This window comes from Streptomyces sodiiphilus, from assembly GCF_039529215.1.
GTDB classification, from domain to species: domain Bacteria; phylum Actinomycetota; class Actinomycetes; order Streptomycetales; family Streptomycetaceae; genus Streptomyces; species Streptomyces sodiiphilus.
Genome location: NZ_BAAAMJ010000030.1, coordinates 227,022 through 284,021 on the forward strand (window position 1 = coordinate 227,022; position 57,000 = coordinate 284,021).

Genomic DNA, 57,000 nt, shown 5'->3' on the forward strand with positions numbered 1-57,000 from the left:
CCGACGGCCGCCCCGGCCGCCGCCACCAGCGCCACCGGCCCCGCCTTCGGCAGCCGCCCCACGACCGTGAGCAGCACGGAACTCGCCGCCGCGCCCAGCCCGAAGGCACTGACGATCCAGGCCATCCCGGCAGCGCCCCACCCGCGTTCGCCGGCCAGCAGTACCAGGCCGATGTTGAGCGGCCCGTTCAGGACGAGGTCCAGCGTCACACCGACCAGCACCAGGGGCCCGATGAGGCGGTGGCGCACGAGATAGCGCAGCCCGGCACGCAGGTCCTGCCATCCGGTGGCCGTGGCGCCGCCGCCTGCGGCCGCCTCCTCCTTCCCGGCGCCGTCCGCCGGAGTCAGGGGAGCGATCCGCAGGGTGAGCAGGAACGGCAGTGAGAGCGCGAACATCCCGCCCGCCGCCGCGAAGGCGGCCGCGGGACCGCCCAGGGCCATCGCCGCCGCGCCCGCGGGAGGCCCCACGGTGTTCCCCAGTCTCATCCCCAGCAACCGCATGCCCTGCACCCGGGCGAGCTGGGCGGGCCCGGTCAGCCGCGGGGGCAGCGCGCCGACCGCCGGGAGGAACAACGCGTCGACGATCCCGAAGACCAGCGCGACGGCGAGCAGCAGCCACAGGCCGGGGCTCGCCAGGTACAGCGCGGCGGCCATGGCGAGGATCACGCAGCAGCGCACGGCGTCGCTGCCGATCACCACCCGGCGCGGGCCGAACCGGTCGGCCACCACTCCCCCGGCGAGCATCAGGACGGCCTTCGGCAGCGCGCCGGTCATCATCACGATGCCGACCGTCGCCGGCCCGGCGATCGCGGCGGCGGCCCAGGCCAGCGCGAGGAAGTAGATGCCTTCCCCGATCATGGTGGCGGTGTAGGCCGCCAGCCAGCGCATGACATTGGGGTCCCGGTAGGCGGGGAGGTCCGGGCGGGCGGGGTGCGGCAGGGCCGCGGGCCAGGGTGCCGTCACGGCCGCCGCCGGACACAAAGGCGCCGGACACCGGCGCAGTGCGCGGTCACGTTCCTCTCCATTGAGATGACATGACAACGCGTCACCACGGCCGTCCGGCGCAACCGCGGCCGGCCGCCCGCAGCTCCGGTCACCGCACCGGGTGACCGGCGGCCCGCAGGGCCTCCTTGACCTCGCCGATCCGCAGGTCCCCGAAGTGGAAGACGGAGGCGGCCAGCACCGCGTCGGCGCCGGCCTCCACGGCCGGCGCGAAGTGCTCCGTCCGGCCGGCGCCGCCGGAGGCGATCACCGGCACCGTCACCCGGGCCCTGACCGCCTTGATCATGTCGGTGTCGTAGCCGTCCTTGGTGCCGTCGGCGTCCATGGAGTTGAGCAGGATCTCCCCCGCCCCGAGGCCGGCGGCCCGCTCCGCCCACTCCACCGCGTCGATTCCGGTACCCCGCCGGCCGCCGTGCGTGGTGACCTCGAAGCCGGAGGCGGTGGTGGTGCCCGGCGGGCAGCGCCGGGCGTCCACCGAGAGCACCAGCACCTGGCGGCCGAACCGCTCGGCGATCTCCCGGAGGAGCTCCGGCCGGGCGATGGCCGCGGTGTTGACTCCGATCTTGTCGGCACCGGCCCGCAGCAGCCGGTCCACGTCGTCGGCCGAGCGGACCCCGCCGCCCACGGTCAGCGGGATGAAGACCTGTTCGGCGGTGCGGCGCACCACGTCGTAGGTGGTCTCCCGGTTCCCGGAGGAAGCGGTGATGTCCAGGAAGGTCAGCTCGTCGGCACCCTCCGCGTCGTAGACCTTCGCCATCTCCACCGGGTCGCCCGCGTCGCGCAGGTTCCGGAAGTTGACGCCCTTGACGACCCGTCCGGCGTCCACGTCCAGGCAGGGGATGACTCGTACGGCCAGGGTCATGCGGCTCCAGCTCCTCGGAACGCTTCCAACTCCACCTCGACCAGCACCCGGGAATCCACGAAACCGGAGACCACGACCAGCGTCGCGGCAGGACCGGTCTCGCCGAACACCTCGCGATGGGCGCGGCCGACCTCCTCCACATCCCGGACATGGGCGAGGTACATCCTGGTGCGGACGACCGCCTCGGCCCCCAGGCCGAACGGCTCCAGCGCCCGCAGGGCGTTGGCGAAGGCCGCCCGGGCCTGCGCGTAGGGATCACCGGGCTCCGGCGGCATGCCGTCACGCACCGGGAGAGTGCCCGCCACCAGCACCCGGTCGCCCGCGGCCACCGCGCGGGCGCTGCCGACGGCCTGCGCCCAGGGGGTATCGGCCGGCAGCCGCTCGACGGTCACCTCGCCACCGCCGCCAGCGCCTCCTGGAGGGTGAACGCCTTGGCGTACAGGGCCTTGCCGACGATCGCGCCCTCGACACCGGCGGGCACCAGGTCCGCCAGTGCGCGCAGGTCCGCCAGCGAGGACACGCCGCCGGAGGCCACCACGGGACGGTCGGTCGCGGCGCAGACCTCCTTCAGCAGTTGGAGGTTGGGCCCCTGGAGGGTGCCGTCCTTGGCGATGTCGGTGACGACGTAGCGCGCGCAGCCCTCGCGGTCCAGTCGCTCCAGCGTCTCGTAGAGGTCGCCGCCGTCCCGGGTCCAGCCGCGCCCGCGCAGCGTGGTGCCCCGGACGTCCAGGCCGACCGCGATCCGGTCGCCGTGCTCGGCGATGATCCTGGCCACCCACTGAGGGGACTCCAGGGCCGCGGTGCCCAGGTTGACCCGGGTGCAGCCGGTGGCCAGCGCGGCGGCCAGCGAGGCGTCGTCGCGGATGCCGCCGGAGAGCTCGACCTTGATGTCCATCGCCCGCACGACGCCGGCGATCTGCTCCCGGTTGTCCCCGGTGCCGAAGGCGGCGTCCAGGTCGACCAGGTGCAGCCACTCGGCTCCGGCCTCCTGCCAGGTCACAGCGGCCTGCAGCGGGTCGCCGTAGGAGGTCTCGGTGCCGGACTCGCCGTGCACGAGCCGCACCGCCTGCCCGTCGCGGACGTCGACGGCGGGCAGCAGTTCAAGGGTGGAAGGGGGCATCAGAGCGTCTCGATCCAGTTGGAGAGGAGCTGGGCTCCGGCGTCGCCGGACTTCTCGGGGTGGAACTGGGTGGCCCACAGCGGGCCGTTCTCCACGGCGGCGACGAACGGCCGGCCGTGCGTGGACCAGGTGACCAGGGGGGCGCGCTGGGCCTCGTGGTGGGTCTCCAGCTCCCAGTCGTGGACGGCGTAGGAGTGCACGAAGTAGTAGCGCTCCTCGGGGGACAGCCCGGCGAAGAGCCGGGAGCCGGCCGGGGCCCGCACGGTGTTCCAGCCCATGTGCGGGACCACCTCGGCCCGCAGCGGGCCCACGGTGCCGGGCCACTCGTCCATGCCCTCGGTCTCGGTGCCGTGCTCGATGCCGCGGGCGAACAGGATCTGCATGCCCACGCAGATGCCCATCACCGGCCGCCCGCCGGCCAGCCGCCGGCCGACCACCCAGTGGCCGCGGGCCTCGGTGAGGCCCCGCATGCAGGCGGCGAAGGCGCCGACCCCGGGGACGAGCAGTCCGTCGGCGTTCATCGCCGTGTCGTAGTCACGGGTGATCTCGACGCGGGCCCCGGTCCGGGCCACCGCGCGCTCGGCGGAACGGACGTTGCCGAAGCCGTAGTCGAAGACGACCACGGACTTGGTCCTCGCGGCGGTCACTCCCACACCTCCAGTCGCAGCACACCGGCCAGCAGACACAGGGCGCTGCCGATGCCCAGCAGCACGACGACCCCGCGGGGCAGCCCCTGCCGGGCGAACGAGTACGCGCCGCCGGCGAGGAACAGCCCGCCGGCGATCAGGAACGTCGAGGCGGTGTTCACAGGGCGCCCTTGGTGGAGGGGATGCCGGTCTGGCGCGGGTCGATCTCGCTGGCCCCGCGCAGCGCCCTGGCCAGCGCCTTGAACTGGCACTCCACGATGTGGTGGGCGTTGCGGCCGTAGGGCACGTGGACGTGCAGCGCGATCTGGGCCTGGGCCACGAAGGACTCCAGGATGTGCCGCGTCATGGTGGTGTCGTACGAGCCGATCATCGGTGCCATCCCCTCGGGCTCGCTGTGCACCAGATAGGGGCGGCCGGAGAGGTCGACGGTCACCTGGGCGAGGGACTCGTCCAGCGGGACGGAGGCACTGGCGAAGCGGACGATGCCGCGCTTGTCGCCGAGCGCCTCGCGGAAGGCGGCGCCCAGCGCGAGGGAGGTGTCCTCGATGGTGTGGTGGCTGTCGATGTGCAGGTCGCCCTCGGTCTTGACCGTGAGGTCGAACAGCCCGTGGCGGCCGAGCTGGTCCAGCATGTGGTCGTAGAAGCCGACTCCGGTGGACACATCGACCGTGCCGGTGCCGTCCAGGCCGATCTCGACGGCGACCGAGGTCTCCTTGGTGGTGCGCTGCACGCGGCCCACACGCGTCATCGGTGGTTCTCCTTTGCGGGGGTGCCGGCGGGGGTGCCGGCGGTGATCGGCGTCAGCTCGCGCATCGCGGCGAGGAAGGCGTCGTTCTCGGCCGGGGTGCCGGTGGTCACCCTCAGGCGCCCCGGCACGCCGTTGTCCCGGACCAGGACGCCGCGGTCCAGCAGCCGCTGCCACACGGCGCGGGCGCCGCCCTCGCCCTCGAAACGGCCGAACTGCACGAAGTTGGCGTCCGAGGGGGTGACCTCGTATCCCATTCCGGTGAGTTCCGCCACGATGCGGTCCCGCTCGTCCTTGAGCCGGCCGACGTACCCCAGCAGCGTATCGGTGTGCTCCAGCGCGGCGAGCGCGGTGGCCTGGGTGACGGCCGAGAGGTGGTAGGGCAGCCGCACCAGTTGCACTGCGTCGACGACGGCGGGGTGCGCCGCGAGGTAGCCCAGGCGCAGCCCGGCCGCGCCGAACGCCTTGGACATGGTGCGGGAGAGCACCAGCAGGGGACGGTCCTCGATCAGCGGCAGCAGCGACGGCCGGTGGCTGAACTCGGCGTAGGCCTCGTCGATCACCACCAGGGCGCCGCGCCCGCCGCGGGCCGCCTGCGCGGCCTCGTACAGGGCGAGGACGGTCCCGGCGTCCACGGCGGTGCCGGTGGGGTTGTTCGGCGAGCAGATGAACACCACGTGAGGGCGCCGCTCGGCGATCATCTCGACCGCGCCCGCGGTGTCGATGGTGAAGTCCTCCCGGCGGGGACCGGAGATCCAGCCGGTGCCGGTGCCGCGGGCGATGAGGGCGTGCATGGAGTAGGACGGCTCGACCCCGAACGCGGTGCGGCCCGGGCCGCCGAACGCCTGCAGCAGCTGCTGGAGGATCTCGTTGGAGCCGTTGGCGGCCCAGACCTCCCGCGGCCCCACCTCATGGCCGGTGGTGCGGGTCAGGTACCGCGCCAGTTCGGTGCGCAGGATCACCGCGTCCCGGTCCGGATAGCGGTTGAGGGTGCGGGCGGCCTCCGAGACCCGCTCCGCGATCCGGGCGACCAGCTCCTCCGGCAGCGGGTAGGGGTTCTCGTTGGTGTTGAGCCGCACCGGGACGTCCAGCTGCGGGGCACCGTAGGGGGACATGCCGCGCAGCTCGTCCCGGATGGGCAGGTCGTCTGTGCCGATCACGTGGCGTCGGGAACCTTCCACTCGAACCGTGCCTTGAGCGCGGCGCCGTGGGCCGGCAGGTCCTCCGCCTCGGCGAGGGTGACGACGTGGTGGGTGACCTCGGCCAGGGCGTCGCGGGTGTAGTCCACCACATGGATGCCGCGCAGGAAGGACTGCACCGACAGACCCGAGGAGTGGCAGGCACAGCCGCCGGTGGGCAGCACGTGGTTGGAGCCCGCGCAGTAGTCGCCCAGCGAGACCGGGGCCCAGGGGCCGACGAAGACCGCGCCGGCGTTGCGGACCCGGGCGGCGACCGCGGACGCGTCGGCGGTGTGGATCTCCAGGTGCTCCGCGGCGTAGGCGTCGACCACGGTCAGGCCCTCGTCCAGGCCGTCGACGAGCACGACGCCGGACTGCCGGCCGGTCAGGGCCTCGGTGATGCGCTGCTGGTGCTTGGTGGCCGGTACCTGGACGGCGAGTTCCCGGTCGACCGCGTCGGCCAGCTCCACCGAGGGCGTCACCAGCACCGAGGCGGCCAGCGTGTCGTGCTCGGCCTGGCTGATCAGGTCGGCGGCGACATGGGCGGGATCGGCGGTGTCGTCGGCCAGCACGGCGATCTCGGTGGGCCCGGCCTCGGCATCGATGCCGATGCGGCCCTTCAGCAGGCGTTTGGCGGCGGCGACGTAGACGTTCCCGGGGCCGGTCACCAGCTGGACGGGCCGGCACTCCTGCGTGCCGTAGGCGAACATGGCCACCGCCTGGGCGCCGCCGGCCGCGTACACCTCGTCGACACCCAGCAGTTCGCAGGCGGCCAGGATGGTGGGGTGCGGCAGGCCCGCGCCCCAGGCGTTGCCCGGGTCCCGCTGGGGCGGCGAGGCGACGGCGACGGAGCCCACCTCGGCCTCCTGGGCCGGGACGACGTTCATCACCACGGACGAGGGGTAGACGGCCCGGCCACCGGGCACGTACAGACCGACCCGCTCCACCGGCACCCAGCGCTCGGTGACCGTGCCGCCGGGCACGACCTGCACGGTGGTGTCGGTGCGCCGCTGCTCGCGGTGGACGATCCTCGCGCGCCGCACCGACTCCTCCAGTGCCGCGCGCACGGCCGGGTCCAGCTCGGCCAGGGCACGCCGCAGGGCCTCCCGGGGGACGCGCACCTGCTCGATGCGGACACCGTCGAAACGCTCCGCGTACTCGATCAGCGCCTCCGTCCCGCGATGGCGGACGTCGTCACAGATCGGCCGCACCCTCTCCAGGGCGGCCTCCACGTCGAGCTCGGCACGGGGCAGCAGGTCGCGGTCGATTCCGTCCGTGAGGGCGGAACCGCGCAGGTCGATTCGGTTCAGCACCATTACAGTCTCTCAGACCGCTTCCCGGGACTGGCCGCACATTCCACTGTGTGATACGAGCCGTCGGCGCCGAGCCGATAGGCTGGCGGGCTGTGACCACCACGCGCCTGCCGCTGTTCCCGCTCAACACCGTGCTGTTCCCGGGACTGGTGCTGCCGCTGAACGTCTTCGAGGCACGCTACCGGGCGCTGATGCGCGACCTGCTGGCCCTGCCCGCGGACGGCCCTCGGCCGTTCGGGGTCATCGCCATCCGGGACGGCCTGGAGACCGCGCCGGCGGCGGTCGGGCTTCCGGAGGAGCAGGCACCGCCGGACGCCGGGCCCGGAGCGGGCTTCGCGCCCGGTGATCCCATGAAGTCCTTCCACCCCGTCGGCTGCGTGGCGGACGCCTCGACCATCCGGGCAAAGCCGCCGGCCACGGGCCCGCGGGACACGGCGGAGGCCTACGAGGTGCTGGCCACCGGCACCACGCGGTTCCGGCTGCTGTCGGTGGACAGCAGCGGGCCCTACCTGACCGGCGAGACGGAGGAACTGCCCGAGGACAGCGGGGAGGGCGCGGGGGCGCTGGCGGCGGGAGTGCTGGACGCCTTCCGCGCCTACCAGAAGCAGCTGGCGGGTGCCTACGAACGGACCCTGGCCTCCGGGCAGGATCTCCCGCAGGAGCCGTCGGTGGTCTCCTATCTGGTGGCGGCCGCCACGGTGCTGGGCACCGCCGAGAAGCAGCGGCTGCTCCAGGCCCCGGACACCGCCACCCGGCTCGCGCAGGAGCTGGCCGTGCTGCGCCGCGAGACCCGGCTGATCAGTAAGCTCCCCTCGGTACCGGGCGTGGACTTCACGATCCGGCCGACCTGCCTGAACTGAGGACCGTCCCGGGCTGCCCGAGGACGGCGGTGAGGAGCCGCAGCGATGGGGAAGAAGAACGGCCGCGGGCACAGCGGCGCCGGCGGCACACCGGCGACAGTCGCCGCGGCCGCCGCCGGACTCCCCCATACGCTGCACTCCTACCGGCACGACCCGGCCGCGCCCTCCTACGGCCTGGAGGCCGCCCAGGCGCTGGGAACGGACCCGGCACGGGTGTTCAAAACCCTGGTCGCCGAGGTGGACGGGAAGCCGGCCGTGGCCGTCGTCCCGGTCGCCGCGTCACTGGGGCTGAAGGCGCTGGCCGCCGCGGTGGGCGGCAAGCGCGCGGCGATGGCCGACCCGGCGGACGCCGAGCGCATCACCGGGTACGTCCGCGGTGGGATTTCGCCGCTGGGCCAGCGCAAGCGGCTGCCGACGGTGGTGGACTCCTCCGCGCTGGACCACCCGGCCGTGCTGGTCTCGGCAGGCCGCCGGGGGCTGGAGATCGAGCTCGCCCCGGCCGACCTCGTGGCGCTGACCGGTGCGGTGACCGCCCCCGTCGCCCGGGGTGCCTCGCGGGGCGTCTGAGCGGGATCATCCCCCGGCCGGGGGGTGGCCGAGGCGCTCGTCCGGCTCCTCCTTGGGGCCCCACACCGCCATGCCGAGCAAGTGGACGGCCAGGGCTCCGAAGGGCAGGCCGAGCAGCGCGCCCTTGGCGCTGAGCTCCAGGGGGGCGTCGAAGACCACGCCCTCGCCGGCCTCCCTGGCCCGGGCCACCACGTCCTGGGAAGGGCCGAACGTCACCCCCAGCCGCCACGCCAGCAGCGACCCCAGGAATGCCCCCACGGCCAGCCCGATCACCACGGCCGGGCCGCTGCGGCTGCGCAGCAGCAGCACCAGCAGGCCGAGCACCGCGCCCACCGACAGCCCGAACAGCAGGAAGGTGCCGTCCGCGCCGATCGCCTCCTGGCCCTCGGAGTTGTACAGCAGGACCGCGTCGCCCCGGGCGACGAGTGGCACCCGCGGGGCGGTCCACAGCCACAGCAGGCCCAGCGCCACCCCGCCGGCCAGAGCGACGGGCACGGCGGTGAGCAGCATGTCCCGCAGGCCGCCGGCGCGCCGCCCGCCCGGAGGGCCGGAGGCGTTGTCGGTCAGGTCCCACGGGTGGTGGCCCGGGGCTGCGGCGTGGTCGTGAGGGAAGGGCTGCGGTGCGGTCACGCGGACATCCTGCCAGCAACGGCCGGGCGTTCGAGCTCCGGGACTGCTGTTCGGTTCATCCGCGCACCGCTGCCCGGCGGTAGGCCCAGGTCGCCAGGACCAGCGCACCGGCTCCGGTCACCGCGCAGACGCTGAGATCGCCCCCCACCGCCGCCCAGTCGGGCTCCGGCCCCAGGACCGCGGCCAGCGCCTCCACTCCGTAGGTGGAGGGGAGCAGGTCCCTCAGCCACTGCGCGGGAACCGGCAGCCCGGAGGCCGGCACCACTCCCAGCAGCAGGGCCGCCGACATCCCGAGCTGCCCGCAGAGGGTCGCCAGCTCCGGCCGCGGCGCGAGCAGCCCGAGCGCCGCGCCCAGCCCGGCAAGCGCCGCCCCGGCCAGCGGCACCACCGCCAGCAGGATCCACAGCCCGCCCATCGGCAGCTGGTAGAGCAGGGCGCCGATCACCGCGGTGATCAGCACGCCCGGCACGGTGAACGAGGCGTAGGCCGCGGCGGTGCCCAGCGCCACCGCGGCCGCCGGCACCGGTAGCGTCGCGTAGTGGTCCAGACCGCCCCCGGCCCGTAGCTGGCCGAAGTACTGGGCGAGCAGGTTGAGCCCCACGAACGCCACCACCAGCACGGTGGAGCCGGCCACCACCGCGCGCGCCTCCTCACCCGCGCCGCCGTCCACGACCCCGCGCATCAGCACCATGATGCCGATGGACTGGAAGGTCGCCACGAACAGCAGCGGGATGCGGGCGACACGCGCCCGGGACAGCTGGGCACGGTAGACGGCGCCCATCGACGGCCACAACCGGGCCACCGGCGCCAGGGGAACGGGGTCCTGTCCGACGGCCGGCGGGGCGGCGGGAGCGGGAAGTCGCGCGGTCATGCCCGCACCAGCCCCTCGCCGCTGCCGCCCAACGACAGGTAGACGTCCTCCAGGGTCGGGGTGGCCAGGGTGAAGTCGTCCAGGGCCGCGAAGGCCGGTCCGGTGGTCACGGTGGTGATCGCGGCGCGGGCCCGCTCGGGGGACATCCGCAGCGACCAGCGCCGCCCGGTCACGGTGGCGGCCTCCCGCAGCGCGGCGATCTCCGGGATCTGCGGCGGAGGCGCGTCCCGCCAGACCAGGTCCAGCCGCACGTCGTCGCCCACCATGGCCTTCAGACCGCCGGGGGTGTCGCAGGCGATGACCCGGCCACCGTCCATGACCGCCACGCGGTCCATCACGGTCTCCGCCTCGATGACGTTGTGCGTGACCAGCAGCACGGTGGCGCCTTCCTCGGCACGGCGGCGGTCGACCGCCGCCCACACCGCCCGCCGGGCGACGGGATCCATGCCCGTGGTGGGCTCGTCCAGCACCAGCAGCGGCCTGCTGCCGGTGAGGGCCGCGGCCACGCAGGCCAGCCGCCGCTGGCCCCCGGACAGCCGCTTGAGCGGGCGGCCGGCCAGTGGCCCGAGCCCGAGTTCCTCCAGAACCGCGTCGCGCTCGCGGCGCGCGTCGGCCCGCCCCAGGCCCCGCAGCCTGGCGGTGGTCTCGGCGGCCAGTGCCACCGTCAGGTCCTCCAGGGCGGTGGCCTCCTGTCCGAGGTGGGACAGGAGCCGGGCGGCCCGCCGCGGGTGACGGACCAGATCGTGGCCCAGCACGGTGATCGAGCCGGTGTCCGGCCGCAGCAGCCCGGTGAGCTGCCGGACCAGGGTCGTCTTGCCGGCTCCGTTGGGGCCCAGCAGTCCGAAGATCTCCCCCCGGCGCACCTCCAGGGTGATGCCGTCGCTGGCGCGCACCTCGGGGGTGGCCGGACGGCCGCGCCGGGCGCGCCGGGCGGGATAGGTCTTGGACAGCCCGCGCACGGCGAGCGCCGGCGGCCCGGCCGCCGGCTGCTCCGCCGCGCTCAGCACTCCGGTGGTCTCCACTCCGGCCCGTGCGGTTGATAGGGACACGGTTCACGAGGGTACGCGGCGCGCGCGATCGCCGCTGCGGCGGGGCGTGGCCGGGCCGGCGGTCCCGCGGACGTGCGAGCGGCGCCTTCAGTTCTCGGAGGGGACCGGACCGGCCGCGGTGCGGGCGTCCACCTCGCGCCAGAAGCCGGCCCGGATCGCGTACCGGTCCTGCTCGTCGATCTGGTCGTCCTTGTGCGCCAGAAGACCGAAACGGGCCGCGTAGCGCAGCAGTTCGCCGTCGATGCGGTGCGGGATGCGCGGGTACTCGGCGGAGAGCTGCTGGAGCTGGAGCGGGCTGGTGAGCCGCTCGGTCCAGCGGCGGGCGAAGACCTGGCCGACCTCGAAGGGGTCGCCGCTGACGGCGGTGATGTCCTCCTCCCGGTCCGCCCACCGCTGCTCGGCGGAGGTGAGCTGGGAGAGCATCGGCAGGGCGGCCGTCTCCGGGGACTCCGCGGCTCCCTGCCGCTCGACCCACCCCTTGTCGGAGGACCACCGCAAGGTGGCGGCCGGCGGCGGGGCGGGACGGCCCAGCGAGGCGAGGTCCTTGGGCGTGGGCACACCCTTGGGGGAGGCGGCGGGCTCCTCCTCACGGTCGCGGTCGGCGCAGCCGTCCTGATCGCGGCGGGGGGCGAATCCGTTCTTCGCCGCGGCCGGGGCCTTGGCCGGGGACTCCTCCCCCTCGGGGAGCGGGGCGGCGAAAATCGCGGCGATCTCCGGGCGCGGGGCGCCCGGGGCAGCGGTCTCCTTCACGCGGACCGCGCGGGTGATCCAGGCCCGGTCCAGCACCCGGCGCTCGTCCGCCTCGGCCACCAGGTCCTCGGACTGGTTGTAGTCGCCGTCCGCGGCCTGCACCGCCCACAGGTGCACGGCGACCCCGTGTTCCTTGGCGGACATCAGCCCGGGCAGCAGGTCCCCGTCGCCGGTGACGAGGACGATGTCGGCGCACGCGCGGTTGCGGGCCAGTTCGGTGAGCTCGGCATGCATCGCGGCGTCCACGCCCTTCTGGGCCCAGCGGCCGTCGCTGCGGGTGAGAGCTCCCAGGCGCACAGTGACCCGTGGCATGACGCGCAACCGCCGGTGTTCGGGCTGCGGGACGCGGTCCGGGGCACCGTCGAACCAGTAGATGCGCAGCAGCCTGCAGCCGGTGTCCTCCTCCGCACGCTCGCGCAGGCCCTGGATGAGAGCCGCGTGGTCGACGCTGATCCGGGGCCGGGCCGGTTCCCCGGCCAGAAGGCTCGCGGCTGCGCCCAGCAGATAACCGGCATCGACCAGAACGACGCAGCGGTCCACGTTGCACCTTCTTTCCCCGGAGCTTTCCCAGAGTCTGCCCGACCCGGCAGCGGTTATCTGCCCCGGCTGGATCGTCGGCGTGGCGGGCGGTCTGGTTCCCGCGCGGCCGCCGGACAGGCACCGGCGGTCCGATATGCGGGACTTGTCCTCCCGTGCGACGCTGAGTTCACCAGCGTGTGAGCGGATCAACGCAGGAGGCGATCCATGGCCAGGAACAAGAACCGGAGCCGGAGCGAACCCCGGAACGACAGCCGGGGGCAGCAGCAGGGCACCGCTCCGGCAGGTGAACGGGAGCGGCACGGGAGCGGTCCTGAGGTGCCCGGCCGCAAGAACAAGCGCCGCTTCGGCCACAACTGACCGGCGGGGCGGCCGTCAGCCGGCCAGGCAGGAGGGGCCCAGAAGGGCCTTGAGGTCGCCGAACAGGGCGGGATCCGGCTGCACCCGGTGCCGGTCCAGGCGCAGCACAGTGGTGGTGCGCGACCCCTGGAGCCGTACCCGGACCTCGGTGTTCCCGCGGTGCTGGCCGAGCACCTCGCCGAGCCGCTCGACGAGCGGCGGGGTGACCTTGACGGTGGGGATGGTGATGGTCACCGGCGCGTCGGAGGCGGCGTCGGACAGGTCGGGGACCATCAGTTCCATGGCGACCAGGCGGGGGACGTCCTCGCGCTTGTCCAGCCTCCCCTTGACGAACACGACGGCGTCCTCGATCAGCTGAGTGGACACCAGTTGATAGGTGGCGGGGAAGAACATGCAGTCGATGGAGCCGGCCAGGTCCTCCACGGTGGCGATGGCCCAGGCATTGCCCTGCTTGGTCATCTTGCGCTGGAGTCCGGAGATGATGCCGCCGATGGTGACGATCGAGCCGTCGCCGTAGTCCCCGCCGGTGAGCTGGGAGATCGACGCGTCGGCCTTGTCGCTGAGCACGTGCTCGATGCCGAACAGCGGGTGGTCGGAGACGTACAGGCCCAGCATCTCCCGCTCCTGGGCCAGCAGGTAGCTCTTCTCCCACTCGTCGTCGGGGAACTCCACGTCCATCCCGAAGCCCGGGCCCTGGTCCGCCTCCTCGTCCCCCATGCCGCCGAAGAGGTCGAACTGCCCCTCCGCCTCCTTGCGCTTGACCTGCACCACGTTGTCGATCATGGCTTCGAAGTGCGCGGTCAGCCCCTTGCGGGTGTGGCCCAGTTCGTCGAAGGCACCGGCCTTGATCAGCGACTCGACGGTCCGCTTGTTGCAGACCACGGCCTCCACCTTGTCCAGGAAGTCGGGGAAGGAGCTGTACTTCCCCTTCGCCTTGCGGCAGGAGACGATCGAATCCACGACGTTCTGCCCGACGTTGCGGACCGCGGTCAGCCCGAAGACGATGATCTCGTCGCCGCGCGGGGTGAAGTTGGCGTCGGACTCGTTGACGTCCGGCGGCAGCACCTTGATGCCCATCCTGCGGCACTCGTTGAGGTAGACCGCCGACTTGTCCTTGTCGTCGCGCACGGAGGTCAGCAGCGCGGCCATGTACTCGGCCGGATAGTTCGCCTTGAGGTAGGCCGTCCAGTAGGTCACCAGGCCGTAGGCGGAGGAGTGCGCCTTGTTGAAGGCGTATCCGGCGAACGGCACCAGCACGTCCCACACGGCCTTGACGGCCTCGTCGGAGTACCCGTTGTCCCGCATGCCCTTCTGGAAGTTGACGAACTCCTTGTCCAGCACCTCCTGCTTCTTCTTGCCCATCGCCCGGCGCAGCAGGTCCGCCTGTCCCAGGGTGTATCCGGCGAGCACCTGGGCTGCCTTCTGCACCTGCTCCTGGTAGACGATCAGGCCGTAGGTGATGTCCAGGACCTCGCGGAGCGGCTCCTCCAGCTCCTTGTGGATGGGGGTGATCTCCTGCTGGCCGTTCTTCCGCAGCGCGTAGTTGATGTGGGAGTTCATCCCCATCGGACCGGGCCGGTACAGGGCGGAGACGGCGGAGATGTCCTCGAAGTTGTCGGGCTTCATCATGCGCAGCAGGGAGCGCATCGGGCCGCCGTCGAACTGGAAGACGCCCAGGGTGTCGCCGCGGCACAGCAGCTCGAAGGTCCTGGGGTCGTCCAGGGGCAGGTCGAGCAGCTTGATGTCTACGCCCTTGTTCTTCTTGATCAGCTTGACGGCGTCGTCCATGATCGTCAGGTTGCGCAGGCCCAGGAAGTCCATCTTCAGCAGGCCGAGCGACTCACAAGTGGGATAGTCCCACTGCGTGATCGTCACGCCGTCGGTGTGCCTGACCCAGACCGGGACGTGGTCGGTGATCGTCTCACTGGACATGATGACGCCCGCGGCGTGCACACCCATCTGCCGCACCAGGCCCTCCACACCCCGCGCGGTGTCGATCACCTTCTTGACGTCCGGCTCGTTCTCGTACATCGCCCGGACCTCGCCCGCCTCGCTGTAGCGGGGGTGGTTCTTGTCGGTGATGCCGGACAGCGGAATGCCCTTGCCCAGGACGTCGGCCGGCATCGCCTTGGTGATGCGGTCGCCCATGGCGTAGGGGTAGCCCAGGACCCGGGAGGCGTCCTTGATGGCGTTCTTGGCCTTGATGGTGCCGTAGGTGCCGATCATGGCGACCTTGTCGTCGCCGTACTTCTCGGTGACGTAGCGGATCACCTCGGCGCGCCTGCGCTCGTCGAAGTCGATGTCGACATCGGGCATGCTCACGCGCTCGGGGTTGAGGAAGCGCTCGAAGATCAGGCCGTGGTCGATCGGGTCGAGGTCGGTGATGCCCATGGCGTACGCGACGATGGAGCCGGCCGCGGAGCCCCGGCCCGGGCCCACCGCGATGCCCTGTTCCTTCGCCCACATGATGAAGTCGGCGACCACGAGGAAGTAGCCGGGGAACCCCATCTCGATGATGACGCCCATCTCGTAGTCGGCCTGCCGCTGCCGGTCCTCGGGCACGCCCTGCGGGTAGCGGCGGGCCATGCCCTTCCTGACCTCCTCGCGGAACCAGGTGACCTCGGTGTAGCCGTCGGGCACGTCGAACCGCGGCATCAGGTCGCGAGGCTCGAACCACCCGGTGGTATCGACCTGTTCCACGACCAGCAGGGTGTTGCGGCAGCCCTCCTGCCAGGCGTCGGAGGAGTCGACGGCATACATCTCCTCGGCCGACTTCAGGTAGTAGCCGTCGCCGCCGAACTTGAAGCGGTCGGGGTCCGAGAGGTTCTTGCCGGTCTGGATGCACAGCAGGGCGTCGTGCGCCTCGGCCTCACCGGCGTAGGTGTAGTGCGAGTCGTTGGTGACCAGCGGCGGGATCCCGAGCTTGCGGCCGATCTCCAGCAGACCGTCGCGGACCCTCTTCTCGAGGTCCAGGCCGTGGTCCATCAGTTCCAGGAAGTAGCGCTCCTTGCCGAAGATCTCCTGGTACTCCCCGGCCGCCTTCAGCGCCTCGTCGAAGTGCCCCAGCCGCAGCCGGGTCTGCACCTCCCCGGACGGGCAGCCGGTGGAGGCGATCAGCCCTTCGGAGAACTGCGCGATGGTCTCCTTGTCCATCCGCGGCCACTTGGTCAGCCAGCCCTCCTTGTAGGCGTCGGAGGACAGCCGGAACAGGTTGTGCAGACCGGTCTTGTTGTGCGCCCAGATCGTCTTGTGCGTGTAGCCGCCGGAACCGGAGACGTCGTCCCGCTTCTGATGCGGCTGACCCCACTGGATGCGCCGCTTGTTGCGGCGGGACTCCGGGGCGACATACGCCTCGATCCCGATGATGGGGGTGATGTCCGCCTTACGGGCCTGCTGGAAGAAGTCGTAGGCACCGTGCAGGTTCCCGTGGTCGGTCATGGCGATGTGCGTCATGCCCATGTCCTGGCAGGCCTGGAACATGTCCTTCAGCCGCGCCGCTCCGTCCAGCAGCGAGTACTGGGTGTGAACATGCAGATGTGTGAAGGGCTTGCGCACCGGACGGGCCTTCCGCAGGACGAACTGATGGCGAGATCCCGGCACGGACGACGGTACCGGGGTGGTCCTCGACCCTACCCCCGCAGCAGGCTCCCCGGCCCCTTCCGACGCGCCCGGGCCCGGGGTATCAGCGCAGGTCACGAGCCATGTCCGACGGGAAGGGCGAGGTCAGCGCAGTGACCGAAATCCCCCGCCACGAGGGCTCCCGTGCGCCGCCCGCGGCGACGGACGGCGGGCCGTGACCAGGACGTCACACCCTGCCCCGTACCCCCGCGCGCGGCGGCGTGGCACACTCGCCTCGATGGGCATATCCCGGACCGGTCTACGCACGGCGCGCGCGGCCGTCTTCACCGCGCTGTGCGTCGCGCTGTCCGCAGGCGCCCACGTGCTGCTGTCCGGCACTCCGCTGCCGGTGCCGACCGTCGCCGCGGTGACGCTGGCCGTCTTCGCCCTCGCCTTCCTGCTGGCCGGCCGCGAACGCGGCTTCGGCCGCATCGCGGCCCTGCTGGTGCCGCTCCAGGTGGCGGCCGACACGGTCTTCACCACCGGCCAGGCCACCTGCTACGGAGCCGCCGCCCCGGAGGGAGGTTCCCCGCTGCGGATGGCCGGCATCGACCTGCTGTGCGCCGGCGGCGACTTCGGAACCCCGCTGGCCCGGCTGGCCCAGGGCGCCCCGCCGGCCGCGCACCCGGCCGGGCCCTGGCTGCTGCTCGGCCTGCACGTGGCCGTCGGCCTGGCTGCGGCGCTCTGGCTGCGCGGCGGCGAGGCGGCGCTGGCCCGCATGCTGCGGGCCGCCATGGCGGGAACGTTCCGGCCGCTGGCCCTGGTCGTCGCGGCCCGCTCGGCCGTGCCGGATTCCCGGCGGTGCGCCGTGCCCGCCGCCCCCCGGCCCGGCCCCTTCCGGGCGCTCCCGCTGCTCACCCACTCCGTCGTGCGACGGGGCCCCCCGTGCCCGGTCCTCGCCGCCTGAGAGCACGCATCCCCCACCGGACCACACGGAAGACCACACACAGACATGAGCAAGCGCAACACGCAGGAAGCCAAGCGAGCCGCCCGCGAGCGGCTGAAGCAGGAGCGGGAACAGCAGGCCAAGCGGGAGAAGCTGCGGCGGCAGCTCGTCGTCGCCCTCTCGGCCGTCGGCGTGCTCGCCATAGCGGCCGCCATAGGTCTCGCCGTCGCCAATGCCGGCGGCGGCGGCGACGAAACCGACTGGGAAGCGGTCTCCGCCCAGCTGGAGGAGGACGGCGACGACGCGGACTACCCGGTTCCGGCCCACGCCTCCGGCGAGGGCGGGCTGACCGTCCTCATCGGCGACGAGAACGCCGAGAACACCTTCACCCTCTACGAGGACCCGCGCTGCCCGTCCTGCGCGGGCTTCGAGCAGAACGTCGGCCCGGCCGTGCACGAGGGCATCGACAACGGCGAGTTCAACGTCGAGTTCGTCTTCGGCACCTTCCTGGACAACGGCCCCAACGGCGGCACCGGGTCCAAGAACGCGGTGAGCGCGCTGGGCGCGGCGCTCGACGTCAGCCCCGAGGCGTTCCTCGGCTTCAAGGACGCGCTGTACTCCGAGGACTTCCACCCCGGGGGCGGCCGTGACGACTTCGGCGACGACGACAGGATCCTGGAGATCGCCTCGACGGTGGACGAGCTGGACGGCAACCAGCAGTTCGAGGACGCCGTCCGGGACAGCACCTTCGCCGCCTGGGCGCTGAAGATGTCCGAGAAGTTCGACGCCGACCCCGACGTGTCCGGCACCCCGTCGGTGAAGCTGAACGGCGAGATGCTCGACACCCCGCAGGACGCGGCGGGATTCCGGGCCCTGTTCGAGGCGAACAGGAAGTAACCGCCATCGGGCACGCGGGCGGCCGTCCGGTCCGGGCGGGCGCCCCCCGCCGCGCCCCCCGNACGCCGGGGACGCCCTACCCTGACCTCATGTCAGGGGGCAGGGCGGGGCAGGTCGTCGACGGGCGCTTCCAGCTGATCGCGCCGCTGGGGCGGGGCGGGATGGGCACCGTCTGGCGGGCGAGGGATCTCGCGCTGGAGCGCGAAGTGGCTCTCAAGGAGGTCCGCCCGCCGGACCCGGGGTCCGGCCGGGAAGGGCAGGATCTGCGCGAACGGGTGCTGCGCGAGGCCCGTGCCCTGGCCCGGGTCAGCCACCCCAACGTGGTAACGATCCATCACATCGTGGATATCGCCCCGCACCCCTGGCTGGTCATGGAGCTCCTGCCCGGCCGGACCCTGGAGACCGTGCGGACTGCCGGGCCGCTGGCCCCGGCCGAGGCCGCCCGGTACGGGCGGGACGTCCTGGCGGCGCTGTGCGCCGCACACGCCGGCGGCATCCACCACCGGGACGTCAAACCGGCCAACGTGCTGCTGCGGGAGGACGGCTCGGCGGTCCTCACCGATTTCGGCATCGCCGCCGTGGCCGGTTCGTCCTCGCTGACGGTCACCGGCGGCATCGTCGGCTCACCCGAGTACATGGCTCCGGAGCGGGCTCGCGGGGGCCGGGACCTTCCCGCCTCCGACCTGTGGTCCCTGGGCATGATGCTGTACGTCCTCGTCGAGGGCCGCAGTCCGATGCGCCGGGACACCGTGCTCGCCACCCTGACGGCGGTGCTGGAGGATCCGGTGCCCGTACCGGTGCGCGCCGGGCAGCTGGCCCCGGTGCTGGCGGCCGTGCTGGTCAAGAACCCGGAACTCCGCCCGGACGCCGGGCGACTGGACGCCATGCTGTCCGCCGTGGCACAGGGCCGGGCCGGGCCGCCCCCGGGGCCGCCCCCGCCGCCCCCGGGGTCCCCGGCTCTCCCCACTGCCCCGTCCGCGAGGCAGGACACCCAGGTCACCGCCCCCCGCCCGACGCCGCACCGCCGGCGGACCACGGTGCTGGCCGGGCTGGTCGCCGCGGCGCTGCTGCTCGCCGGCGCGACCACTGCCGGGCTGCTGCTCGCCGCGAACGGCGGCGACAGCGGTGGTGGTACGGGTGGGGACAGCGGCGGTACGGGAGGGGACAGCGGCGGCGAACTCACGCGCCCGGACACTCCGCCCGCGACGGACGGCACCGCGGACGGAGAAACGGGCACTGACCGTCCCGACGAGGATCTCACCGACGGCGAGAACGGCTCCCCGGAGGGCGGCCAGGAGAGCGGGCGACCGTCACCGGACCTGACGGTCGCGGTGCCGGGCCAGGAGAGCGCGGACAGCTGGATCGCCCAGCTGTTCTCCGAGCCTGTCGCCTCCGGGGCACAGGCCCGCGACCGGGCGCTCGCCGCCGTCCGGGCCGAGGTTCCCGAGGCCCTGGTGCTGCGCAGTGACGACTTCGCCTCACTGAATCCCGGCTACTGGGTGATCTACGCACCGGGCCCGTTCGCCGGGGGACAGGAGGCACTGCGCTTCTGCGCGGAACGCGGCCGCACCACGCCGAACGAATGCGTCGGACGCTACCTGAGCCACCGCCACGGCGACATCGAACTGATCTGCCACCCGGAGCGCGGAGAGAACAGCCGGTGCGAGCGGTGAGCGCCCCCGGTCCGGCGCGGGTCAGCCGTCGGTCTCCTCCAGGAAGGCCAGCGCCGTGCGCCAGGTGCGGTCGGCGGCCTCCGCGTCGTGGTCGGGCAGCTCCGGGTCGGTGTAGAGATGGCCGGCGCCGCGGTAGTGGTGGATCTCCACCTCCGCACCCGCCCGGCGCATCCGCAGGTACCAGGCGGTCAGCCAGTCGTGCGGCTCGAAGGGGTCCGGGTCTGCCACGTGCAGCTGGACCGGCAGACCGTCCACCGCGGCGTCCTCGGCCAGATCGGAGGTGCCGTGCAGAAGCAGCAGACCGCGCGCCCGCTCGTCGCCCAGGGCGATCGTCTGGGCCAGCGAGGCCCCCAGCGAGAAACCGGCGTAGACCAGCCCGGTGTCCACATGACCGGCCACGGCGGCGATCGCCCGCCGCAGCAGCTCGTCACGCCCGATCTCGTCTTTGACCGCCATCCCCTCCTCCACCGTCCGGGCGGTACGGCCGCCGTAGAGGTCCGGCACGTGCACCCGGTGCCCGGCCTCCCGCAGCCGCCCGGCGGCCTCGTGCACGGCCGGGCGCAGGCCGTAGGCGGAGTGGAAGAGCACGACATCGGCCACGGTTCGCGTCACATCCAAGGTGGTGGGGGCGGGTCCTTCACCACCATCCTGCCAGTTAGCCTGGCGGGCGGACGCCGAAGGACCACAGGGCCGCGCAGCGCCCACCGCGACGGGCCGAAGGAGAGCTGTTACTGATGGAGAACGTGCTGCGGCCGCTCATCGTGATCGGCGGCACCATCACCCTCACCCTGCTGATCGGGTGGGTGATCGACCGGGTGCTGCGCGCCGCCGACCGGCGGCATCCGGAGACCCGGCTGCCCGGCCTGCTGCGTCATGGTCAACTGCCGCTGCAGATCCTCATGGGGTCCGCCGCTCTCCAGCTCACCTACGACATGTCCGGCCTGGAGCTCCGGCAGAACACCCTCATCCAGGACATGCTCGCCACGGTGACGATCGCCTCCTCGGCCTGGCTGGCGATCCGGGCGGCGGGAGCGATCGCCGAGAACACGCTGAGCAGGTACGCCGCCCGCACCACCGACCTGGCCCGGGTGCGGCAGTTCCGCACCCAGCTCACCATGGTCCGGCGGGTGGTGACCACCCTGCTGGCCGTCGTGGCCGCGGCGGTCGCCATACTCCTGGTCTTCCCCGGACTGCGGGCGCTGGGTGCCTCCATGCTCGCGTCGGCCGGTGTCATCGGCATCATCGCCGGTGTGGCCGCCCAGTCCATGCTGGGCAATCTGTTCGCCGGGCTGCAGATCGCCTTCGGCGACTCGGTGAAGATCGGCGACACGGTGGTCGTCGAGGGCGAGTGGGGCACCGTGGAGGAGATCACCCTGGCCTTCCTCACGGTGCGCATCTGGGACGACCGGCGGCTGACCATGCCGGTGTCGTACTTCAACAGCCAGCCGTACGAGAACTGGTCCCGGGGCGGCCACGAGGTCACCGGCACCGTGTTCCTGCATCTGGACCACTCCACCCCCGTCGCCGAACTGCGCGCCAGGTTGCACGAGTACCTGCTGGGTCGCAAGGACTGGGACGGCCGCTCGTGGAGCCTGGTGGTGACGGACACCACGCCGACCACGATCGAGGTGCGGGCGGCGATGTCGGCCAAGGACGCCGACGACGTGTGGACGCTGCGCTGCGCGGTCCGCGAGGAGCTCATCACCTGGCTGCGCACGCACCACCCCTACGCGCTGCCGCGGGTGCCCACCTCGCCCGCGGCCCGTCCGCCGGAGGCGACCGGGGACGGGGACGGCGGCTGAGCAGCGGTCAGACGCTGTCCGCCCGCACGATGTCCAGCGCCTGCTGCAGATCCTCGGGATAGCTGCTGGTGAACTCGGCCCAGCGGCCGTCCGCCGGGTGCTCGAAGCCCAGCCGGACGGCGTGCAGCCACTGCCGGGTCAGCTTCAGGCGTGCCGCCAGCGTCGGGTCGGCACCGTAGGTCAGGTCCCCCGCGCACGGATGGCGGAGGGCCGCCATGTGGACCCGGATCTGGTGGGTGCGGCCGGTCTCCAGCTTGATGTCGAGCAGGCTGGCCGCCCGGAACGCCTCGACCAGGTCGTAGTGGGTGACCGACGGCTTGCCGTCGGCGGTGACGGCCCACTTGTAGTCGTGGACGGGATGGCGGCCGATAGGCGCGTCGATGGTGCCGCTGAGCGGATCGGGGTGCCCCTGCACCAGCGCGTGGTACCGCTTGTCGACGGTGCGCTCGCGGAACTGCTGCTTGAGCCGGCTGTAGGCGCGCTCCGACTTGGCGACGACCATCAGCCCCGAGGTGCCCACGTCCAGCCGGTGCACAATGCCCTGGCGCTCGGCCGCCCCGGAGGTCGCCACGGTGTAGCCGGCGGCGGCGAGCCCGCCGATGACCGTGGTGCCCGTCCAGCCGGGGCTGGGGTGGGCGGCCACGCCGACCGGCTTGCTGATCACCACGAGGTCGTCGTCGTCGTGGACGATCTCCATCCCCTCGACCGGCTCGGCGACCACCCGCACCGGCGCGGCCGGCGCGGGCATCTCCACCTCGAGCCAGGAACCGCCGGTGACCCGCTCGGACTTGCCCACCTCGGCCCCGTCCAGGCGGACCTTCCCGGCCGCGGCCAGTTCGGCGGCCTTGGTCCGGGAGAAGCCGAGCATGCGGGCGAGAGCGGCATCGACCCGCTCCCCCTCCAGGCCGTCCGGTACGGGCAGGGTGCGGGTCTCGGGAAGGGTGCTCACCCGTCCGAGTATGCCCGACCCGGTCAGTCCCGGTGCACGGTCCCGTCGGGGTCGAGACCGCGGAAGGACAGGATGACGATCAGGATGCCGCCGCAGACGATCGCGGAGTCCGCCAGGTTGAAGACGGCGAAGTACTTGGGCGCGATGAAGTCCACGACGTGGCCCTGGAGCGCCCCGGGGGCCCGGAAGACCCGGTCGGTGAGATTCCCCAGCGCGCCGCCCAGCAGCAGCCCCAGGGCGATGGCCCAGGGTGTGCTGTACAGCTTGCGGGCGAGCCGGATGATCACCACCGCCACCACCGCCGCGATGACGGTGAAGACGATGGTGAGCGCTTCCCCGATGCCGAAGGCGGCGCCGCCGTTGCGGACCGCCTCGAAGCGCAGCCAGTCACCGATCACCGGCACCGGGGAGCGGCCCTCCAGCCACTCCACCACCATGATCTTGCTGACCAGGTCGAGGATGTAGGCGACGGCAGCCACCGACGCGAGTGCGGCGATCCGCCGCCTGCCGCGGGGCGCGACGGCGTCCCCGGTGGACTCGCCGGGCTCCTTGGCCGGTCCGGCAGGGTCTGCCGGGGGCCGGGGCTCGTCGGGTTTCTCGATGGTCCGCTCCGCCTCGCTCACGTGACGAGGGTACGACACACCAGTGCGGGAGCCGGAAATCCGCGGCCGGTCCCGGTCCGCCCCGCCCGCCGGCGCCTGCCGCTCAGGGACGTCTCTCCTGCCGCTGCTTGCAGTCCACGCACAGGCCCGCACGGGGGAACGCCTGCATCCGGGCCTTGCCGATGGGTTCACCGCAGTGCTCGCACAGTCCGTAGCTGCCGGCCTCCAGCCGCTGCAGGGCGCGCTCGGTCTGGTAGAGCATCTCCCGGGCGTTGCTCGCCAGCGCCAGTTCGTGCTCCCGCGTGACGTTCTTGGTGCCGGTGTCGGCCTGGTCGTCCCCGGCCCCGTCGCCGGAGTCCCGCATCAGGCCGCTCAGCGCCTCCTCGGAGGCGGCGATCTCGGCCCGGAGGTTGTCCGCCTCGCCGGCCAGCTCCGTCCGGGCCGTCTCCACCTCCTCCGCCGTCCAGGGCTCCTCTCCAGGGCGGACCGCCAACTGTTCGGCGATCGCGGCGCCGCGGGCCGGCGGCACGGGAGCCGCCGACCGGTCCGTCGTGGTCTTCTTACCAGCCACCTTCTGGGCTCCTGTCCTCCGGGCCGTGTCCGCCGGGTCTCCCCCGGCGGCCGGATCACCTGGGCGGCGACCTCTCACACTTCGTGACATTGCTTGCGAATCGTGCCGGAACGATAAGTCGCCCCGGGGCGCGCGGCAATGTGGGCGCGCCGGTCTCCCTGCGTTGTGTGCCCCGCCCGGCAGCGGGGTAACCGGTCGTGGCCGTCCTCCCGCTGCCCGTACACTGGTCGGCAGCGAAAGGCGATGACGGGGACGAGTAGCGTCGTCCAGCGGCCCGAAGCGACCCGGGGACGGTGGAAGCCCGGGGGCCGCCCGATGTGAAGATCACCCCCGAGCCGCCGGAAGAACGCCCCGTCCCCGCGGCGGGCGCCAGTAGAACCGGCAGCGCTGCCCCAATGAGGGGGCGGTGGCGCGCGCCCCGGGCGCGGCCCCGCCAAGGAGGGTGGTACCGCGGGCCTCCGCCGGACGGCGGCGTCTCGTCCCTCCGGCCGGAAGCTCCCTGTCCGCCGGAGGATGACCAGATGCCCCCGCAGGCCCCGCAGACCCCGCAGTACCGCCCGGTACCCGCCCAGGTGTCGCTGCCCGAGCTCGAGCACGAGGTGCTGGAGCTGTGGCAGCGGAACAAGACCTTCGCCCGCAGCCTCGAACAGTCCCGCGGCCGCCCGGAATGGGTCTTCTACGAAGGGCCCCCCACCGCCAACGGGATGCCCGGCACCCACCACATCGAGGCCCGGGTCTTCAAGGACGTCTTCCCCCGCTTCCGTACGATGCGCGGCTACCACGTGGGCCGGAAGGCCGGCTGGGACTGCCACGGCCTGCCCGTGGAGCTGGCGGTGGAGAAGGAGCTGGGCTTCTCCGGCAAGCAGGACATCGAGCGCTACGGCATCGCGGAGTTCAACGCCCGGTGCCGCGAGTCCGTCACCCGGCACACCGACGCCTTCGCGGAACTGACCACCCGGATGGGCTACTGGGTGGATCTGGACGACGCCTACCGGACCATGGACCCGGAGTACGTGGAGTCCGTGTGGTGGTCGCTGAAGGAGATCTTCGGCAAGGGGCTGCTCGTCCAGGACCACCGGGTGGCCCCGTGGTGTCCGCGCTGCGGCACCGGACTGTCCGACCACGAGCTCGCCCAGGGGTACGAGTCAGTCGTCGACCCCTCGGTCTACGTCCGGTTCCCCCTGCTCTCCGGCCCGCTGGCCGGTCAGGCGTCGCTGCTGATCTGGACCACCACGCCGTGGACCCTGGTCTCCAACACCGCGGTGGCCGCCCACCCGGACGTCACCTATGTGGTGGCCACCGACGGCAGGGAGCGCCTGGTGGTGGCCGAGGCCCTGATGGAGCAGGCCCTCGGTGAGGGCTGGCGGCCCACCGGGCAGTCCTTCACCGGTGCCGAGATGGAGCGCTGGTCCTACCGGCGTCCCTTCGATCTGGTGGCGTTCGACGCCGACGGGCCCGAGGCCCACTTCGTGCTGAACGCCGGCTACGTCACCACCGAGGACGGCACCGGCCTGGTCCACCAGTCCCCTGCCTTCGGCCAGGACGATTTCGTCACCTGCCGGGCGTACGGGCTGCCGGTGGTCAACCCGGTCGGTCCCGACGGCACTTTCGCCGAGGACCTGCCACTGATCGGCGGGCAGTTCTTCAAGAAGGCCGACGAGGCACTGGTCGCCGACCTGGACGCGCGCGGCCTGCTGCTGCGGCACCTGCCCTACGAGCACAGTTACCCGCACTGCTGGCGCTGCCGCACCGCGCTGCTCTACTACGCCCAGCCCTCCTGGTACATCCGCACCACCCGGATCAAGGAGGCGCTGCTGCGGGAGAACGAGCGCACCAACTGGTTCCCGGAGTCCGTCAAGCACGGCCGTTTCGGTGACTGGCTGAACAACAACATCGACTGGGCGCTGTCCCGCAACCGGTACTGGGGCACCCCGCTGCCCATCTGGCGGTGCCAGGAGGGCCACCTGACCTGTGTGGGCTCGCTTGCCGAGCTGAGCTCGCTCACCGGCACCGACCAGTCGGGGCTGGACCCGCACCGGCCCTACATCGACTCCGTGACCTTCCCCTGCACCACCGACGGCTGCTCACTGACCGCCGAGCGCGTGCCGGAGGTGATCGACGCCTGGTACGACTCCGGTTCGATGCCGTTCGCACAGTGGGGCTACCCGCACCGCAACAAGGAGATCTTCGAGCGGCGCTACCCCGCACAGTTCATCTCCGAGGCGATCGACCAGACCCGCGGCTGGTTCTACACGCTGATGGCGGTGGGCACCCTCGTCTTCGGCAAGTCGTCCTACGAGAACGTCGTGTGCCTGGGCCACATCCTCGCCGAGGACGGCCGCAAGATGTCCAAGAGCCTGGGCAACATCCTGGAGCCGATGCCGCTCATGGAGCAGCACGGCGCCGACGCGGTGCGCTGGTTCATGGCCGCCGGCGGCTCCCCGTGGGCCGCGCGGAGGGTGGGCCACGGCACCATCCAGGAAGTGGTCCGCAAGACGCTGCTCACCTACTGGAACACCGTCGCCTTCCAGGCCCTGTACGCCCGCACCTCGCAGTGGGCCCCCGGGGAGACCGATCCGGCTCCTCACGAGCGGCAGCTGCTGGACCGGTGGCTGCTCAGCGAGCTGAACGCCCTGGTGGAGATGGTCACCGGGGCGATGGAGAACTACGACACCCAGCGCGCCGGGAAGCTGCTGTCCACCTTCGTGGACGACCTGTCCAACTGGTACGTCCGGCGCTCGCGCCGCCGGTTCTGGCAGGGCGACCCGGCCGCGCTGCGCACCCTGCACGACGTGCTGGAGACGGTGACCCGGATGATGGCCCCGCTGGTGCCCTTCATCACCGAACGTGTCTGGCAGGACCTCGTGGTGCCGGTCACCCCGGGCGCTCCGGACTCGGTGCATCTGGCGAGCTGGCCGGAGGCCGATCTCTCCCGGGTCGACGCGGACCTCTCCCGGGACATGCTGCTCGTGCGGCGACTGGTGGAGCTGGGACGGGCCACCCGGGCGGAGTCCGGGGTCAAGACCCGGCAGCCGCTGTCCCGCGCCCTGGTGGCCGCCCAGGGCTTCGAGCTCCTCGGCGAGGAACTGCGCCAGGAGATCGCCGACGAGCTGAACGTCACCCGGCTCGCGGCGCTGTCCGAGATGGGCGGCTCGTTGGTGGACACCACCGCCAAGGCCAACTTCCGGGCCCTGGGGCGGCGGTTCGGCAAGCGGACCCAGCCGGTGGCCCGCGCGATCGCCGAGGCGGACGCGGCCGGGCTGTCGGCGGCGCTGCGCGCGGGTACCGCGGCCGTGGACGTGGACGGGGAGCTGGTGGCCCTGGCCCCCGAGGAGGTGCTCATCACCGAGACGCCGCGCGAGGGCTGGTCGGTGGCATCCGACACCGGCGCGACGGTGGCGCTGGATCTGGAGATCACCGAGGAGCTGCGCCGGGCAGGGCTGGCCAGGGACGCCATCCGGCTGATCCAGGAGGCCCGCAAGAACAGCGGCCTGGACGTGGCCGACCGGATCACCGTGCGCTGGCGGGCGGAGAACGAGGAGACGGCCCGGGCCCTGGTGGACCACCAGGCACTGATCTCCGACGAGGTGCTGGCAACCGACTTCGCGGAGGGCGAGGCCGGGGAGGAGTACGGCCGGCCGTTCCAGGACCCGGCCCTCGGGCTGACCTTCCGGCTCCGCCGGGTGTGACAGCCGCGGCATGACAGCGGGGCCGGTCCCGGACAGTGTCCGGGACCGGCCCCGCTCGATATGCCGGTCGGCTCCGTCAGGCCGTGGCGGCCGTCAGTTGTCGTCCTCGTCGATCAGGAATCCGCGCATCGGTGAGGGCGCCTGCTGCATCGGCTGGGGGCTCTGCGGCCGCACCGGTGCCATCGGCTGGGTCATCGCCGGCGACATCTGCTGCTGGCCGCCGTACGACTGGCCGCCGCCCGGGCCGCCCATCGGCTGGTGACCGCTGCCCATTCCGCCCGGGCCGTGGCCCGGACCCGAGGAGGCTCCCGCGGGGGCCATCGACGGTGCCGGGGACGGCGGCAGGGAGGGAGCGGCAGGGCTCCGCGGCGGGGCGAGGGAGTCGTCCGACTGGCTCTCCAGCTGGCGCAGCTGGCTCTCCAGGTAGGACTTCAGCCGGGTGCGGTACTCGCGTTCGAAGCCGCGCAAGTCCTCGACCTTGCGCTCCAGGGTGGCGCGGGCGGACTCCAGGGAGCCCATCGCGACCCGGTGCTTCTCCTGCGCGTCCCGCTCCAGGGCGTCCGCCTTGGCGCGGGCGTCCCGCTCCAGGCCCTCGGCACGGCTGCGCGCCTCACCGACGATCTTGTTCGCTTCGGAGCGAGCTTCCGCGATGGCCTGGTCAGCGGTCTGCTGTGCCAGCGAGAGCACTCGCGCGGCGCTCTCGTTGCCGCCCTGCTGCGGCATGCCCGGGCCACCGGGGCCGCCCATCGGACCGCCGGGGCCGCCCATCGGACCGCCCATCGGACCGCCCATGGGGCCACCGAGGTGCCCCTGCGGGCCGCCGTGGCCGGGCCCCTGGCCGTGGCCCATCGGCCCCGGGCCACCGTGATGACCCTGCGGGCCGCCGTGCCCCTGCGGGCCACCGTGTCCCTGAGGGCCGCCGTGCCCCTGAGGGCCGCCGTGCCCCTGCGGGCCGCCGGGGCCGCCGTGTCCACCCGGTCCACCGGGGCCGCCCGGGCCTGCGGGCAGCTGCGGCGGGCCACCCATCGGCTGCTGTTGCTGCTGCGGCACCGGCGACGGTCCGGATATGGCCGGAGGGCCGCCTCCGGGCCGCTCCTGCTGCTCGGGCTTGCGCATGTTCTGCTGGTTCTGCGCGGCGGCGCGCGTCGCCGCCGCCAGCTTCGCCCGCAGGTCCTCGTTCTCCCGCAGCAGACGGGTCAGCTCGGCCTCGACCTCGTCGAGGAAGGCATCGACCTCGTCCTCGTCATAGCCTTCTCGGAGGCGGACGGTCGTGAACTGCTTGTTCCGCACGTCCTCGGGGGTCAACGGCATCTCTTCACCTCAACGTAAGTCGTCGGCATATCGGCAAGACCGTACTCGTTCACAGCCTGGCCACGACGTTGATCAGGATGTAGACGATGATCATTAGTACGAAGAAGGACAGATCGAGCGCCACACCCCCGAGGCGCAGCGGCGGGATGAACTTCCGCAGCGCCTTCAGTGGCGGATCGGTGACAGTGTAGGCACCTTCCAGGGCAACGACCATCGCCTTGCCGGGCTGCCAGGAGCGGGCGAACATGAACACGTAGTCCATCACCAGCCGGAAGAGCAGAAGACCGAGCAGGCAGTACAAGGCGATCAGTATCACCTCTCGAACGATGCCCATCTGGTCTGTCCCTCTCCCCTGTTTCCTGCCCCGGCCGGGCGGCCGGGTCCGATCTTTCCGGTGTGTCCGTCAGCTCTGGTTGAAGAACCCGCCCTCAGCGATGCGGGCCTTGTCCTCCGCCGTTACGTCGACGTTAGCAGGAGACAGCAGGAACACCTTCTGAGTCACGCGCTCGATGCTGCCATGCAGACCGAAGACGAGACCAGCGGCAAAGTCGACAAGTCGCTTCGCATCCGTGTCATCCATCTCCGTCAGATTCATGATCACCGGGGTCCCTTCACGGAAGTGTTCCCCGATGGTACGGGCCTCGTTGTACGTCCGGGGGTGGAGCGTGGTGATCCGGTAGGGCTCCCGCTCCGACACGACCTTGGGCATGATCACCGGTGCGCTCTTCTCCAGATTCTGGCGTTCGGATGTGATGGAAGACACGGGAGCAATCCGCCCGGGTCGTCTGTTTTCCGTCATCAGCGGCACCGGTGCGGCCTCGGCCTCCCGCTGTGCCGGGGGGTGCATCACGCGCACCGCCTCCTCCGGCCGCTCCGGCCGCTCCCGCCGGTCCGCCGGCTCGCGGGCCTGCTGGCGCAGCCCCCGCTCGGGTTCCGGCTCGGGCTCGAACTCGTCGTCGGGCCCGTACCCGGGGCGGTCGTAGCCGTCGTCCTCCACGAGGCCGAGGTAGACCGCCATCTTGCGCATCGCGCCAGCCATCGACTGCGTCCTCCGCTCTGTGGTGGATCGGCTCCCTCCCGGGACCGTACATCCACACAACCTGCCCGAAATCATCGGGAATGACCATATTTTCGGTTGTGGTCCAACTCGTTTGGCGACGTTACCGGAGGTCAGGGCGGACACCGAGCACCGCGCTGCCGACACGTACGTGTGTCGCTCCGGCCTCGATCGCCTCTTCGAGATCCGCGCTCATTCCGGCGGACACCATGGTGGCAGCAGGATGCGCGGCGCGCAGGCTCCTGGCGACATCCGCCAGCCGCCCGAAGGCCTCCCGCGGCCGTCCGGCGTACTTCCCGGCGAGCGGGGCGACCGCCATCACCCCGTCCAGCCGCAGGCCGGGGGCCTCGGCAATCGCACGGGCCAGCTCCGGAACTCCCTCCGGCGCCGCCCCGCCCCGGCCGGCCGCGCCGGCCGCCGCTCCGTCCCGCTCCAGTGCCACCTGCACCAGGCAGCCCAGTGGCTCCCGGCCCTCCCGGGCGACCGCCGCCGACAGGGCGGCCACCAGCTTCGGGCGGTCCACCGAGTGCACCCGGTCGGCGTAACGCACCACGGAACGCACCTTGTTCGTCTGCAACTGACCCACGAAGTGCCAGTTCAGTGAAAGATCCGCGCAGGCCGCGGCCTTGTCCGCGGCCTCCTGGTCCCGGTTCTCGGCGACGTGCCGCACTCCCAGGCCGGCGAGCAGCCGGACGTCCGACGCCGGATAGGTCTTGGTCACCACAATCAGAGTCACGTCGCCCCGCGAGCGCCCCGCCGCGCTACAAGCGCCGTCAATGCGCTCCTCCACACGGGCGAGACGCTCCGCGATTGCACCGGCACGGTCCGTCATGAGTCGGCCAGCCAGACGTAACTCGCCTGCCTGCCTGTCACGGTCAGACGGCGATAGGAGAAGTGATCGGGGGACTCCAGCGTGCACACGGACGAGATCTTCACATCCTGTACCCCTGCCGCGCCCAACTGCCGGCGTACGCCCTCGGCGATATCGATGCCGGGGGTGCCCGCGCGGGTGTCGCAGCCGCTGCCGGGCACCGCACGCTCCACCTCGTCCCGCAGGGAAGCGGGCACCTCGTAGCACCGGCCGCACACCGCCGGGCCGGTCCGGGCCAGGATCCTGGCCGGTTCCGCCCCCAGAGCCACCATCGCCTCAAGTGTGGCGGGCACCACTCCGGCCGCCAGCCCCGGCCGCCCGGCGTGCGCCGCACCGGCCACTCCGGCCTCGGGGTCTGCCAGCAGGACCGGCGTGCAGTCCGCGGTCAGCACCGCCAGGACCTGCCCGCGCCGGGCCGTCACCACCGCGTCCGCCTCGGGCGCCGCACCACCGGGCCACGGCCCGTCGGCGACCGCCACCGCCGATCCGTGCACCTGGTTCAGCCACAGCACGGAGCGCGGGTCCACCCCGAGGGCGTGGGCCGCCCGTTCCCGGTTGGCCCGCACCGCGGCGGGGTCGTCCCCGACCGCGCCGCCGAGGTTCAGGGCCTCATACGGAGCGGCGCTCACCCCGCCCCACCGGTCGGTGAAGGCGAAGCGGGCGCCGCCGCGTTCGATCTGCTGAGTTATCACGCGCTGCCCGGCCGCTCTCTCACTTGAGGAAGTCCGGGACATCGAGTTCCTCGGCCTGCCCGCTGTCGTAAGGGCGGGCGGAGGGCACGTGCGGGCCGGTGCCGTGCAGGTCGCCGCTCTCCCCGGCGGGTGCGGCCGGCTCGGCCGCGGCGGGGGCAGGCTCCTCCTCCCGCCCGGGCAGAACGCCCAGTCCGCCGAAAGCGGGCCGTTCCACCTCGCCGTCCACCCGGTCGCGGTCCGGCGAGGCGGGTGTCTCCTCACGGCCCGCATAGGAACCGAGCACCTTTTCCCGGTTCCGGGCGGGCGGCTGGCCGCCGTCGAAGCCGGCCGCGATCACCGTGACGCGGACCTCGTCGCCCAGTGCGTCGTCGATGACCGCACCGAAGATGATGTTGGCCTCCGGGTGCGCCGCCTCGCTCACGAGCTGCGCGGCCTCGTTGATCTCGAAGAGACCGAGGTCCGATCCGCCGGAGATGGAGAGCAGAACCCCCCGGGCCCCGTCGATCGAGGCCTCCAGCAGCGGCGAGGAGATGGCCATCTCGGCAGCCGCCACCGCGCGGTCGTCACCGCGGGCGGAGCCGATGCCCATCAGCGCCGAGCCCGCTTCCGACATCACCGACTTCACGTCGGCGAAGTCCAGGTTGATCAGGCCGGGGGTGGTGATGAGGTCGGTGATCCCCTGGACGCCGGAGAGCAGCACCTGGTCGGCGGACTTGAAGGCGTCCAGCACGCTGACCTGGCGGTCCGAGATGGACAGCAGCCGGTCGTTGGGGATGACGATGAGGGTGTCCACCTCGTCACGCAGGCCCGCGATCCCGTCCTCGGCCTGATTGGCCCGGCGGCGGCCCTCGAAGGTGAACGGACGGGTGACGACGCCGATGGTGAGGGCGCCGAGGGAACGAGCGATATTCGCCACGACCGGCGCTCCACCGGTCCCGGTGCCGCCGCCCTCGCCCGCCGTGACGAAGACCATGTCGGCCCCCTTGAGGACCTCCTCGATCTCCTCCCGGTGGTCCTCGGCGGCCTTGCGGCCGACGTCCGGATTGGCTCCGGCGCCCAGGCCGCGGGTGAGCTCCCGGCCGACATCGAGCTTGACGTCGGCGTCGCTCATCAGCAGGGCCTGCGCATCGGTGTTGATCGCGATGAACTCGACGCCCTTGAGACCGACCTCGATCATCCGGTTGATGGCGTTCACGCCACCGCCGCCGATACCGACGACCTTGATGACTGCGAGGTAGTTCTGCGGTGCTGCCACGTCGAAGGCCTCTCGCCTCGAGTTACGTGTCGTCGCCCGCGTGTGCCGCGGCGCGCCGACGGATGCCGATGGACCGGCTGGGATGGGCCGGCCCGAACCCCAACCGTCAAGTTTAGGGTCAGGTGTGGTTCTGATTCCCTGGATTCCTCGTAACGGACACTAAGTCGCCAAGTGGCAGGCGTTCAACGAACACGCCGAACCTCCCGGTTTTCTTTTCACCCTATGTGATCACGCAGAGTACCGCGCAACCAGGGGTCTGGCCTGCGCGGATACCCGGGCGGGGCCTCAACCTCCGGACGCCGCCGGGGCGCTGGGCACACTCACATCGAAGTGATCCGCCTCCGGAACCGCTTTCAGGACCGCGGTGAGCGCCGCCGCCTTCGCGGCGGCCTCTTCGCCGCTTCCCCACAGGACGGTCCGCCCGCCGGTGAGCTCCAGGGTGAGGGAATCGTAGGAACCCACCCGGATCGCCCGGGTCCGCCGGTGCACCGGTTCGGGAAGCGCGGCCGCCACCTTCACGGCCTCCTGGCGGATCCGGTCCTCCCCGAAGCGGCGCAGGCTCGCGTTGTGTTCGAGCTCCAGCCGGAGCACGGGGACCCCGGCGACAGGCTCGACGACCTCGGCGAAGGCCACGCCCTCCTCGTCCACCTCGGTGTAGCCGCTCCCGGCGGGAAGCAGCACCTCGGGCTGCCGTTCGATCACCTTCAGCCCGACCCCATGAGGCCACGCACGTACCACTTGTACGCTTTTCACTCTGGGGAGTTCGCCCCTCAGTCGCGCACTCACGGCATCCTTGTCCAGCGAGGCCATCGGAGCACCGAGCGGCACCGCCGCCGCGGCCAGTACCTGATCGTCCGTCAGCTCCCGCGCCCCCTCCGGCCAGCCGACCGAGACCTTCTCGATCCGCAGCCAGTCCGAGAAGTACAGCGCCCAGCCGCCGAAGGCGCCGGCGGCCAGCAGAGCGCCGGCGAGCAGCAGCAGGGTACGGCGGCCGGGCAGCCGGAGCGGACCCGTCCGCCGTCCGGCCGCCGGGTCCGGCAGACGCCGGACGGCATCCCGCTCATCGGTCCTCACTCCGGCCACGTATCGCTCCTCAGCTCGCCGGCTTCCGCTTCCCGGCGGTCAGGCCGCCCGGGCCGCGATCGCCTCGTCCACCATGGCGACCAGCAGTTCGTCCGCGTCCCGCCGGCCGAACTCCGCGGCGGCACGGGACATGGCCAGCAGCCGGGCGGGGTCGGTCAGCACCGGCAGCACCTCGGAACGCACCCAGTCCTGCGTCAGCTCGGCGTCGTCGACGATCATTCCGCCGCCCGCCTTCACCACCGGCTGGGCGTTCAGGCGCTGCTCGCCGTTGCCGATGGGCAGCGGCACATAGGCCGCCGGAAGCCCGACGGCCGACAGCTCGGCCACGGTCATGGCTCCGGCACGGCACAGCATCATGTCCGCCGCGGCGTAGGCCAGATCCATCCGGTCCAGATACGGTACCGGCAGATAGGGGGGCATGCCGGGCATGTTGTCCGCGTGCGGCAGGTCGTTCTTCGGTCCGACGGCGTGCAGGATCTGGACTCCCGAGCGCTGCAGGGCGGGGGCGGCCGCCTGGACCACCTCGTTGAGCCGCCGGGCGCCCTGCGATCCGCCGGACACCAGCAAGGTGGGGAGGTTGGCGTCCAGGCCGAAGGCCGCCCGGGCCTCGGCCCGCGTGGCGGCGCGGTCCAGAAGCGCGATCGACCGGCGCAGCGGGATACCGGTGTAGCGGGCGTGCCGGAGTTTGCTGTCGGGCGTGGAGACGGCCACATGCCTGGTGTAGCGGGCACCGATCTTGTTGGCCAGCCCGGGCCGGGCATTGGCCTCGTGCACGACGATCGGCACACCGAGCCGCTTGGCGGCCAGATAGCCGGGCAGCGCCACGTACCCGCCGAAGCCCACCACGCAGTCGGCCTTGGTGCGCTCCAAGATCTGCTCGGCGGCCTTGATGGTGCCCCGCAGCCGCCCGGGCACCGTGATCAGCTCCGGGGTGGGCCGCCGCGGCAGCGGCACCGCGGGAATGAGCCCCAGCTCGTACCCGCGCTCCGGCACCAGCCGGGTCTCGAGGCCGCGCTCCGTGCCCAGGGCGGTGATCCCCACGGAGGGGTCACGGCGCCGCAAGGCGTCCGCGAGGGCGAGCGCAGGCTCGATGTGTCCGGCGGTCCCCCCGCCGGCGAGTACAACATGCACCGAAATTCACCGCTCTCCGGACGGCGCCCGTCTGCTGCGCCGTCGCATCGTGTTCCAGCTCGGACCGGCCCGCCGCTTCGCGCCGGGCTGCCGCCGCATGGCCAGAGCGGCCCGGGCCGCGGGATCGCTGCGCGCGAAGGCGATCAGCAGTCCCACGGCGAACATGGTGGGCAGCAGGGCGGACCCCCCGTAGGAGAACAGCGGCAGGGGCACTCCGGCGATCGGCAGCAGACCGAGCACCGCACCGATGTTGATCACGACCTGGGTCATGACCCAGGCCGTCACCCCTCCCGCGGCGTACCTCACGAAGGGGTCCTCCGTGCGTCCGGCCACGCGGATACCCGCATAGCCTAGAGCCGCGAACAGGCCGAGTACCGACAGCGTCCCTGCCAGGCCCAGCTCCTCCCCCGTGATGGCGAAGATGAAGTCCGTATGGGGCTCGGGAAGTTCGCCCCATTTCTCCATGCTCGCACCGAGTCCGGAGCCGAACCAGCCCCCCGAGGCGAGCGCGTAGATGCCGTGCACCGCCTGCCAGCAGCGGTCGTTCGGCCCCGGCTCGGTCGCCATGACGCAGGCCAGCCGGTCCATCCGGTGCGGGCTGGTCGCGATGAACAGCGCGCCGAGAACCACCGCGGCGGCCAGCACGCCGGCGAACAGCCGGGTGGGCGCCCCCGCCAGCCACAGCAGACCGAAGAGAATGGCCGTCAGGATCATCACGGTGCCCATGTCGCCACCCACGAGCACCAGTCCGGATACCAGCAGCGCACCGGGCACCAGCGGGATGAGCAGATGCCGCCACTGTCCGAGCATGCGCCGCTCGCCCTTCCTTGCGAGCAGGTCCGCGCCCCACAGGACGAGGGCCAGTTTCCCGAACTCGCTGGGCTGCAGGAGGAACGGGCCCCCCACGGCGATCCAGTTGGTGCTGCCGTTGACCTCCACCCCGACGCCCGGCACCTGCACGAGGACCAGCAGCACCACGGTGACGGCCAGGAACGGGTAGGTGAGCGCGCGCAGCAGCCGCACCGGGATCCGGGAGGCGACCAGCAGCAGCACGGTGCCCAGCAGAGCGGCCAGCAACTGCTTGCGGAAGTAGAAGGTGGCGGGAAGGTCGTAGCGCAGAGCCTGGATCTGGGACGCCGAGAAGACCATCACGAGCCCGAGCAGGGTGATCAGCAGTCCGGTGCCCAGGACCACGTAGTAGGCCGTCAGGGGCCGGTCCCAGGCCTTCCGGAGACGCACGACGGCCCGGGGCAGCCGCGGCGGGCGCGAGCGTCCCGGCGGCGGCCCTGCCGCGGGCCCCGGCCGCGGACGGCGCACCGTGCCGGACGCGGCGGGCGGGGCCGCGGGGCGCGGCGGGCGGGCTTGGGCGGTCATGCTCCGTCCCCTCCGGGACCCGCGCGGCGTCCGCGGGGCCGGACGGGTCACTGCTGCTCGTCGTGGTCCTGGCCGGCGGCCAGGGCGCGGACGGCGGCGGCGAACGCCTCGCCGCGCGCCGTGTAGTCGGTGAACATGTCCATCGAGGCGCAGGCCGGGGCCAGCAGCACGGTGTCACCGGGGCCGGCCAGCGAGGCCGCCGCACGGACCGCCGCCGTCATCGCCCCAGTGTCGGTCCGGTCCAGGTTCACCACGGGCACATCCGGTGCGTGTCGCGCGAGCGCTTCGGCGATCAGTGCGCGGTCGGCGCCGATCAGGACCGCGCCGCGCAGCCGCCCGGCCGACGCGGCCACCAGGTCGTCGAACCGGGCCCCCTTGGCCAGGCCTCCCGCGATCCACACGACCGAGGAACAGGCGGTCAGGGAGGCCTGCGCGGCGTGCGTGTTGGTGGCCTTGGAGTCGTCGATCCATGCCACCCCCGCGACATCGGCGACGTGCGCGATCCGGTGCGCGTCCGGCCGGAAGGCCCGCAGCCCGTCGCGCACGGCCGTGGCCGGCACACCGTAGGCGCGGGCCAGGGCCGCGGCGGCCAGCGCGTTGGCGATGTTGTGCGGGGCGGGCGGACGGACGTCGGAGACCTCCGCCAGCTCCTGGGCCCGGTGCCGCCGGTCCGGCACGAAGGCACGGTCCACCAGCAGGCCGTCCACCACGCCGAGTTCGGACGGCCCGGGGGCGCCCAGGGTGAACCCCACGGCCCGGCAGCCCTCCTCCACATCGGCGCGGCGCACCAGCTCCTCGGTGGGCGGGTCCGCGCTGTTGTAGACGCAGGCGACCCGGTTGCCCGTGTAGATCCGTCCCTTGTCCGCGGCGTAGCCGGCCATGGAACCGTGCCAGTCCAGGTGGTCGGGGGCGAGGTTGAGCACGGCGGCCGAGTGCGGGCGCACGGACGGCGCCCAGTGCAGCTGGTAGCTGGAGAGCTCGACGGCCAGGACGTCGTGGGGCCGCTGCTCACCGGCCTCCACGACATCGATGATCGGGGTCCCGATGTTGCCCACCGCCTCGGTCCGCAGCCCGGCCGCGCGCAGGATCGAGGCGAGCATCCGGACGGTGGTGGTCTTGCCGTTGGTGCCGGTGACCGCCAGCCAGGGCGGGGCGCCGGGGCCGCGCAGCCGCCAGGCGATCTCCACGTCGCCCACCACCTCGACACCGGCCGCGGCAGCCGCCTCGAACAGCGGGGAGCCGGGCTTCCAGCCGGGTGAGGTGACCACGAGTCCGGTGCCCTCCGGCAGCGTCGCGCCGTCGCCCAGCCGGACGCCGACGCGCTCCTCGCCCAGTTCGAGGGCCACATCCTGCTCCAGGCGCCGGGCCCGCTCGCGCCGGTCCGGCCCGTCGCCCCCGTCGACCACGGTGACGCGGGCACCGCGCCGGGCCAGGGCGCGGGCGGCGCTGACGCCGCTCACCCCCAGCCCGGCGACGGTGACGTGCTGTGCCCAGGTCACCAGCCGGTCACCCAGCCGCCGTAGAAGATTCCCAGGCCCACGATCACGCAGATGCCCTGGATGATCCAGAACCGGACCACCACAAGGACCTCGCTCCACCCCTTGAGCTCGAAGTGATGCTGGAGCGGTGCCATCTTGAACACGCGTCTGCCGGTGAGCCGGAAGGAACCGACCTGGATCACCACGGACATGGTGATGAGAACGAACAGACCGCCGAGGATCGCCAGCAGCAGTTCGGTACGGGAGACGATGGCCAGGCCTGCCAGGGCACCGCCCAGGGCCAGCGAGCCGGTGTCGCCCATGAAGATCTTGGCCGGCGAGGTGTTCCACCACAGGAAGCCGAACAGTGCCCCCATCAGGGCCGAGGCGACGATGGCCAGGTCCAGCGGATCCCGTACCTCGTAACAGCCCGCCCCGGCGGTCAGCTCGTCCGCGCAGGACTGGCCGTACTGCCAGACACCGATGAAGACATAGGCACCGAAGACCATCACCGAGGCACCGGTGGCCAGGCCGTCGAGGCCGTCGGTGAGGTTCACCCCGTTGGACATCGCCAGAATCATGAACAGCGCCCACAGTACGAAGAGCACCGGGCCGATGGACCAGCCGAAGTCCTGGGTGAAGGACAGATGGGTGGAAGCCGGGGTGAGTTCGCGGGAGTCGGCGAAGTTGAGCGACAGGATCGCGAACGTGACACCGACGATGAACTGGCCCAGCATCTTGGCCTTCGCCCGCAGGCCGAGACTGCGCTGCTTGACGATCTTGATGTAGTCGTCGAGGAAGCCGACCAGGCCCATGCCCGCCATCAGGAACAGCACCAGCAGGCCGGAGACCGTCGGCTGGCTGCTGGTGATGATCTTGGTGACGGCGTAGGCGATCAGCGTGGCCAGGATGAAGGCGATGCCGCCCATCGTGGGCGTCCCGCGCTTGCTGTGGTGGTCGCGCGGGCCGTCGTCCCGGATGAACTGGCCGTAGCCCTTGCGGGCCAGCAGTTTGATCAGCAGCGGAGTGCCGATCAGTGTCAGGAAGAGGGCGATGACGCCCGAGAAGAGGATCTGCCTCATCGGGCGGCGACCTCGCCATCGGGCGTGGCCGCGGCCCCCGGGACATCCCCGGCGAGCCGGATGGCGACCTGTTCCAGACCCACCGACCGGGACGCCTTGACCAACACGACGTCTCCCGGCCTCAGCTCATCGCGCAGCAGATCGACCGCTGCCCGAGCGTCGGACACGTGCACCGACTCCTCACCCCACGAACCCTCGTTCTTGGCGCCCATGTCCAGCCAGGCCGCTTCACGGCCACCGACCGACACGAGCTTGCTGACGTTGAGCCGGACAGCGAGCCGTCCGATGGCATCGTGCTCGGCGAGCGCGTCGTCACCGAGCTCGGCCATCTCGCCGAGCACCGCCCATGTCCGGCGTCCTTCGCCCATGGCGGCCAGCGCACGGAGCGCGGCCCGCATGGACTCGGGGTTGGCGTTGTAGGCGTCGTTGACGATCGTCACGCCGTCCGCCCGCTCGGTGACGTCCATCCGCCACTTCGAGAGCGGTCCCGCCACCGCCAGTGCCTCGGCGATCGCAGCAGCGGGCATGCCCAGTTCGTGGGCGACTGCCGCCGCGGCAAGCGCGTTCGACACGTGGTGCTCACCGTACAACCGCATGGTCACATCGGCGCACCCGGTGGGGGTGATGAGGCGGAAGGCGGGGGTGCCCTCGGCGGTCAGGCGGACGTTCTCGGCGCGCACACCGGCATCGGCGGCCTCGCCGAACAGCAGGACGCGAGCTCCGGTCCGCACCGCCATGGCCCGCACCAGCGGGTCGTCGGCGTTCAGCACCGCGACCCCGCCGGCCGCCTCGTCCGGCAGCGCCTCGACGAGCTCCCCCTTCGCCTGTGCGATGACCTCGCGACTGCCGAACTCGCCCAGGTGGGCGGAGCCGACGTTGAGCACCGCACCGATGCGCGGCGGAGTCAGGGCGGCCAGTTCCCGGATGTGGCCCAGGCCCCGGGCCCCCATTTCCAGCACCAGGTGCCGGGTGTCCGGTCCGGCGCGCAGCGCGGTGAGCGGCATCCCGATCTCGTTGTTGAACGAACCGGGGGTCCACACGGTGGTGCCGATTCGCTCCAGCAACTGGGCGATCAGGTCCTTGGTGCTGGTCTTGCCCACCGAGCCGGTGAGGGCGACGACCGTGCAGTCGAGGGCCGCGACACTGTGCCGGGCCAGCGCCGCGAGGGCCTCTGTCACGTCGTCCACCACGACGGCCGGCACGCCGACGGGACGGGTCGCCAGCACCAGTGCGGCACCCGCCTCGACCGCGCTCGCCGCGTGGTCGTGCCCGTCGGTGTTCTCGCCGGCCAGGGCTGCGAAGAGGGCGCCCGGGGTCGCTTCCCGGGAGTCGACCACCGCGGGGCCGGTCACGCGTGGCGGAGGGTCCGGTATGTCGTGCGGGGTGCCCTGGACCACCGCGACGATTTCGGGGACGGTAAGAGGGATCATCAGTCCTGGTTCATCCCGGGAGATGGGGGGTGGGAAAGGGAAGCGCGCTCGATGGCCGCGCGCAGCTCCAGACGGTCGTCGAAGGGCCGGACCACACCGGCGATGTCCTGGCCCAGTTCGTGCCCCTTGCCGGCCACCAGCACGGTGTCGCCGGGCTCGGCACGTGCCACGGCCGCCGCGATGGCGGCGGCCCGGTCCTCCTCCACCAGGACCGTTCCGCGCTCGTGCGCCGGCACCTCGGCGGCACCGGCCAGCATGGCGGCCAGAATCGCCAGCGGGTCCTCGGAACGGGGGTTGTCGGAGGTCAGCACGGCGGTGTCGGCCAGCCGCGCCAGCGCGGCACCCATCGCCGGGCGCTTGTGCGGGTCGCGGTCCCCGCCGCAGCCGAGCACGGCGTGCACCCGGCCGTCGGTCACCTTGCGCAGGGCGTAGAGCACCGATTCCACCGCGTCCGGCTTGTGGGCGTAGTCGACCACGGCCAGGTACGGCTGGCCGGCGTCCACCCGCTCCAGCCTGCCCGGCACGCCGGGAACCGCGGCCACGCCCTCGGCAGCGGTCCGCGCGTCGATCCCGGCCACGGTCAGTGCGGTGAGGGCGGCCAGCGCGTTGGCGACGTTGAACGGACCCGGCAACGGCGCCGAGGCCGGCACCCGCTCGCCTCCGGGGCCCACCGCGGTGAACGTGGAGCCCAGCGGGCCCACCTCGACGTCCTCGGCCCGCCAGTGGGCGTCCGGATGCCCCTCCGCGGAGAACGTGGTGACCGGGACCTCGGACTCGGCGGCCAGACGCCGGCCGTACTCGTCGTCGATGTTGACCACGCCGGACCGCGAGCGGGCCCGGGTGAACAGCTGCGCCTTCGCCCGGTAGTAGTCCTCCATGTCCGGGTGGAAGTCCAGGTGCTCGGGGGAGAGATTCGTGAACACCGCGACATCGAAGACGCAGCCGTCCACCCGGCCCAGCGTCAGCGCGTGGCTGGAGACCTCCATGGCGACAGCACGCACCCCGCGCTCCCGCATGACGGCGAAGAGCGCCTGCAGCTCGGTGGCCTCCGGGGTGGTGCGCTCGGACTTGATGCGCTCGTCGCCGATGCGCGACTCGACCGTCCCGATCAGGCCGGTCGGCTCGTCCTCCTTGGCGGCCTGCCGCAGGCCCCCCTCCACCAGGTACGCCGTGGTGGTCTTGCCCGAGGTGCCGGTGATACCGATCTGCAGCAGGTCCTGGCCGGGATCGCCGTACACGGTGACCGCCAGTTCGCCCATCCGGCGCCGGGGGTCCGGGACCGTCAGAGCGGGCAGTCCCGCGGCGGCGGCCCGCTCGGTGCCCGCCGGGTCGGTGAGCACCGCGGCCGCGCCCAGCGAGGCCGCCTGGACCGCGAAGTCCGCCCCGTGGAAGCGCGCGCCGGGCAGTGCGGCGTAGATGTCGCCGGGCAGGACCGCGCGCGAGTCGTGCGTGATGCCGGTCACGGTCCGGTCGCTGCCGGGGTCGGGAGCTCCCAGCAGCCGGGCCAGCTCCGTCAGCGGAACCGGGCGGACATGCTGCGGGCGGGGCGGTCCGGTGAGAGTGTGATCAGGGTGTGGCACGGCGGTGAGCGTACCCGCAGCGGCGGGGCCACCGCGAAGCGAGGGGCGCCGCCGGGGGCCGGAGGGCCGGGAGGCGGGTTTCCCGCCGGGGGTGGTGTCCACGTGGCTGTGCTCCGTTCCTCGCTGCGGGCCCGTGCCCGGTGCTCATTGCCCGGGCCGGAAGGTGACGGGAAGACGAGGGGCCTCCTCGCCGCCGGGCGGGACCCGCAGGGCCTTCAGGGAGAATTCCATGACCTCGCGGAACACCGGACCGCACACCCGGCTGCCGTAGTAGCTGCCCCGGGTGGGGTTCTGGACCGCGCAGTAGACGGTGATCCGCGGCTCGCCGGCGGGGGCGAACCCGGCGAAGGAGGCCGTGTAGCCGTCGTACCGGCCGGTGGCCGGGTCCACCCGGTTGGAGGTACCGGTCTTGCCGGCCACCCGGTAACCGGGGATCTGTGCGATACCGCCGGTGCCCTCGGGATCGGCGACCACGGCCTCCAGCATCCGGGTCAGGTCGGCGGCGGTGTCCTCACTGATCACCCGGGACCGCTCGGGCTCCGCGGCGCGCTCGTAGCGCCCGTCCGGGCCGGTGGTGCCGCGGACCAGTGAGGGTGCGATCCGCTCGCCGCCATTGGCCACCGTGGAGTACACCGAGGCGGCCTGCACGGCGTTGACCGACAGCCCCTGGCCGAAGGGAATCGTGTACTGCTGGGAGGCGTCCCAGTCGCCGGGATCGGCCAGGATGCCTGAGGTCTCTCCCGGGAACCCCAGGCCGGTGGGCCGCCCGAAACCGAAGGCCGTGAGGTAGGAGTGCAGCACCTTGTTGGCCTCCGGCTGCGTCCCGCCCAGTTCCTCGACGGCCAGGATGGTGCCGATGTTGCTGGACTTGGCCAGCACCCCCGCCAGAGTGAGGTAGTACGTCTCGTGGTCGTGGTCGTCCGCGAACGCGCGGTCGGCACGCGGCAGCCGGTTGGGGACGGTGACATGAGTGCCGGGTGTCGCCGCGCCCTCCTCCAGCACCGCGGCCATGGAGACCACCTTGCTGGTGGAGCCCGGCTCGAAGGCGTCCTCCAGGGCCCGGTTGCCGAGCCGTTCGGGACGGGCCGAGCGGATGTCGTTGGGGTCGTAGCCGGGCGCGCCGGCCAGAGCGAGGATCTCGCCGCTGCGGGCGTCCTGCACGACCACGTAGCCGCTGTCCGCGGCCGATTCCTCCACCTGGTCGCTGATCGCGTTCTGCGCGGCCCACTGGATGTCCCGGTCCAGGGTGAGCTCCATGTCGGTGCCGGGCACCGCGGGCTGCTCGCTGGAGCCCGCGGTGGGCACCCGCCGGCCGGCGGACTGGGCGAACGTGACGGTGCCGTCCCGGCCCGCCAGCTCCTTCTCCAGCTTGGCCTCCAGCCCGCCGCCCCCGCGGCCCTCGCTGTCGACGAAGCCGAGGACCGCGGCGGCCAGGTCCCCGTTGGGGTAGACCCGCTTGGGGTTCTTCTCCCGGAAGACTCCGGACAGGACCTGACGGCCGGTGCCCTTGGCCTCCTTGTCGGCCAGCGCACCGCGCAGGTCCTGGATCTGGCGCCAGGTCTGCGGAGTCTGCTGCCGGGCCAGTACCGCGTAGCGGGAGTCGGCGGCGGAGAGCAGTGCGGTGAGTTCCTGTTCGTCCCGGTCCAGAATGGGCGCGAGCAGCGCGGCCGCCTGGGCCGGCGCGTCGTCGATACCGGTCTGCTCGGGAGTGAAGAGGAAGGGGTCGGCGGTGATGTCCCAGGCGTCGACGGTGGTGGCCAGGGCCGCGCCGTTGCGGTCGGTGATGTCGCCGCGCTGAGCCGCGACCGGGAGCGTGACATACCGGTTGACGGCGGCCTTGTCCGCATAGGCCGCGGCGTCCACGGCCTGCACCTGCAGCAGCCGGACCATGAAGACCAGCATGATCAGGGTCAGGCCGAGGCTGATGAGCCGCAGCCGGGGCCGGGGGCTGTGGAGCCGCAGCGGCGCCGGCTCCCCGCGTGGCCGGGGGGTCCTGGGTGTACTCACTGCCCGTCCTCCGTCCCGGCCGTCACCCCGGCCTCGTCCGCCGGCACGGCCGGCGGGGGCGGCTCGGCGCCCTCCTCGGCGCCACCGGCCGCCTCTCCGGCCTGCTCGGGTACCTCCTCGCCGTTCTGCGGCTCCTCCTGCGGCGGGGCGGGGGCCGGCGACGCGTCGCCCAGGACCGTGCCGTCCGGGGAGAGGAAGGCCGGCGGCCCGCCGGGCACCATGCCCATCCGGCGGGCCCGCTCGGCCAGCGCGGCCGGCGCCGAGAAGGCGTCCACCTCCGCCTGCAGGGCCTGCTGCTCGTCGGTCAGCTCCTGGGTTTCCCGCTTCAGCTTGCTGAGCTCGAAGGACCCTTCGTTCACCGCGGCGTTGAGCAGCAGCAGCCCGAGCATCCCGGATCCCAGGAGCACCACCACGAGCAGCACGAACGGAGTGCGGGCGGCCTTCTGCGGCCGCCCGGGAACCAGTCCGGCCGGGCGGCCCGGCCGCGCCGCCCGGCTCACCGGACCGGCTCCCGGATGCGCTCGGCCGCGCGCAGCCGGGCGGGGGCGGCCCGGCGGTTCGCGGCCACCTCGTCCTCCGAAGGAAGTTCGGCTCCCCGGGTGAGCAGCCTCAGCCGGGGCTGGTACTGCTCGGGGACCACCGGCAGTCCGGGCGGCGCGGTGTTCCCCGCTCCCCGCGCGAGGACCCGTTTGACCAGGCGGTCCTCCAGCGAGTGGTAGGAGAGCACCACGATCCGCCCGCCGACCGCGAGCGCGTCGACAGCGGCCGGCACCGCCCGCTCCAGCACGGCGAGTTCCCCGTTGACCTCGATGCGCAGCGCCTGGAAGGTGCGCTTGGCCGGGTTCCCTCCGGTCCGCTTGGCGGCCTGGGGAAGGGCGTCGCGGATGAGCTCGACCAGCCGCGCGCTGGTGGTGAAGGGCTCGCGTTCGCGCTCCCGGACCACCGCCTCCACGATCCGCCGCGCGAACCGCTCCTCGCCGTAGGTGCGCAGCACGCGGACCAGTTCGCCCGGCGGGTAGGTGTTGAGGACCTCTGCGGCGCCCGGCCCCGTGGTCTGATCCATCCGCATGTCCAGCGGGGCGTCCTGGGAGTAGGCGAACCCCCGGTCCGCCTCGTCCAGTTGCATGGAGGAGACACCCAGGTCGAACAGCACCCCCGCCACCTTCGTGGTGCCCAGGCGGCCGAGCACCGCGGGGAGTTCGTCGTAGACGGCGTGCACGGGCGTCACCCGGTCCGCGAAGCGCTCCAGCCGGCGTCCGGCCAGCTCCAGCGCCGCGGGGTCCCGGTCCAGTGCGACCAGCCGGACCCCGGGAAAGGAGGTGAGGAGAGCCTCGCTGTGCCCGCCGAGCCCGAGCGTGCAGTCGACGACCACCGCTCCGGGACGGCGCAGAGCCGGCCCCAGCAGGTCCAGGCACCGCTGGAGCATGACGGGGCGGTGCCGGACTTCCGGCGGCCGGTCATTGCTGGTCGTCATGGGCCTTCCGAGGGAGGTGAGACAGGTGACGGGCGCAGGCTGAGCTCACGCCTCCCACTGCGCGCCACCCTAGTCCACCTCCCGCGCCGGTCAATCACTGCGGGTTCGGCCGCGTGGCGGCGTTTCGCCCGGCACCACAGGCGGCGTGATCCACCTCACAGCGGCCCGGCGCCGGCGCGCTTGCCGGGATATGCCGGACCTCACAGCGTGCGTCACCGGCCCGGCGGGCCCGCGGCGTATTACCGTTTGGGGCATGTCGCCTTCCGTTACCGACAAGCTCGTCGCAGCCAACCGGCGTTACGCCGAGGACTTCACCGATCCCGGCATGGACGCCCGGCCCGTGCGCCAGGTGGCCGTCGTCGCCTGCATGGACGCCCGCCTGGACCTGCACGCCGCACTGGGGCTGGATCTCGGGGACTGCCACACCATCCGCAACGCCGGCGGGGTGGTCACCGACGACATCATCCGGTCCCTGACGATCAGCCAGCGCGCGCTGGGGACGAGGGCCGTCGTGCTGATCCAGCACACCGGCTGCGGCCTGCTGCAGCTCACCGAGGACTTCCGCGACGAACTGGCGCAGGAGGTGGGCCAGAAGCCCAGCTGGGCGGTGGAGTCCTTCAAGGATCTGGACCGCAACGTCCGGCAGTCCGTCGCCCGGGTGCGCACCTCGCCGTTCCTGCTGCACACCGACGACGTGCGGGGGTTCGTCTTCGACGTCACCACCGGGCTGCTGCGCGAGGTGGAGGCGGAGCCGGTCCCCGCGAAGTGACCCGGGAGCCCGGTGGTGTGAAGAATACTGGGCGAAGGGCATCCTCCCGGCAGCGCGACGCCGCCGGTGACGCGGGGACGAACCGGTCCGTATGGTGTGGAGCCGGGCAGTGCAAGGGCCGAGGAGGACCGGGTGACCACCTATGAGGACCGAGCGGAGCTCGACGACCTGAGCGCCACCGCGGACCGGATGCGACACGCGGTGGAGAGCGTGATCGAGGGAAAGCCCGAGGTCGTCCGGCTGTCGCTGATCGTGCTGCTCGCCGAGGGCCATCTGCTGCTGGAGGACGTGCCCGGGGTCGGCAAGACCATGCTGGCCAAGGCGCTGGCCCGGTCCGTCGACTGCTCCGTGCGGCGTATCCAGTTCACGCCCGACCTGCTGCCCTCGGACATCACCGGGGTCAGCATCTACGACCAGCACCGGCACGAGTTCGAGTTCAAGCCCGGTGCGGTCTTCGCCCAGATCGTCATCGGGGACGAGATCAACCGCGCCTCGCCCAAAACCCAGTCGGCGCTGCTGGAGGCGATGGAGGAGCGGCAGGTCACCGCGGACGGCCGAACCTATCCGCTGCCCGCCCCCTTCATGGTGGTCGCCACCCAGAACCCCGTCGACATGGAAGGCACCTACCCGCTGCCGGAGGCCCAGCGCGACCGCTTCATGGCCCGGGTGTCGGTCGGCTATCCCACCGCCGAGTCGGAGCTGCGCATGCTCCAGTCGCACGGCGGCACTTCCCCGCTGGACGGTCTGCGGCCCGCCGCGCACGCGCACGATGTCCTCGCCCTGATCGCGGCCGTGCGGGAGATACATGTCTCCGACGCGGTGCGGCGCTACACGGTGGACCTGGTCTCCGCCACCCGCACCCATCCCGAACTGAGGCTGGGTGCCTCACCACGGGCCACCTTGCACCTGCTGCGCGCATCGAAGGCCGCGGCGGCGCTCGCCGGGCGGGCCTACGTCCTGCCCGACGACGTCCAGCGGCTGGCCGTTCCGGTCCTCGCCCACCGGCTGCTGCCCACCGCCCAGGCGCAGCTGAACCGGCACACCACCGAGCACTTCGTGCTCGAGATCGTCCAGCGCACCCCGGTGCCGGCACCGTCCCCCCACCGGCAGCAGCAGGGCCGCTGATGCCCGGCGGCGGGCGGGAGAACCGCGGCTCGCTGCGGGCCGCCGCGGGCGGACTGACCACCCGGGGCAGGTCCTTCCTGGCTGCCGGCGCCGCCGCCGGGCTGTGCGCCTGGGTGCTGGGGCAGCCCGATCTGCTGCGCGTGGGACTTCTGCTGGCCGCGCTCCCCCTGCTGTGCGTGCTGGTCCTGCACCGCACCCGCAACCGGGTCAGTGTGGCCCGCAGGCTCACCCCGTCCCGGGTGGCCGCGGGCTCCGAGTCGCGGGTGGAGCTGCGGGTGGAGAACATCACCCGGCTGCCGGCCGGTCCGCTGCTGCTCCAGGACACCCTGCCGTATGTGCTCGGCCCACGCCCGAAGTTCGTCCTGGACCGCATCGAACCGGGCGGCCGCCGGGAGGTCGCCTACCGGGTGCGCTCGGACATGCGGGGCCGCTATCCACTGGGGCCGCTGCGCCTCCGGCTCGCCGACCCCTTCGGCATGGTCGAACTGAGCCGTTCCTTCGAGGCCGTCGACACGCTGACCGTCCTGCCGCGGACCGAGCCGCTGCCCGCGGTGCGGCCCGGCGGACCTTCCCCAGGTCCCGGCGAGAGCCGGCAGCACGCGCTCGCCCCGGCGGGGGACGACGACGTCATACCGCGCGACTACCGGCACGGCGACGACCTGCGCCGCGTGCACTGGCGGTCCACCGCGCACCGCGGCGAGCTGATGGTCCGTCGCGAGGAGCAGCCCCGGCGGGCGCGCTGCACCGTGCTGCTGGACAACCGGCACAACGCGTACACCCGTTCCGGCCCCGGCTCCGCCTTCGAACGGGCCGTCTCCGGCGCCGCCTCGGTCGCCTCCCACCTGCTGGAACAGGACTACGCCGTGCGCCTCATGGCGGCGACCGGATTCCTGGTCCCGCCCCTGGCCGGCGGCAGCAGGGCGGAGCGGGCCGGGCCCGTGCTGGACGCGCTGGCGGTCGTGGACCTCACACCCGGTGACGGGCTGGAGGACGCCCGGGACGCCCTGCGCGGTCACGACACCGGCCTGCTGATCGCCTTTGTCGGCACGCTGAACGCCCGCCAGGCAGATCTGCTGGCCGGGCTGCGGCGGCGGGCCCCGCGCGCCGTCGCCTTCGTCGCGGCCGGACAACTGGACCCGGTGCTGGAGGAACGGCGCATACGACGGCTGCGGGAGACCGGCTGGACCGCCCTGGCGCTGCCTCCCGCCGGTCCGCTGGCACCGCTGTGGCAGCAGGCGATGTCCGGGCAGCCCGCGACGGGATGGCCGCGGTGACGGTCGGGCAGCTCCGGATCACCGCGGCGGCGTGGGCGGCCACCCTCGCGGCGGCCGCGGCCATGCTGCCGGTAGTGGAGGGCGCCGGGTGGCTGGTGCAGGCAGCCGTCCTGCTCGCGATCCAGTCCGGTGCCGGGGCGGCCGCCAGATGGCAGGGGCTGCGCGGCCCGCTGGTCCTCTCCGCGCAGGTGCTCGTCTCCGCGCTGCTGATCACCGTGGTGACGGTGCCCGAGCACGCGACCGCCGGGGTCCTGCCCGGCCCCGGGGCTCTGGACGCCCTGGGGCTGCTGCTGTCCACAGGAGCCGAGGACGTCGCCCGGTACGTCGCCCCGGCACCGCTGACCCCCGGTATACAGCTGATGCTGGTGGGCGGGGTGCTGCTGATCGGCCTGCTGACCGATCTGCTGGCCGTCACCCTGCACAGCGCCGCCTCGGCCGGGCTGCCGCTGCTGGCGCTGTACTCCGTGGCCGCCGGGGTCGGCCAGGACGGGCCCACCTGGCCGTACTTCCTGTGCGCGGCCGCCGGATTCCTCCTGCTGCTGCTCGTCGAGGGCAGGGACCGGCTCGCCCGGTGGGGCGCGCATCTGTCCCGCCCGGGCGGAGCGGAACGATCAGTCCCGGCACTCCCCCGGTCTCCCTCCGGCCGCCGCATCGGTGCCCTCACCCTGGGCATCGCGGTACTGGCACCGGCCCTGCTGCCGTCACTCGACGGCGGGCTGCTGGACCTGTCCGGCAGCGGTGGCGGCCGCGCCGCCGGCAGCGCCGACGCCCTCGCCTCGGTCAACCCGGTGGTGGCACTGCAGGACCAGCTCAACCGGCCCCGGGACCGGACCGTACTCACCTACCGGTCGGATACCGACCGGCCCCAGGAGCTGTACCTGCGGCTGGTGGCGCTGGACGCCTTCGACGGCGAGGAGTGGCGCTCCTCGCGGTGGTGGTCCGACACCGCCCCCGCGGCGCCCTGGCCCGTGCCCGGACTGGCACCGGGTGTCGCCACCAGCACCGTGATCACTTCCGTGCAAGCCGGCGACACCTACGCCCAGCCCTCGGTGCCCGTCCCGTACCCGGCGGTCGGGGTCTTCGCCGCCGGCGACTGGGCCTTCGACCAGGGGTCGCAGACCCTGGTGTCGGGCGACCGGGATCTCACCGTGCAGGGGCTCGGTTACCAGGTCGAGCACCTGCTGGTGGAGCCCACCGCCCAGCAGCTGGCCATGGCCCCGCCGCCGGCCGACGAGGAACTGCGCCGGCACTTCACCGAGGTGCCCGGCGCGCTGCCGGCCGAAGTCGGGCAGCTCGCCCGGGAGGTCACCGCGGGAGCGGTCAACGACCACGAGCGGGCGGTCGCCCTGCAGAACTGGTTCACCCGCGACGGCGGATTCCGCTACGACACCGACGTGCGCGCCGGCACCGGCAGCGAAGCCATCGTCAGCTTCCTGCAGCAGCGCGAGGGTTTCTGTATCCACTTCGCCTTCGCCATGGCGGCGATGGCCCGCACCCTGGACATCCCCGCGCAGGTGGCGGTCGGGTTCACCCCGGGCAGGCAGACGGGTGCCGGCACCTATCAGGTGGGCATCCACAACGCACACGCCTGGCCCGAGCTCTACTTCGAGGGAGTCGGCTGGGTCCGCTTCGAACCGACACCGGGGCAGGGCAGCACACCGGCCCACACCCGCCCGGACAGCGCCAGCCCGGACCGGGACAGCCCGAGCCGCCCCGACCGCCCTGAGCAGCAGCCGGACCCGCAGGATCCGCGGGCCTCCGAGGAGAACGAGGAGCGCTGCGACCCGGCACTGGAGCCCGGAGCCTGCCCCGCGGGCCCCGAACTGGACCTGGGGACGGGCTCGGGCAGTGCCGGAGCGGCACCGCTTCCGGTGGTGTGGGTGGCCGGCGGAGCACTGCTGCTGGTGCTGCTCGCGGCCGCCCCGCCCCTGTGGCGGGCCGGGGCACGCTCCCGGCGGCTGCGTCCGTCGGCCGGGCCCGAGGCGGCCTGGCAGGAGCTGCGGGACACCGCCTGGGACCTGGGGCTGCCGCCTCACCGCACGGACACCCCGCGGCAGACCGCGCGCCGCCTGTCCGACACCTGCCGTCTGACAGGTCCGGCACGCGAGGCGGTGCACGAGCTGGCCTTGGCGGTGGAGGAGGACCGGTACGCGCCGGCCGGGCTGCGAAAGGCTCCCCGGCCCGCCGCGGACGCCGTCCGCACCGCCTGCGCCGGACTGCGGGCCGCCGCGGGCCGCCGGCAGCGGTTGCGTGCCGCCCTGCTCCCCCACTCCGCCGTCCGGGTGATCCGGGCGGGAGCCGCCCAACGAATGAGGGCGGCCCGGGCTGCCGGCCGGGCGGGACGGCTGCTCCCCGGCCGACGACAGCGCGGCACCTGACGCGCACGCCCTCGCCCCGAGGGGAAGGTGCCTCGGCGGGCATCCTCCCCTCGGGGCGAGGGCGAAGTGAGTGCGGGAGCGGAGGACCGGTTCCGGCCCTGCCGTCAGCGGTCCCGTTCGTCCCTGCGGCGCTGCCAGCGCTCCTCGATGCGGTTCATCATCGAGCGCCGGGGCCGCTGCTGCCGCTGCGAGCCGTTTCCGCCATGGCCCGCGCCGTCGTCCTGGACGGCCACGACAGGCCCCCTGCGCCAGCCCGTGACGCCCAGCACGGCACAGCCGAGCATGATCAGGAAACCTACGACACTGAGCCAGATCAGCTGGACGACCATGCCGCCCAGCAGGAGCGCGATGCCCACGACAAACCCGGCTACCGCTTGGTAGATCCGCTTGCGGGTGTACGTGCGCAGCCGGCTTCCCTCGAGCGCTGTCGCGAACTTGGGATCTTCGGCGTACAGCGCTCGCTCCATCTGCTCGAGCATGCGCTGCTCGTGCTCCGAGAGCGGCACGGAGTCCTCCTACTCGTCGGTCGTGGTCGCGACCGGATCCGACTCTTCAAGGATAGGCAGGGAATGGCCCCTGTAAAACCCACCCCTCTACGCCAATTTCGCCCATCGCAGACCGGGAGGGATGGACTTCTCCTTCCCCGTGTACCCGGGAGCATGCCGAAGGGCCTGACTCCGATGATACGGGGCGTGGCTCAGTTTCCGTCGCCCGGCGGGTGGTCCGGCAGCTCTGCCAGGACATGCAGTTGTCCGGCGATGGCCTGGTAGGCCGGCAGGCCGGCGGCCTCGGCCTCCAGCCGGACCAGGGCCTGGAGGGCTTCCGGCTCGGTGTCCACCAGGGCTCCGGGCACCAGGTCGGTGAACACCCGCACTCCGTGCACCTGCCCCGGCACCAGTCCGGCCCCGGTGACCAGAGCGGTCAGCTCCTCGACGGTGAACCGGTGCGGGACCGGGTCGGCCGGCCCCCAGCGGCCCGCCGGGTCGAGCAGTGCCTGCCGGGCCTCGGCGAACCGGCCCGCCACCGCCCGGGAGAGCACCGCCCCGCCCAGGCCCGCCGCCAGCAGGCTCAGCGTTCCCCCGCCGGGCCGCAGGGTCCCGGCCACGGCCCGCAGCCCGGCCGGCGGGTTCTCCACGTACTCCAGCACGCCGTGGCACAGCACCAGGTCGTACCGGCCGCGGCCCGCGACGTCGAGCAGATCGGTGGTGTCCCCCTGGACGCCGCGGACGCGGTCCGCCACGTCCTCCTCGGCCGCCCGGCGCTCCAGCGCGAACAGGGCGTTGGGGCTGGGATCCACGACGGTGACCCGGTGACCGAGCCGGGCGACGGGGACCGCGAAGCTCCCGCTGCCGCCGCCGGTGTCCAGGACGTCCAGAATCGGCCGTCCGGCCGCCTCGGCCCGGCCGGACAGTGCCGCCCGCAGCACCTCCCAGACCACCCCCGTGCGCAGCGCCGCGTGCGGGCCCGGCACCCCCGGGGCGGCCACCGGATCCGTGGAAGAGGTGCCCGCGTCGCGGACGCTCGGCTCAGACGGCATGACGGGATGCTCCTCGGTGCGGTGCGTACGGGCGCCTCAAGCCTACTGGCCCGTCACCGGCCTCTCCTCACGCAGAGGCCGCCCGGCGGGGCAGCACCGGCTGTCCGGACAGCATGGTGCGGACCAGACGCAGGAACACACCGGCGGCCCGGCACAGGTCGTCAGCCTCACGACGGCTCTCCGCCAGCCGCCCCGGGGAGCGGCCGATTCCCGCCTCTATCCGCGCCCGCCGGGCCGCGCTGGCGGCGAACAGCACGCTCCACTCGGCGAGCTCCGGCGCTATCTCCGGAAGCACCTCCCACATGCTGCGGATGCGCTTGCGGGCCCGGGGGGTCGGCTCCGGCCGCCCACGCGCCGCCAGCAGGGCGGCCGCCGCGCGCAGCGCGGCGAGATGGGCGGCCACATACGCGTCGCCCGGGTCCTGCGCGGCGGCCGCCTCCTCCAGTCCCCGCTCGGCCTGGGCCAGCAAGTCGAGAGCGGCGGGCGGTGCGGGCGCACGCCGCGGCACCGGGTGCACATCAGTCGGGAATCCGGTCATGACGAGCCTCCTGTCGTCATTCGGCGGTCCAGCGGTCCGATGGCTGCGCTTTCTTCGCATCCGGATACATGCTGACCCATGCCACTGACAATCAGGACCGGCCGCTGCAAACACCACTGCCGGCACAGCGGCGGCGGGCGGCCGCCACCGTCCCCCGGCCCGGCCGCCCGCAGTCTCCCCCGCCCGTCCCCCCGGGCCCGGGCCTGCGGACGGCTGTGTCGCCCCCTCGCTCCGCCGCCCCGTGCCGGCGGTGCTGGCCCGGACCCCCCGGGCCCGCGTTCACTGTGCCGTCCCGCGGCACGCCCTCCCATCCGTACGGATACTCAGACCGGTACTCAGCCGCCCCTGGGTACCCGGGCCCGGGACCAGCCGCGGACCGGTCCGGCAGCACCGGTAAGGTGCCTGGTCATGGCACGAATCGTGGTCGTCGGTGCGGGAATGGGCGGCATGGCGGGCGCCGCCCGGCTGGCCGTGGCGGGACACCGGGTGACGGTCCTGGAACGGGGCCCGGTCCACGGTGGCGCGGTGCGACGCCTGGAGCGGGACGGCTTCGGCTTCGACACCGGTCCGGGGCTGCTGCACCTGCCCGCGGTCTGGCGTGACCTGTTCCTGAAGACCGGCCGGGAGCCGCTGGAGGAGTGCGTCCGGCTGACCGAGGTCGACCCGGCCGCCGAGCACCGCTTCCCGGACGGGACCGTGACCCGGGTGCCCGGTTTCTCCCGCGGCGGGCTGCGGCAGGCCCTGGACGCCTCCCTCGGTAAGGGGGCGGGCGAACGCTGGGCGGCACTGCTGGTCCGGGCACGGCAGACCTGGGAGGAGACCCGGCGCCCGCTGATGGAGGAGCCGCTCACCCCCCGGGCCCGGGACGAGGCCTCCTCGCGCGACCCCTACCCGGCGGCCCCGCGCCGGGGCCTGCCGGGACGCCGCGGGCCGGGAGGCCTGGCCGGCGTGGCCCGCAGGGAACTGCGCGACCCGCGGCTCACCGCCATGCTGGCGGGCACCCTGCCGGCCTGGGGTCTGGACCCGCGCACCGCCCCGGCGAGCGCGGCGGTGCTCCCCTACATCGAGGAGACCTTCGGGACCTGGTACCCGGCGGGTGGCATGCGTGCCCTGGCGGACGCGGTGCACGCCCGGTGCCTGGCCCGGGGCGTGGAGTTCGTCTTCGGTGCCGAGGCCGTCCGGGTACTGCAGAGGGACGGCCGGGCGGCCGGGGTGGAACTGGCCGACGGCACCCGTCACGAGGCCGATGCCGTGGTGTGGGGCGCCGCACGTCCCGGTGACCGGCCCGCCGCCGGCAGCCGGGTGACCGTCCTGCTGGCGCTGCGCGGGCCGCGGCCGCCCGGCACCGCCCACCGGACCCTGGTGCATCCCGCACGGCCGCTGGGTGATCCGCTGGAGCACCCGGTGGTGCTGTGTCTCCGGCCCGGTGATCCGGCCCTCGTGCCGGGCCCGGACCACGAGTCGGCGGTGCTCAGTGCCGCGGTGCCCGCGGGCGGTCCGGCCGATCCGGTGGCCTTCGCGGACCGGCTGCTGGCCACGGCCGACGCCGCCGGGCTCGGCCTTGGCCCCCGGGTCCTGTGGCGCGAGATCCGCACCCCGCGGGACGTGGAGCAGGACACCGGCGCGCCGGGGGGCCTGATCCCCGGCCCGGCGCTCGCGGGTGCCGGGGGCGCCTTCCTGCCGGCCTCCACCGCGGGACGGCTGCCGGGCACCTACCGGGTCGGCGGCTGGTCGCACCCGGGCGGCGGAGTCGCCCATGGCGGCATGTCGGGGGCGCTGGCCGCAGGGCTGATCGTGGAGGGGCCCGACTGGCAGGGGTCGTACTGACGCCCTGCCGCGGCCGGTGGCCTCACCGCGGGCCGGGGACCGTCAGTAGCGGTGCTCGCCGCCGTAGTACCCCTGCCCGCCGTCGTACCCTGCCGGCGGCGGGTAGGGGGCGGCCTCCCCGGGACCGTACGCCGGCTGCGGCGGTACCTGGGGGTAGCCGTAACCGGCGGCCGGCTCCGTGACGTCACGCTGCTGCGGCACCCACACCCCGCCCGCCGGGGTCTCGGTGTAGGAGGACTGCGCGCCGGCCCACTGGTCCGTTCCGGCCGGGTACGCCTGCGGTGCGCCGCCCGGAGCGTGTCCGGGAGCGGTGAGCGGGTCCTCCTGCTCGGGATACCCGCCGGCCTGGGCGGCACTGCCGTAGGCGTCGGCATAGGCCGGGTAGGTCTGTCCCGTCCCCTGGGCGGCGTGCGCCGGGGCCTGGTCGGCGTACGGGTCGTGGTAGGAGGGGGCGTAGGGCTGCGCCGCGTAGGGGTCCGGCTGGGCTCCGTAGCCGCCCTCGCCGTACCCGCCGTAGCCGCCCGGCCCCTGTCCGCCGGCGCCCTGGCCCGGCCCGGCGGCGCCCTGCCAGCCGCCGGCCGGGACACCGTGGGCCGGGGTGTGGGCGTCCTGGCCGCTCTGCTCCTCGTAGGCGTTCTCGTACCGGCCCTCGTACGGCCCGGCGCCGTCGTGGGAGTACTCACCGCCGTGGTCCGCCGGCGCGGCGTCCTCCACGGGTGCCAGGGGCTGCATCTCGCCGGGAGCCGGACCGGCGCCCTCGCGCCGCCGCCTGCTGGTCCCCGGCTTGCCGCCCAGTGCCCATCCGGTGGAGAAGCCACGCCGGAAGGAGAGGGTCACCAGGGTCTGCCCGGCCGCGAAGGCCACCGTTCCCACCGCTATCACCAGCACGGACGGGAGCACGACCCCCAGCACCACGAAGAGGAATCCGAAGAAGGCCAGCAGCCGCCAGCGCAGACGGGCCTTGTACTGCAGGAGCACCTCCCCCAGCAGCCACAGCGCGACCACTCCGAACGCGATGTAGAGGACCGTCCAGCCCATGTACGCCCCTCTCCGTGCTTCTACGTCCGCCGGTGCAGACCGAGGTTCCGGTAGATGTCCAGTGTCGCCGTGGAGTGGTTCAGCGTGATGAAGTGGAGGCCGGGGGTCTCCTGTTCCATCAAGGCCGCACACAGCTCCGTGGCGTACTCGATCCCGACCGAGCGTACCGCCAACGGGTCGTCCCGGACCGCCAGGATGCGTCTTTCCAGCTCCGGCGGGAACGCGGCGTTGGAGAGCCGGGCGAACCGTTCGATCTGCCGCACGCTGGTCACCGGCATGATCTCGGGGATGATGGGCGTCGTGCAGCCCGCCGCCTCGACCCGGTCCCGCAGCCGGAAGTAGTCCTCGGCGCGGAAGAACATCTGGGTGATGGCGAAGTCGGCGCCCGCCCGGCACTTGTCCACGAAGTGCCGGATGTCGGTGTCCCAGTCGGGGGAGCGGGGGTGCATCTCGGGGAAGGCCGCCACGCCGACGCAGAAGTCCCCCGACTCCTTGATGAGGTGCACGAGCTCGGCGGCGTAGGTGAGGCCCCGCGGATGCGGGATCCACTCCCCCGCCGGGTCACCGGGCGGGTCGCCGCGCACGGCGAGCATGTTGCGGATGCCGGCATCGGCGTACTGGCCGATGATGTTGCGCAGTTCCGCGACGGAGTGGTTGACGGCGGTGAGGTGGGCGACCGGGGTGAGCGTGGTCTCCGTGGTGATCCGCTCGGTGGCCCGTACCGTCCCCTCCCGGGAGGAGCCCCCGGCGCCGTAGGTCACCGAGACGAAGGTCGGCGCGACGGCCTCCACGCGGCGGATGGCCTCCCACAGGGTGCGCTCGCCCCGCTCGGTCCGCGGCGCCATGAACTCGAAGGAGTACGAGCGCTCACCCGCGGCCAGAAGGTCGCGCACCGTGTGCGCCCGGTCCGTCCGGATGGAGGGAATTCCAAGGGCCATGTCCGGAAGGCTACCCAGGTACCGGTTGCCCGGACGGCCGGCGTCCGGAGTACGGACACCCGCTGATCACAGCGGAACCTCCCGCAGTCGCCCGGCCAGAGCCGCCGCGGCCGCGTGCGGATCGCGTGCCTCGGTGAGGGCCCGCACCACGACCACCCGGCGGGCACCCGCCTGAAGTACCCGGTCCAGATTGCCGGCGTCGATGCCCCCGATGGCGAACCAGGGCTTGCGCGGGGCGAGGCCGGCGGCGTGCCGCACCAGGTCCAGGCCGGGGGCCGGCCGCCCCGGTTTGGTGGGGGTGGGCCAGCAGGGCCCGGTGCAGAAGTAGTCGGTCCCCGGGTCGGACAGCGCCGCCTGCACCTCTTCGGGTGCGTGAGTGGAACGTCCGATCAGCACGCCGGGACCGAGCAGGGCGCGCGCGGCGGGCACCGGCAGGTCGCCCTGGCCCAGATGGAGCACGTCGGCCCCGGCGGCATGCGCGACGTCCGCCCGGTCGTTGACCGCGAGCAGCTTGCCGTGCCGGCGGCAGGCGTCGGCCAGCACCGCGAGGTGTTCCAGCTCCTCGGCTGCCTCC

At 72.9% G+C, this 57,000-nt stretch carries 53 protein-coding genes (2 of these 53 running past the window's edge); 13 read left to right on the top strand and 40 right to left on the bottom strand.

The window, feature by feature from the left end:
* From ABD299_RS15285 to hisD, 9 genes are all read right to left on the bottom strand, one after another.
* On the bottom strand, nt 1–962 hold the 5' portion of the coding sequence (locus tag ABD299_RS15285; RefSeq protein WP_344262573.1) for an MFS transporter. It extends 322 nt beyond the left edge of the window; only the first 962 of its 1,284 coding nucleotides appear in the window; its start codon is at nt 960–962; its stop codon lies beyond the left edge, outside the window.
* Nucleotides 963–1,092: 130 nt separating this feature from the next.
* Nucleotides 1,093–1,863, bottom strand: a complete 771-nt coding sequence (gene hisF, locus ABD299_RS15290) for an imidazole glycerol phosphate synthase subunit HisF (RefSeq protein WP_344262575.1) — start codon at nt 1,861–1,863, stop codon at nt 1,093–1,095.
* Nucleotides 1,860–2,255 carry a Rid family hydrolase gene (locus ABD299_RS15295; RefSeq protein WP_344262577.1) on the bottom strand — a complete coding sequence of 132 codons (396 nt, stop codon included), beginning with the start codon at nt 2,253–2,255 and terminating at the stop codon, nt 1,860–1,862. The genes hisF and ABD299_RS15295 overlap by 4 nt, the downstream gene beginning before the upstream one ends.
* Nucleotides 2,252–2,983 (bottom strand): bifunctional 1-(5-phosphoribosyl)-5-((5-phosphoribosylamino)methylideneamino)imidazole-4-carboxamide isomerase/phosphoribosylanthranilate isomerase PriA, encoded by a 732-nt coding sequence (gene priA, locus ABD299_RS15300; protein ID WP_344262580.1) that lies wholly within the window; start codon nt 2,981–2,983, stop codon nt 2,252–2,254. The genes ABD299_RS15295 and priA overlap by 4 nt, the downstream gene beginning before the upstream one ends.
* Entirely contained in the window at nt 2,983–3,630 is a 648-nt protein-coding gene (hisH, locus tag ABD299_RS15305) for an imidazole glycerol phosphate synthase subunit HisH (protein ID WP_344262582.1), read from the bottom strand. Before hisH ends, priA begins: the two co-directional genes overlap by 1 nt.
* Nucleotides 3,627–3,791, bottom strand: a complete 165-nt coding sequence (locus tag ABD299_RS15310; protein ID WP_344262584.1) for a hypothetical protein — start codon at nt 3,789–3,791, stop codon at nt 3,627–3,629. Before ABD299_RS15310 ends, hisH begins: the two co-directional genes overlap by 4 nt.
* On the bottom strand, nt 3,788–4,378 hold the full coding sequence (hisB, locus tag ABD299_RS15315; protein WP_344262586.1) for an imidazoleglycerol-phosphate dehydratase HisB: 591 nt from the start codon (nt 4,376–4,378) through the stop codon (nt 3,788–3,790). The genes ABD299_RS15310 and hisB overlap by 4 nt, the downstream gene beginning before the upstream one ends.
* Nucleotides 4,375–5,535, bottom strand: coding sequence for a histidinol-phosphate transaminase (locus tag ABD299_RS15320; protein WP_344262588.1), 1,161 nt, complete (start codon nt 5,533–5,535; stop codon nt 4,375–4,377). Before ABD299_RS15320 ends, hisB begins: the two co-directional genes overlap by 4 nt.
* On the bottom strand, nt 5,532–6,866 hold the full coding sequence (gene hisD, locus ABD299_RS15325; RefSeq protein ID WP_344262736.1) for a histidinol dehydrogenase: 1,335 nt from the start codon (nt 6,864–6,866) through the stop codon (nt 5,532–5,534). Before hisD ends, ABD299_RS15320 begins: the two co-directional genes overlap by 4 nt.
* A gap of 92 nt (nt 6,867–6,958) precedes the next feature.
* On the opposite strand from hisD, the gene ABD299_RS15330 reads away from it, so the two are divergent.
* Together ABD299_RS15330 and ybaK are read left to right on the top strand one after the other, a co-directional pair.
* The gene (locus ABD299_RS15330) at nt 6,959–7,726 is read left to right on the top strand and encodes an LON peptidase substrate-binding domain-containing protein (protein WP_344262590.1); all 768 of its coding nucleotides are present in this window, start codon (nt 6,959–6,961) and stop codon (nt 7,724–7,726) included.
* 45 nt (nt 7,727–7,771) lie between these two features.
* Entirely contained in the window at nt 7,772–8,293 is a 522-nt protein-coding gene (gene ybaK, locus ABD299_RS15335; RefSeq protein ID WP_344262592.1) for a Cys-tRNA(Pro) deacylase, read from the top strand.
* Between the two features lie 6 nt (nt 8,294–8,299).
* Here ybaK and ABD299_RS15340 read toward each other — a convergent pair whose 3' ends face one another.
* The 4 genes from ABD299_RS15340 to ABD299_RS15355 all read right to left on the bottom strand — a co-directional run bounded on the left by ABD299_RS15340 (nt 8,300) and on the right by ABD299_RS15355 (nt 12,133).
* On the bottom strand, nt 8,300–8,923 hold the full coding sequence (locus tag ABD299_RS15340; protein WP_344262594.1) for an ABC transporter permease: 624 nt from the start codon (nt 8,921–8,923) through the stop codon (nt 8,300–8,302).
* A 55-nt stretch (nt 8,924–8,978) separates the two neighbouring features.
* Nucleotides 8,979–9,794 carry an ABC transporter permease gene (locus tag ABD299_RS15345; RefSeq protein WP_344262596.1) on the bottom strand — a complete coding sequence of 272 codons (816 nt, stop codon included), beginning with the start codon at nt 9,792–9,794 and terminating at the stop codon, nt 8,979–8,981.
* Entirely contained in the window at nt 9,791–10,798 is a 1,008-nt protein-coding gene (locus ABD299_RS15350; protein WP_425581345.1) for an ABC transporter ATP-binding protein, read from the bottom strand. The genes ABD299_RS15345 and ABD299_RS15350 overlap by 4 nt, the downstream gene beginning before the upstream one ends.
* A 132-nt stretch (nt 10,799–10,930) precedes the next feature.
* Nucleotides 10,931–12,133, bottom strand: coding sequence for an NYN domain-containing protein (locus ABD299_RS15355; RefSeq protein ID WP_344262598.1), 1,203 nt, complete (start codon nt 12,131–12,133; stop codon nt 10,931–10,933).
* A gap of 204 nt (nt 12,134–12,337) precedes the next feature.
* Here ABD299_RS15355 and ABD299_RS15360 point away from each other — a divergent pair, with 204 nt between their 5' ends.
* Entirely contained in the window at nt 12,338–12,490 is a 153-nt protein-coding gene (locus tag ABD299_RS15360) for a hypothetical protein (RefSeq protein WP_344262600.1), read from the top strand.
* A gap of 15 nt (nt 12,491–12,505) precedes the next feature.
* Here the strand turns inward: ABD299_RS15360 and dnaE are convergent, their stop codons facing one another.
* Nucleotides 12,506–16,045, bottom strand: a complete 3,540-nt coding sequence (gene dnaE, locus ABD299_RS15365) for a DNA polymerase III subunit alpha (RefSeq protein ID WP_344262602.1) — start codon at nt 16,043–16,045, stop codon at nt 12,506–12,508.
* Between the two features lie 301 nt (nt 16,046–16,346).
* On the opposite strand from dnaE, the gene ABD299_RS15370 reads away from it, so the two are divergent.
* The 3 genes from ABD299_RS15370 (at nt 16,347) to ABD299_RS15380 (ending at nt 19,564) form a co-directional block, all read left to right on the top strand.
* On the top strand, nt 16,347–17,015 hold the full coding sequence (locus tag ABD299_RS15370; protein ID WP_344262604.1) for a hypothetical protein: 669 nt from the start codon (nt 16,347–16,349) through the stop codon (nt 17,013–17,015).
* Nucleotides 17,016–17,060: 45 nt separating this feature from the next.
* Nucleotides 17,061–17,891 carry a thioredoxin domain-containing protein gene (locus tag ABD299_RS15375; RefSeq protein ID WP_344262606.1) on the top strand — a complete coding sequence of 277 codons (831 nt, stop codon included), beginning with the start codon at nt 17,061–17,063 and terminating at the stop codon, nt 17,889–17,891.
* A gap of 89 nt (nt 17,892–17,980) precedes the next feature.
* The gene (locus ABD299_RS15380) at nt 17,981–19,564 is read left to right on the top strand and encodes a serine/threonine-protein kinase (protein WP_344262608.1); all 1,584 of its coding nucleotides are present in this window, start codon (nt 17,981–17,983) and stop codon (nt 19,562–19,564) included.
* Nucleotides 19,565–19,585: 21 nt separating this feature from the next.
* Here the strand turns inward: ABD299_RS15380 and ABD299_RS15385 are convergent, their stop codons facing one another.
* Nucleotides 19,586–20,176: a dienelactone hydrolase family protein gene (locus tag ABD299_RS15385; protein ID WP_344262610.1), complete on the bottom strand. Its 591-nt coding sequence runs from the start codon at nt 20,174–20,176 to the stop codon at nt 19,586–19,588.
* 122 nt (nt 20,177–20,298) lie between these two features.
* Here ABD299_RS15385 and ABD299_RS15390 point away from each other — a divergent pair, with 122 nt between their 5' ends.
* Nucleotides 20,299–21,366 carry a mechanosensitive ion channel family protein gene (locus ABD299_RS15390; RefSeq protein ID WP_344262612.1) on the top strand — a complete coding sequence of 356 codons (1,068 nt, stop codon included), beginning with the start codon at nt 20,299–20,301 and terminating at the stop codon, nt 21,364–21,366.
* Between the two features lie 7 nt (nt 21,367–21,373).
* Here ABD299_RS15390 and ABD299_RS15395 read toward each other — a convergent pair whose 3' ends face one another.
* From ABD299_RS15395 to ABD299_RS15405, 3 genes are all read right to left on the bottom strand, one after another.
* Nucleotides 21,374–22,315, bottom strand: a complete 942-nt coding sequence (locus tag ABD299_RS15395; protein WP_344262615.1) for an RluA family pseudouridine synthase — start codon at nt 22,313–22,315, stop codon at nt 21,374–21,376.
* Nucleotides 22,316–22,338: 23 nt separating this feature from the next.
* Nucleotides 22,339–22,938, bottom strand: coding sequence for a signal peptidase II (gene lspA / locus ABD299_RS15400; protein WP_344262617.1), 600 nt, complete (start codon nt 22,936–22,938; stop codon nt 22,339–22,341).
* An 82-nt stretch (nt 22,939–23,020) separates the two neighbouring features.
* Nucleotides 23,021–23,758 carry a TraR/DksA family transcriptional regulator gene (locus ABD299_RS15405; protein WP_425581346.1) on the bottom strand — a complete coding sequence of 246 codons (738 nt, stop codon included), beginning with the start codon at nt 23,756–23,758 and terminating at the stop codon, nt 23,021–23,023.
* 251 nt (nt 23,759–24,009) lie between these two features.
* Here ABD299_RS15405 and ileS point away from each other — a divergent pair, with 251 nt between their 5' ends.
* On the top strand, nt 24,010–27,177 hold the full coding sequence (gene ileS / locus ABD299_RS15410; RefSeq protein WP_344262619.1) for an isoleucine--tRNA ligase: 3,168 nt from the start codon (nt 24,010–24,012) through the stop codon (nt 27,175–27,177).
* 93 nt (nt 27,178–27,270) lie between these two features.
* On the opposite strand, the gene ABD299_RS15415 is transcribed toward ileS, so the two are convergent.
* From ABD299_RS15415 to rsmH, 16 genes are all read right to left on the bottom strand, one after another.
* On the bottom strand, nt 27,271–28,488 hold the full coding sequence (locus tag ABD299_RS15415; protein WP_344262622.1) for a DivIVA domain-containing protein: 1,218 nt from the start codon (nt 28,486–28,488) through the stop codon (nt 27,271–27,273).
* Between the two features lie 49 nt (nt 28,489–28,537).
* Nucleotides 28,538–28,822 carry a YggT family protein gene (locus tag ABD299_RS15420; RefSeq protein WP_344262624.1) on the bottom strand — a complete coding sequence of 95 codons (285 nt, stop codon included), beginning with the start codon at nt 28,820–28,822 and terminating at the stop codon, nt 28,538–28,540.
* A 69-nt stretch (nt 28,823–28,891) separates the two neighbouring features.
* The gene (locus tag ABD299_RS15425; protein ID WP_344262626.1) at nt 28,892–29,527 is read right to left on the bottom strand and encodes a cell division protein SepF; all 636 of its coding nucleotides are present in this window, start codon (nt 29,525–29,527) and stop codon (nt 28,892–28,894) included.
* Nucleotides 29,528–29,648: 121 nt separating this feature from the next.
* Nucleotides 29,649–30,377 carry a YggS family pyridoxal phosphate-dependent enzyme gene (locus ABD299_RS15430; protein ID WP_344262628.1) on the bottom strand — a complete coding sequence of 243 codons (729 nt, stop codon included), beginning with the start codon at nt 30,375–30,377 and terminating at the stop codon, nt 29,649–29,651.
* The gene (gene pgeF, locus ABD299_RS15435; RefSeq protein WP_344262630.1) at nt 30,374–31,108 is read right to left on the bottom strand and encodes a peptidoglycan editing factor PgeF; all 735 of its coding nucleotides are present in this window, start codon (nt 31,106–31,108) and stop codon (nt 30,374–30,376) included. Before pgeF ends, ABD299_RS15430 begins: the two co-directional genes overlap by 4 nt.
* A gap of 19 nt (nt 31,109–31,127) precedes the next feature.
* A complete protein-coding gene (gene ftsZ, locus ABD299_RS15440; RefSeq protein WP_344262632.1) occupies nt 31,128–32,363 on the bottom strand; it encodes a cell division protein FtsZ in 1,236 nt (411 codons plus the stop codon).
* Between the two features lie 285 nt (nt 32,364–32,648).
* The gene (locus ABD299_RS15445) at nt 32,649–33,446 is read right to left on the bottom strand and encodes a cell division protein FtsQ/DivIB (RefSeq protein ID WP_344262634.1); all 798 of its coding nucleotides are present in this window, start codon (nt 33,444–33,446) and stop codon (nt 32,649–32,651) included.
* Between the two features lie 39 nt (nt 33,447–33,485).
* A complete protein-coding gene (gene murG, locus ABD299_RS15450; RefSeq protein ID WP_344262636.1) occupies nt 33,486–34,577 on the bottom strand; it encodes an undecaprenyldiphospho-muramoylpentapeptide beta-N-acetylglucosaminyltransferase in 1,092 nt (363 codons plus the stop codon).
* A gap of 6 nt (nt 34,578–34,583) precedes the next feature.
* Nucleotides 34,584–35,951, bottom strand: coding sequence for a putative lipid II flippase FtsW (ftsW, locus tag ABD299_RS15455; protein WP_344262638.1), 1,368 nt, complete (start codon nt 35,949–35,951; stop codon nt 34,584–34,586).
* A gap of 47 nt (nt 35,952–35,998) precedes the next feature.
* On the bottom strand, nt 35,999–37,450 hold the full coding sequence (murD, locus tag ABD299_RS15460; protein WP_344262640.1) for a UDP-N-acetylmuramoyl-L-alanine--D-glutamate ligase: 1,452 nt from the start codon (nt 37,448–37,450) through the stop codon (nt 35,999–36,001).
* Nucleotides 37,447–38,511, bottom strand: a complete 1,065-nt coding sequence (mraY, locus tag ABD299_RS15465) for a phospho-N-acetylmuramoyl-pentapeptide-transferase (RefSeq protein WP_344262642.1) — start codon at nt 38,509–38,511, stop codon at nt 37,447–37,449. The genes murD and mraY overlap by 4 nt, the downstream gene beginning before the upstream one ends.
* Entirely contained in the window at nt 38,508–39,941 is a 1,434-nt protein-coding gene (locus ABD299_RS15470; protein WP_344262644.1) for a UDP-N-acetylmuramoyl-tripeptide--D-alanyl-D-alanine ligase, read from the bottom strand. Before ABD299_RS15470 ends, mraY begins: the two co-directional genes overlap by 4 nt.
* The gene (locus ABD299_RS15475) at nt 39,941–41,623 is read right to left on the bottom strand and encodes a UDP-N-acetylmuramoyl-L-alanyl-D-glutamate--2,6-diaminopimelate ligase (protein ID WP_344262646.1); all 1,683 of its coding nucleotides are present in this window, start codon (nt 41,621–41,623) and stop codon (nt 39,941–39,943) included. Before ABD299_RS15475 ends, ABD299_RS15470 begins: the two co-directional genes overlap by 1 nt.
* 42 nt (nt 41,624–41,665) lie before the next feature.
* Nucleotides 41,666–43,528 (bottom strand): peptidoglycan D,D-transpeptidase FtsI family protein, encoded by a 1,863-nt coding sequence (locus tag ABD299_RS15480; protein ID WP_344262647.1) that lies wholly within the window; start codon nt 43,526–43,528, stop codon nt 41,666–41,668.
* A complete protein-coding gene (ftsL, locus tag ABD299_RS15485) occupies nt 43,525–44,028 on the bottom strand; it encodes a cell division protein FtsL (RefSeq protein ID WP_344262648.1) in 504 nt (167 codons plus the stop codon). Before ftsL ends, ABD299_RS15480 begins: the two co-directional genes overlap by 4 nt.
* On the bottom strand, nt 44,025–45,002 hold the full coding sequence (gene rsmH / locus ABD299_RS15490; RefSeq protein ID WP_344262650.1) for a 16S rRNA (cytosine(1402)-N(4))-methyltransferase RsmH: 978 nt from the start codon (nt 45,000–45,002) through the stop codon (nt 44,025–44,027). Before rsmH ends, ftsL begins: the two co-directional genes overlap by 4 nt.
* Before the next feature lie 253 nt (nt 45,003–45,255).
* On the opposite strand from rsmH, the gene ABD299_RS15495 reads away from it, so the two are divergent.
* The 4 genes from ABD299_RS15495 (at nt 45,256) to ABD299_RS15510 (ending at nt 50,548) form a co-directional block, all read left to right on the top strand.
* Nucleotides 45,256–45,771, top strand: a complete 516-nt coding sequence (locus ABD299_RS15495; protein ID WP_344262652.1) for a beta-class carbonic anhydrase — start codon at nt 45,256–45,258, stop codon at nt 45,769–45,771.
* A 132-nt stretch (nt 45,772–45,903) separates the two neighbouring features.
* Entirely contained in the window at nt 45,904–46,896 is a 993-nt protein-coding gene (locus ABD299_RS15500; protein WP_344262653.1) for an AAA family ATPase, read from the top strand.
* Nucleotides 46,896–48,170 (top strand): DUF58 domain-containing protein, encoded by a 1,275-nt coding sequence (locus ABD299_RS15505; RefSeq protein WP_344262655.1) that lies wholly within the window; start codon nt 46,896–46,898, stop codon nt 48,168–48,170. Before ABD299_RS15500 ends, ABD299_RS15505 begins: the two co-directional genes overlap by 1 nt.
* On the top strand, nt 48,122–50,548 hold the full coding sequence (locus tag ABD299_RS15510; RefSeq protein ID WP_344262657.1) for a transglutaminase TgpA family protein: 2,427 nt from the start codon (nt 48,122–48,124) through the stop codon (nt 50,546–50,548). The genes ABD299_RS15505 and ABD299_RS15510 overlap by 49 nt, the downstream gene beginning before the upstream one ends.
* Nucleotides 50,549–50,652: 104 nt before the next feature.
* Here ABD299_RS15510 and ABD299_RS15515 read toward each other — a convergent pair whose 3' ends face one another.
* The 3 genes from ABD299_RS15515 to ABD299_RS15525 all read right to left on the bottom strand — a co-directional run bounded on the left by ABD299_RS15515 (nt 50,653) and on the right by ABD299_RS15525 (nt 52,683).
* A complete protein-coding gene (locus ABD299_RS15515; protein ID WP_344262659.1) occupies nt 50,653–51,054 on the bottom strand; it encodes a DUF3040 domain-containing protein in 402 nt (133 codons plus the stop codon).
* 191 nt (nt 51,055–51,245) lie between these two features.
* Entirely contained in the window at nt 51,246–52,085 is an 840-nt protein-coding gene (locus ABD299_RS15520; protein ID WP_344262661.1) for a class I SAM-dependent methyltransferase, read from the bottom strand.
* Between the two features lie 67 nt (nt 52,086–52,152).
* Nucleotides 52,153–52,683, bottom strand: a complete 531-nt coding sequence (locus ABD299_RS15525; protein ID WP_425581342.1) for an SAV_6107 family HEPN domain-containing protein — start codon at nt 52,681–52,683, stop codon at nt 52,153–52,155.
* A gap of 348 nt (nt 52,684–53,031) precedes the next feature.
* Between ABD299_RS15525 and ABD299_RS15530 the strand changes: the two genes are divergently transcribed.
* On the top strand, nt 53,032–54,450 hold the full coding sequence (locus ABD299_RS15530) for a phytoene desaturase family protein (protein ID WP_344262665.1): 1,419 nt from the start codon (nt 53,032–53,034) through the stop codon (nt 54,448–54,450).
* Nucleotides 54,451–54,492: 42 nt separating this feature from the next.
* Here ABD299_RS15530 and ABD299_RS15535 read toward each other — a convergent pair whose 3' ends face one another.
* The 3 genes from ABD299_RS15535 to thiE form a co-directional block, all read right to left on the bottom strand.
* Nucleotides 54,493–55,488, bottom strand: coding sequence for a hypothetical protein (locus tag ABD299_RS15535; protein WP_344262667.1), 996 nt, complete (start codon nt 55,486–55,488; stop codon nt 54,493–54,495).
* A 20-nt stretch (nt 55,489–55,508) separates the two neighbouring features.
* Nucleotides 55,509–56,426 carry a methylenetetrahydrofolate reductase [NAD(P)H] gene (gene metF, locus ABD299_RS15540; protein WP_344262669.1) on the bottom strand — a complete coding sequence of 306 codons (918 nt, stop codon included), beginning with the start codon at nt 56,424–56,426 and terminating at the stop codon, nt 55,509–55,511.
* Between the two features lie 66 nt (nt 56,427–56,492).
* Nucleotides 56,493–57,000, bottom strand: the 3' portion of a protein-coding gene (gene thiE / locus ABD299_RS15545) for a thiamine phosphate synthase (RefSeq protein ID WP_344262671.1). 128 nt of this gene lie beyond the right edge of the window; 508 of the gene's 636 nt are visible here — the last part of the coding sequence; its start codon lies beyond the right edge, outside the window; the stop codon is at nt 56,493–56,495.

Coding starts and splice junctions, on each gene's coding strand:
- hisF (WP_344262575.1), bottom strand. CDS start 1,863: ATGACCCTGGCCGTACGAGTCATCCCCTGCCTGGACGTGGACGCCGGA.
- priA (WP_344262580.1), bottom strand. CDS start 2,983: ATGCCCCCTTCCACCCTTGAACTGCTGCCCGCCGTCGACGTCCGCGAC.
- hisB (WP_344262586.1), bottom strand. CDS start 4,378: ATGACGCGTGTGGGCCGCGTGCAGCGCACCACCAAGGAGACCTCGGTC.
- ybaK (WP_344262592.1), top strand. CDS start 7,772: ATGGGGAAGAAGAACGGCCGCGGGCACAGCGGCGCCGGCGGCACACCG.
- ABD299_RS15345 (WP_344262596.1), bottom strand. CDS start 9,794: ATGACCGCGCGACTTCCCGCTCCCGCCGCCCCGCCGGCCGTCGGACAG.
- ABD299_RS15360 (WP_344262600.1), top strand. CDS start 12,338: ATGGCCAGGAACAAGAACCGGAGCCGGAGCGAACCCCGGAACGACAGC.
- ABD299_RS15370 (WP_344262604.1), top strand. CDS start 16,347: ATGGGCATATCCCGGACCGGTCTACGCACGGCGCGCGCGGCCGTCTTC.
- ABD299_RS15375 (WP_344262606.1), top strand. CDS start 17,061: ATGAGCAAGCGCAACACGCAGGAAGCCAAGCGAGCCGCCCGCGAGCGG.
- ABD299_RS15380 (WP_344262608.1), top strand. CDS start 17,981: ATGTCAGGGGGCAGGGCGGGGCAGGTCGTCGACGGGCGCTTCCAGCTG.
- ABD299_RS15390 (WP_344262612.1), top strand. CDS start 20,299: ATGGAGAACGTGCTGCGGCCGCTCATCGTGATCGGCGGCACCATCACC.
- ileS (WP_344262619.1), top strand. CDS start 24,010: ATGCCCCCGCAGGCCCCGCAGACCCCGCAGTACCGCCCGGTACCCGCC.
- ABD299_RS15415 (WP_344262622.1), bottom strand. CDS start 28,488: ATGCCGTTGACCCCCGAGGACGTGCGGAACAAGCAGTTCACGACCGTC.
- ABD299_RS15420 (WP_344262624.1), bottom strand. CDS start 28,822: ATGGGCATCGTTCGAGAGGTGATACTGATCGCCTTGTACTGCCTGCTC.
- ABD299_RS15425 (WP_344262626.1), bottom strand. CDS start 29,527: ATGGCTGGCGCGATGCGCAAGATGGCGGTCTACCTCGGCCTCGTGGAG.
- ABD299_RS15430 (WP_344262628.1), bottom strand. CDS start 30,377: ATGACGGACCGTGCCGGTGCAATCGCGGAGCGTCTCGCCCGTGTGGAG.
- ftsW (WP_344262638.1), bottom strand. CDS start 35,951: ATGACCGCCCAAGCCCGCCCGCCGCGCCCCGCGGCCCCGCCCGCCGCG.
- mraY (WP_344262642.1), bottom strand. CDS start 38,511: ATGAGGCAGATCCTCTTCTCGGGCGTCATCGCCCTCTTCCTGACACTG.
- ABD299_RS15470 (WP_344262644.1), bottom strand. CDS start 39,941: ATGATCCCTCTTACCGTCCCCGAAATCGTCGCGGTGGTCCAGGGCACC.
- rsmH (WP_344262650.1), bottom strand. CDS start 45,002: ATGACGACCAGCAATGACCGGCCGCCGGAAGTCCGGCACCGCCCCGTC.
- ABD299_RS15495 (WP_344262652.1), top strand. CDS start 45,256: ATGTCGCCTTCCGTTACCGACAAGCTCGTCGCAGCCAACCGGCGTTAC.
- ABD299_RS15505 (WP_344262655.1), top strand. CDS start 46,896: ATGCCCGGCGGCGGGCGGGAGAACCGCGGCTCGCTGCGGGCCGCCGCG.
- ABD299_RS15520 (WP_344262661.1), bottom strand. CDS start 52,085: ATGCCGTCTGAGCCGAGCGTCCGCGACGCGGGCACCTCTTCCACGGAT.
- ABD299_RS15525 (WP_425581342.1), bottom strand. CDS start 52,683: ATGCGAAGAAAGCGCAGCCATCGGACCGCTGGACCGCCGAATGACGAC.
- ABD299_RS15530 (WP_344262665.1), top strand. CDS start 53,032: ATGGCACGAATCGTGGTCGTCGGTGCGGGAATGGGCGGCATGGCGGGC.
- ABD299_RS15535 (WP_344262667.1), bottom strand. CDS start 55,488: ATGGGCTGGACGGTCCTCTACATCGCGTTCGGAGTGGTCGCGCTGTGG.
- metF (WP_344262669.1), bottom strand. CDS start 56,426: ATGGCCCTTGGAATTCCCTCCATCCGGACGGACCGGGCGCACACGGTG.